Here is a 57,671-nt window from a genome sequence, read left to right as displayed (position 1 = left end):
TGACACATCGTCTGCGAATAGTAATAAAATTTGGCTTAATGCCAATGAAGCATCAGGTCCAGGGATATATGCTATAGATAGCAATTGCATTAACCGCTACCCTGATTTTCAACCTGACAACTTAATCAATGCTTATAGTGAATATGCCGGATTGTCCCCTGCTAATATTCTTGCTACACGCGGTGCTGATGAAGGTATTGAACTTATCATACGTACCTTTTGTAAAGCCTATCAAGACAGTATTTTAATTTGTCCACCAACATATGGTATGTATGCGATTAGCGCAGAGAATCACGGCGCAAATATAATTCGCGTACCGCTAGTTGATAACCAACTTAATATTGAGGCTATAAAAGCTCAAGTGGGTAAAGTTAAAGTTGTTTTTTTATGCTCACCAGGTAACCCAACGGGTAATGTATTAACCACAGATTCAATTCGAACCGTACTTGAGATGTTTGGTGATAGCGCAATTGTTGTTGTTGATGAAGCTTATATTGAATTTAGTCCTGAAAATAGTACCGCAAGCTGGTTAAAAGATTACCCGCAATTAGTGATTCTTAGAACGTTATCAAAAGCATTTGCCTTAGCGGGTTTACGCTGTGGCTTTACTTTAGCTAATGCTGATATTATTACTATGCTGAGTAAGGTTATCGCCCCTTACCCTATCTCTGCACCAGTAGCAGACATTGCCAGTAAAGCATTAGCAAAATTAGCGCTTGAACAAGTAAGTATCCGTGTTCAAGAAACGGTGATTTTACGTCGCCAATTATTTGATTGGCTGAAAGACCAAGACTGGTGTGCTAAAGTTTTTAACAGTGATGCAAACTTTATTTTATTTCGCGCCGTAGATACTGACACTAAAAACTTTATTTTCGATTGCCTAAAACAACAAGGTATTTTAATTCGCGACCAATCTGCGCAACAACAATTAGCCGATTGTTTACGTATTAGCATAGGTAGCGAACGTGAATTATCGCTCCTAAAACAAACGATTATTAATGCAGTAAAAGAGATATAAAATGCTCAATACAAAAAAACAAAACATACTATTTATCGACAGAGATGGCACTTTAATTGAAGAACCTGTTTCTGATAAGCAAGTAGATACACTTGAAAAATTGGTTTTTGAGCCTGACGTTATTCCAGTGTTATTAGCACTACAAAAAAAGGGTTTCCGCTTAGTTATGGTGTCAAACCAAGATGGCTTAGGAACGACTAGTTATCCACAAGCCGACTTTGATTTACCTCATAACAAGATGATGGATATTTTTTCCTCACAAGGCGTTATATTTGACGATGTATTACTTTGTCCGCATTTTGACAATGAAAATTGCAGTTGTCGTAAGCCTAAACTTGGCTTAGTAAGTGATTACTTACAGCAAGGAAAAGTAAACTTCGAAAACTCTTTTGTGATTGGCGATCGTGATACCGATATACAACTTGCTGCTAACATGGGTATTCGCGGTATAAAATATAACAAAGAAAGCTTAAATTGGTTGGCAATTTCAGCACAATTATTGAACCAACAAGAACGTGAAGCTAAAGTTGTTCGTACCACTAAAGAAACCAATATTAACGTTGCGGTTAATTTAGATAAAGTCGGTACGGTAAAAATTAACACCGGATTAGGCTTCTTCGATCACATGCTTGAGCAAATTGCTGCCCATGGTGGTTTTTCATTGGAGGTCAGTGTCGATGGTGATTACCACATTGATGAGCACCACAGCGTTGAAGATACCGCTCTGGCACTTGGTCAAGCACTAAGGAAAGCATTGGGCGACAAACGTGGTATCGGTCGTTTTGGCTTTGTTCTGCCGATGGATGAATGTCGGGCTGAATGTTCTATCGATTTATCGGGTCGTCCGTGGCTTGAATTTGATGCTGATTTTACTGATAACCGAGTAGGCAATATGTCGACGCAAATGGTTTCACACTTTTTCCGTTCACTTGCTGACTCTATGGCTATTACCCTGCACCTTTCAACAACCGAAGGTAATTGCCATCACCAAGTAGAGAGTTTATTTAAAGTGTTTGGTCGAGCATTACGTCAAGCCATTACGGTAAGTGGTGATGTGCTACCTAGCACGAAAGGTACCCTGTGATGTCTGTTGAAAAAACAATGATGAACGTTATTGTTGATACTGGTTGTGCCAATCTTTCTTCGGTTAAGTTTGCTGTAGAACGTTTAGGCTTTCAAGTGACCATCACTGACGATATTGCTCTTATTAAAAATGCCGACAAAGTGATACTGCCAGGTGTTGGCACAGCGAAACATGCTATGGCAAACATTCGCGCTAAAGGACTGGTTGAAACCTTGCAAAACTTAACTCAACCCGTGTTGGGCTTTTGTTTAGGTATGCAGTTAATGTGTGACTCGTCAGTAGAAAGTAGCGATGGCAAAAAAGTTGACTGTTTAGGTATTATTCATACCGATATTATACCGCTCAATGCTGAAAATAATAGATTACCGCATATGGGCTGGAACACATTAACATCTGTTGGCGATCACCCGGTATTTAAAGGCATAAATATAGGTGACTACTTTTACTTTGTTCATAGCTTTGCCGCGCCAATAAGTGAATACACCTTAGCAACTTGTCAATATGGCTCTAGCTTCTCCGCGGTGATTGCCAAAGATAATTTCATTGGCTGCCAGTTCCATCCCGAGCGTTCAAGTAAATTAGGTAGTAAAATTATTAAGAATTTTTTGGAGTTAGCCCTATGATGATCCCAGCAATTGATTTAATCGATGGCCAAGTCGTACGATTATTTCAAGGTGATTACAGCCAAAAAACTAATTACCAATACACAGTGCAAGAGCGCCAACAAGCCTATGCTAAGTCAGGGGCAACCGTAATGCACTTCGTTGATTTAGACGGCGCTAAAGACTCAACAAAGCGTCAACTTGAAACCTTAAAGACCGTAGTCAAACATCCAACGATGACGATTCAAGTCGGTGGTGGAATTCGTTGTGAAGACGATGTTAAACAGCTATTGGCATTAGGTGCAGACCGTGTAGTCATTGGGAGTTTAGCGATTAAACAACCTGAACTTGTGACTCAGTGGTTAAAAACCTATGGATGTGAAAAAATTGTCTTAGCACTAGATATTAAAATTGATGCTGCTGGCAATAAAACACTCCCTACACACGGTTGGATTGAGGACAGTGGCGTTAATTTAGAAGACCTACTTGCTCAATACCAAAACGCTGGCATCAAACACGTACTATGTACTGATATCAGTAAAGACGGTACGTTAACAGGCACCAATGTAGACTTGTATCGCGAGGTTTGTGCAAAATATCCTGACATCCAATGGCAAGCTTCAGGGGGGATTGGCAGCCTTGACGATATTAAGGCTTTAATTCCAACTGGTGTCAGCGGTGTTATTTTAGGTCGTTCGTTACTTGAAGGTAAATTCACACTTGAGGAGGCGATTGCATGCTGGCCAAACGCTTAAGTTATGGGCTTGAAACCGTGAGTTTTTTATTGTCTAAGCAAAGTACAAAGGTTGAAGTTTTATGTTAGCAAAAAGAATAATACCTTGTCTCGATGTACGTGATGGCAAAGTTGTTAAAGGTGTCCAATTTAGAAACCATGAAATTATTGGTGATATTGTACCACTCGCCCAAAAATACGCAGCCGCAGGTGCTGATGAATTAGTTTTTTATGATATTACCGCCAGCTCAGATAATAGAGTGGTTGATAAAAGCTGGGTTAGCCGTATTGCTGAAGTCATCGATATTCCTTTTTGTGTTGCTGGTGGTATAAAAACAGAGCAAGACGCAAAAGAAATCTTAATGATGGGCGCGGATAAAATATCAGTTAACTCCCCTGCTTTGCGTGACCCTAATTTGATTTCTCGTTTGGCTGACGTTTTTGGTCAGCAATGTATTGTTGTCGGCATTGACAGTTTTTATGATAAAGAAACGGGGTTGTATCAAGTTTATCAATTTACTGGAGATGAAAGTCGTACCCAACAAACCAAGTGGACAACCTTTGATTGGATCAAAGAAGTTCAGCAACGTGGTGCAGGTGAAATCGTTTTAAATTGTATGAATCAAGATGGTGTTCGCCAAGGATATGATATTGCGCAATTACAAAAAGCACGTGCGGTGTGTAATGTTCCTTTAATAGCATCAGGCGGTGCGGGTGAAATATCGCATTTCGCTGACGTTTTCAAACAAGCCGATGTAGATGGCGCACTTGCTGCAAGTGTTTTCCATAAAGGTATCATTGAAATAAACCAATTAAAACAAACATTGAAGAATCAAAATATAGAGATAAGATTATGCTAGTTACCCTAGAGAACATTAATGAATTAGCTTGGGCTAAAATGGAAAGCTTAATACCTGCAATTATTCAGCATCAAGATACGGGTGCCGTTTTAATGCAAGGTTATATGAATGAAGCATCCCTCAAAGCAACATTAACAACGGGTAAAGCGACTTTTTTTAGTCGTTCAAAACAAGCACTTTGGGTGAAAGGTGAGACATCAGGAAACTTTCTCAATGTTAGCCAGGTTCTAACCGATTGTGATAACGATAGTTTGTTAATTGCTTGTCGACCTATTGGACCAAGCTGTCATTTAGGAACTGAGTCATGCTTTCCAGAACAAAAATTAACTCAGCAAAACTTCCTTAGCGAATTAGAGCAAGTGATTGCTAGTCGAAAAGGTTGCGATCCTGAAAGCAGTTATACTGCGCACTTATTTTCGCGAGGCACCACTAAAATAGCACAGAAAGTTGGCGAAGAAGGCGTTGAGGTTGCACTTGCTGCGGTTGCTGAAACCAAAGAAGACTTACTCGGTGAATGTGCTGATTTGTTTTACCACACACTCGTCTTACTTCAAGATAAAAACATTGAAGTATCTGAGGTGATGGCGGTACTACAAAAACGACATAACAAGTAAGCTGAGTTAACTTTAAGATAGTTGTTTATAAGGCACTTTATCAACAGCTATCTTTCTTTAATTAAGCGGCTATACTCAATTTTACGTCTAAGGATAAATAATTTAGAAAAAGATTTTTATACGCCCCGACATAGAGTTATTTAACACTCATGATATTAAAAATATTTACAAAATTAATCACTGTTCTTATACCCTTGCTCTTTATACTCTAGCTAACATTATTTAGTCCCCTTACAAAAGCAGAAGATATCTTAATCTTCATTCGTGATGATGTTTACCAAGATTATATGACCTTCTTAAATGGTCAGGATGTGCATACAATTAAAAATTTTTCAGGAAAAAATATCCGCCGCGATGTTGTCGATATGATTATCGCCCAGCAAGCTTTAAAAATAGGTGGTTTTGAACACAGCTTCAAATATGCAACAGGTAAAATTAACTTTAGAAATACTAAGATGTTGGCATCAGGACGCTTACTCATTAGTTTTGACTCTTATTGGCTTGCTGATGCCAAAGCACTTAATGACAGTGTTTATACTTCTGATGCAGTTATCCGACAAGGCGAATACATTGCCGGTATATACACCAGCCCAAGTAATAATGCTGTTTTAGCTATAACAGAACTCGATGACCTGCAAAAATTTACTGCCGTTTCTACGCCAAAATGGCGTACTGACTGGCAAACGTTAAAGTTATTGTATTTAAAAGAGCTGATCCACGAAGATGAGTGGCTAAGCCAAGCTCGCATGGTAAACCTAGGTTGGATAGACTTCTTATTAATGCCTTTTAATTCGACACCCGATCAATCCTTTACAATGGATAAAATTCATTTAGTGCCGGTAAAAGGTGTTGCTATAGAGCTCAAAGACAGTCGCCACTTTGTTATTAGTACAAAACACCCTCACGGAAAAACCGCATTTAAAGCCATTAATATCGGGTTAAAGAAATTACGAAGTCAGCATAGAATTGTACAAGCTTTTACACAAGCCGGTTTTTTTGTAAGCCCTGACAAAGTCAAAATATTAAACCTAAACTAATGTTTGTACTATCTGCATATTATGTCCTACAGCCCTTATTAAACATCATAAAAAATTCAGTAATTCATTATTTTAATTGACATTTACAGAGAAAAGCGTATATTTTTCCAGCAGAAAATGGATGTTAAAAACAGCTAAGGAATAGCAATGTTTAAATACTGGTCAATAAAAAGTTATGGCACAAAATTATTGCCAACACTAGAACGTGATTTTGGGTGCAAAGAATACTATACTGCTGCTGAAATTCGCATAACAATTTTTAAAAATAACTTCTCCCCCACCTACTTACCTTTAGGTTACATACTCTTTCTTGATGAGATTTCTTTAAAAGAAACGATGTATATCGAGTTCCCTCACATAGATGTTAATCAATATCGACAAGAAATTTCAAATTATTTAATCAGTAAAAGTTATCATGGCTACTTACAGGTACTTCACCACTAAATCTAGGTATTATGCCAATATGACTCATTATTTGAGGACGTCTACCGATGAAACTAGCTATTAATCAGTTAGATATTTAATATTTATAATACCTCACTATTAAAGTCAGTAAGCTTATCTTGAGCATTGGCTTTGCTAATAAAGTAAACCTGCTAATTAATAAAATGGGTGTTATTAACTTTACCTAGTAGATAAATCATGAAAAAATAAACTGTTTCCTGATAATCAAAATAGGTAAGGTTTAATGAAAGTAGCTTGGCAAGTGAAGCATTTTAAAGCGCTCAATATCGATGAACTGTATGAAATATTAAAGCTTCGTATTGATGTTTTTGTGGTTGAGCAAACTTGTTTTTATGCTGATATTGATGATGTTGACCGGCACGAGGATACGGTTCACCTCTTTTGTTACCTAGAGGGTAAGATTGCTGGTTACTTGCGTATTTTAGCAAAAGGCCAAAGTTACCGCGACTATATTGCTATTGGCAGAGTTATTGTTGCCAGTCATGCGAGAGGGACAGGTTTAGGTCACCAGTTAATGGCTGAGGCGTTAACCGTTTGTCAGCAATATTTTCCAGATCAACAAATTAAAATATCAGCCCAAGAGCACCTTGAAAGCTTTTATGGCAATCACGGTTTTGAACGTGTTTCTGCTATGTATCTTGAAGATGATATTCCGCACATCGCCATGTTAAAAGTTGATCAATAAATAAGCAGATATTTTAAACCGTTATTACAAGCGTAGCGCTCAAATAAGCATTGCAGTATTCATGCTTATTTGAGTTATATATAACCTCAAAAGAGGGTAGTACTCGCTAAACTGCAGTAATAAATAAGCGGATATTTTCAACGGCTAGAATAAGCATAACAAGGAATAATGATAACATGCCTATTTGACGCTGCTTAGAAACCCCAGTAGTTTTTGAAAGTCCTACGGCGTGCAGAATACGGCCAATAAATAATATCGCACCTAAAGCGTGCAGTACTATCGGGCTTGCCCCGTTAACCTCATAAATACCCAACATTATCAACGCCATAGGAATATACTCAGCAAAGTTACCATGTACACGAATTGCTTTGGCAAGGGGTTGATGACCACCGTCACCAATACCGGCTTTAAACTGTAAACGTAGGCGAATAATATTGATGGCTAAACCAACAAATAAAAGCGCCAACAAACTCGTGTAGAGGCCTGTTATCGATAAACTTACTACCATGAAATTTCTTCTTATATTTATAGATGAGGGAATATAGTTTACGTTTTAAAATTAATTTTGATAGCCTAAAAGGCCATTTTTTTAAGAAAAATTACCCTGTCTATTTTTCACAGCCAATAAAAACAAAAAAATTCGCCGAAGCGAACTTTTTGTTAGGTATTTATAAGCTCGTTATTAGTTACTTGTTAATAAAGGGCTTATAAAATCAACCGAATTAATTTAATTCGTTAGCAAGTAAAGCACTGACTTCTTCTACAGGCTTAGTGCCGTCAATCGTTAAATACGAACATGCACCCGCTTTTGCTTCATCTTGATAGTAAGCCACTAATGGTTTAGTTTGCTCATGGTAAATGCCCAGGCGTTTGCGGACTGTGGCTTCTTCATCATCAGGACGAATAGACAAGTCTTCACCGGTATTGTCATCTTTACCTTCAACTTTAGGCGGATTATAAACTAAATGATAAACACGACCAGAACCGGCATGAACACGACGACCACTCATGCGATCAACAATGACTTCATCAGGAACATCAAATTCAACGACACTGTCAACTGAAACGCCGTTATCTTTCATCGCATCTGCTTGTGGAATTGTACGAGGAAAACCATCAAGCAAAAAACCTGCTTTACAATCATCTTGTGCAATACGTTCTTTGACTAAACCAATAATCAGATCATCAGAAACTAATTGCCCAGCATCCATCACTGCTTTAGCTTTATTACCCAGGTCAGTACCTGCTTTAATAGCAGCACGTAACATGTCACCCGTAGAAATTTGTGGAATACCAAATTTAGCCATTAGGAATTGTGCTTGAGTGCCTTTGCCAGCGCCCGGAGCACCTAATAAAATAATGCGCATAAAATATTGCCTTATATGTTTAATATACTAATTAGGCTGTTGTACTGGTGTCAAAACGTCTCGAATATAACAGCCAAATGAGTATTTTTTCGATTGTGCAACACTATACAAGTTCAATTGTAGTCAGACAAGTAGCATTACCGCTCTATCATCAAAAAAGGCACTAAAAAGCTATTTTTTATACTAAAGTCTATGGAGTTATCGAGGTGATATAAGGCATTTAAAGATAATACCCCAAATTATAATCAACAAAGAGACAAGCAAATAAGGACTAATGAGTCTTACTTACTATAAAGAAAAAACTTGCGATAAAAATATAATCTCCTAGCACTTGGGTAATAAGTAAATTTAAATGACCCTTTTCTACTGTGAGATTTCCATAGATACGCAATACGTTAACCATGTAGCTTAGAGCAGCCAAAAAAATGATTAAACACTCAGTGCCTTACCTTTATTAGGATCAGTAAAGGTAAAGCTTGCGTTGTAACCTACTGATGAGTCATTGTGGTTGAGTGTAAAAAATTAATTTATTCACACTCAATATATTTTATATATAAAATAAAGCGTTAAGCATACTTTTAATAACCGCTTCTAGGTGGTTACCCCTATTGCTTGTTGACAGTATTAACTATATAAATTTATGTGGTAATAATAAGTAGTTCCGCGATCAGCCTTATGGAAAGCAGCAATGAATCAGATACATAGATGTTGTAGAAACTCTTTTTTTATTATTATATTTTACCTTGTCGCGAATTTATTAACGATAACTTCTGTTGTAGCACAAGACATAGTGGGTGAAGATGTTGATGAAATAATAAGTTTGTTAAACCAACAACAATATTCAACAGACTATTTTCAAGAAAAATTATTGCCTCGCCTGGCCAGTATTGATAACGATAACCAAAAAATAAACTTATTGATTCAATCTTGTGTTTATAGCATGTTTGCCGATCAATACAGTGAGGTAAAAATTTGTAGTCAACGTCTCAGTATTTTAGCCGTGCAGATTAAAAATAAAAGTGCGAAAAATATTGCCGCTATTTATTTAATCGTTGGAGAAGTAAACTTACAAGACTCATCCGACGTCGCACATAAAAAATTAAGTACACTTTAGCCAACATTAATAAGCAAGCGCGCAAAAATTCATTATGATATAGCCTTAGCCATGACAGCTATTAGAGAAGATTTTCCTATTTTAGAAAATCAGATACTGCGTAATAGCCTGCAAAAAATAATCGGACAATCAAATTATTCTTTCGAAGAATTTGCCATGCTTTGGGCACTCTCTGCTATTTCTAAAGATGCAAATGAATATGTTAATTTAACTCTGCGGTTATTACGCTCATCAAACAAACATAATTACGTTATTAATAAAGCGTCTTTTCTATATAATTTACAATGGCATTTAACCGGTGTTAACGAAATTATTATTGCCAATCGTGTGGCTAATGAGTTACTAAAACTCGCCAAAGAAGAAACAGATGAAAACAGTAAAGTGTTACTTTTATTAGCCTACTTAGATAATAAAGCACGGCTTAAAGAAAATGTTCCTACTGAAACAATAAGCTATATAAAATCAGTTACCACTGATGATGTATTTTGGCAGGCTTGGTTAAATACTGTCTTGTCATTTTATTATGCAACTGAACAAAACGAGCAAATGTCACGGTATTATTTCGATGTAGCAAAGCACTACTTTGATGCTCAACCCGACTTAGCTACCCCTGATGAATTTATAGAAATTGAATCAATACTCGCCTTTAACAGTAAGGACTATAGCAAGGCAAAAGCTTTGCAAGATAAATTTTGGTGGAAAAAATACTTAACAATAAAAACCAACCAGCAAAATAATATTATTGATGTTAGAAATACCCTCAAGAAAGTCATTGATGAAGAACAAAAAAGCAGAATAGTTGTCGAACAACTGTTATTGAAGTCTGAACAAGCCAGTATCACATTGGCGACGGTATTATTTATTATTTTTATCTTAGTTATCTTTCAATACAAAATGTATTTAAAACTAAAACATGAAGTAGAAACAAGAGTTAAAGCTGAGGTCGGTTTGCGTGAGGCAAAATCATTGGCAATAGAAGCTAAGATAGATGCGGAAAAAGCAACGATGAAAGCTGAAAAGGCGAATCAAGCTAAAAGCGAGTTTTTATCAAACATGAGTCATGAGATCCGCACACCAATGAATGGTGTTTTAGGCTCACTACAAGTATTAAAACAAGAAAATTTATCTGACTCATCAAAAGAATTAGTTGATATCGGCATTATTTCCTCTAAAAATCTCATTACAATTATTAATGATATTTTAGATTTATCTAAAATCCAATCAAACAATATTAGCTTAGAATCGCTGCCAACCAACATTGGTGAACTGTTCAAATCTATTATTTTAGAACTGTCTTTTTTAGCAGAGCAACAAGGTATTACCTTAATTTTTACTATAGAAGAAGATCTTTGTACTTACTGGTTAACGGACCCGATAAGGTTAAGACAAATTATTGTAAATTTAATTTCTAATGCGCTTAAATTTCCCCCTAAAGGTGAAGTTAGCATAACGCTTATGGAGAAAGATGAGAAAGTGGTTTTCGAAGTCAAAGACACGGGAATTGGATTATCACCCGCTCAAATTAAAAAACTTTTTATCCGTTATGAACAAGCAGATACTTCCACAACAAGAAATTATGGTGGTACGGGTCTAGGTCTGTCTATTGCCAAGCAATTAACAAACTTGATGGGGGGTGACATTAACGTCATTAGTGAAGAAAATGTTGGCTCTATTTTTAGTGTGGTATTGCCATTAAAGAAAACTACGTTGAAAAGTCATAGCAAGTTAGCATTGAAAAAAACGCAAGCCCCACAGGCACAGGGATTCGATATTCTATTGGCAGAAGACAACAAAATAAATCAAAAAGTATTTAATGCTGTTATACGCCCGACTAAAGCAAACATTCGTATTGCAAATGATGGCATAGAGGCAATAGCAGAAATCGGCAAACTAATACCTGATTTAATTTTTATGGATATTCAAATGCCAAATATGGATGGCGTTGAAGCGTGTAAGGCGATTAAAAAAAGCAATCCAAATATCCCAATTATTGCCTTAACGGCGAATGTTATGGCCCACGATATTAAAAAGTACCGACAAGCAGGATTTGATGATTGTTTAGGCAAGCCCATTGACGTTCAGGAAATTTATACACTATTGCAAAAATTTTTAACAAGTGCCCAGACCAATAAAGCCAGTGATATTGATAACGGTTCTTTAAAAATTAACGCCATTACCTATAGAGAGAAGTAACTTATGGTTACTACATGCTTAGTTAACTTTTAATGCCTTTAGGCTGCAAATAACCGATACGATAATGCCAATTTTATGGTGAGATAAGATAATTGTTATAGGTCAAAATAACAGGCTCTGCTAGCGTTCATCTTGATATTGCGTTGAGTATTAACGTTCAGCTTTAAATTAATGAACTCAAATGAAAGCATATACTTAGATAGTGGGTCTAGTGGGTACTTGTTCAATTATATTATCGAAAAGCCCATGAATAAATTTTTTATAGCAATAATTGCCGCCATTATTTTAATACCTAGCCTCTATGCGGGTATTTCATCAACTTTATATACCACTCAAGTTGAATGGCATAATTATCAAGACGCGCGTGCAATGGACTCAACAAAACCAATTTTTGTCTTTGCTAAAATGCGCTTTTGTACAACCTGTGCAGCAATGGAAAAAGATGTTTTTACAGATCCCGCTCTAGCTAAAATATTGAATGAGCAGTTTATTCCTGTTAGAGAAACTATCAACTTTATGCTTTCAAGTTTTGTTTTTGACGATCTTAAAGATAACAAAGGTGAGCAGCTTACTTTTAGAGGATTTCCAGCGGTGATGATCGTTCGCGGTGACCAATATTCCTTGAGTCATGGTTATAAAAGTGTTGAGCAACTACAAACACTGTTAAATAAAGCCACAAATAAAGTAGACTGAATTAGATATAAAAAAGGAGCCGAAGCTCCTTTTTTTTTAATCTGTACACTAAGAAATATTAAAAGCTTACTTAGTAAGGCTCAACATTAATTTGTTTAAACGTGCAACAAAACTTGCTGGGTCTTTTAAGCTACCACGCTCAGCTAACATCGCCTGTTCAAACAATACTTGCGTCCACTGATTGAATTTTTCATCATCAGTTTCATTAGCAACATGTTTTACTAACTCATGCTCTGCATTGATTTCGAAGATAGGTAATGCGTCAGGTACTTCTTGTCCAACTGATTGCATAAGCTTCATCATTTGGCTGCTCATGTCGTGCTCATCGGCAACGATACAAGCTGGAGAATCAGTTAAACGTTGCGACAATTTAACATCTTTCACTTTACCAGCTAATGATGTTTTAATACGGGTAACAACAGAATCGAACTCTTGCTCAAGTTTTTCTTGTGCTTGTTTTGATTCTTCATCTTCCATATCACCTAGGTCTAAACCACCACGCGTGACCGATTGTAATTGCTTGCCATCAACTTCTGTTAAGTGGCTCACTAACCATTCATCGATACGGTCAGACATTAATAATACTTCAATGCCCTTTTTACGGAAAACTTCTAAATGTGGGCTGTTTTTAGCCGCTTCAAAGCTGTCTGCAACAACATAGTAAATCTTTTCTTGTCCTTCTTTCATACGTTCTACGTATTCAGGAATTGAAACACTTTGAACCGCAGTATCATGCTCTGTTGAGGCAAAGCGTAATAAGTTTGCAACTTGCTCTTTATTACCTTGATCTTCTGCTGGGCCTTCTTTCAATACTTGACCAAACTCGTTCCAAAATGACTGGTATTGCTCTTTGTCTTTTTTACCTAGTTTTTCAAGCATTTTAAGTACGCGTTTAGTACAGCCTTTACGGATCGCTTGGGTAATTTTGTTATCTTGTAAAATTTCACGAGAAACGTTTAATGGTAAATCATTTGAATCTAATAAACCTTTTACAAAACGTAAATATGTAGGCATAAACTGTTCAGCGTCGTCCATTATAAATACGCGTTGAACAAATAGCTTTAAACCATGTTGTTTTTCACGGTTATGCATGTCAAATGGCGCTTTGCTTGGAATATAAAGTAATGATGTATATTCAGTTTTACCTTCTACTTTATTGTGCTCCCAGACAAGTGGGTCGCCAAAGTCATGTGATACATGCTTGTAGAATTCTTTATATTCGTCATCAGAAACTTCTGATTTTTCACGAGTCCACAATGCAGTGGCTTTATTGACAGGTTCCCATTTGGCAGGTACTTCAGCAACGGCTTCAGCAGCTGGAACAGTAACATTGTCTTCGTCATCTTTAACTTCAGCAACGGCTTCAACACCAGGAACTGCTGGTGTTAGCATTTCAACAGAAACAGAAATATGATCTGAGTACTTAGTGACTATTGATTTTAAACGCCAATCGTCAGCGTATTCTTGCTCTTCTTCTTTTAAGTGAAGAATAATATCGGTACCACGATTAGTCTTTGAAATTTTAGCGGTGGTGAATTCACCTTCGCCAGCACTTGTCCATTCAACACCTTCGGATGCATCAACACCAGCAGCGCGAGAACGCACAGTTACTGAGTCTGCAACGATAAATGCTGAATAAAAACCAACACCAAATTGACCAATAAGTTGTGAGTCTGAAGCTTGATCGCCAGAAAGTTGCGAGAAAAACTCAGCCGTACCTGATTTAGCGATAGTACCTAAATGATCAATAATTTGATCATGCGTCATACCAATACCATTATCAGAAATGGTAAGCGTATTATTTTCTTTATCGCAACTAACACGTACGCGTAAATCACCATCACCTTCGTATAGATCAGCATTTGATAGTGCGTTAAAGCGAAGTTTGTCAGCAGCATCGGCCGCATTTGACACTAACTCACGTAAGAAGATTTCTTTGTTTGAGTAAAGTGAATGGATCATTAATTTAAGTAATTTAGCGTTATCAGTTGCAAACTGATGATTTTCTTTTTGGCCTGTTTCTGACATTTGAAATATATCCTACATTTATCGGTGTTTAAAAGAGAACATGCAAATATGATGCTCACGTTGATAGATAACATGTGGGGCTAAGAGAAATTATTTCAAGGGAATGTGATGTTTCTTAGGTAAAATAAATTTAAAAATATGCTTTGAATATGTGTTCAAAGCATAAATTTACTCAAGATTAGAATGAATAGCTCTTACGTCCTGATAAAGCATGAGATAAGGTGTTACCGTCAACATATTCAAGTTCACCACCAACAGGCACACCATGGGCAATTCGAGAAATAACCACTTGATATTTTTTAGCCAGTTCGGCAATAAAATGTGCGGTAGCTTCTCCTTCAACCGTTGGATTGGTTGCTAAAATAATTTCCTTAAACTGATCTGTCGCCAGCTGTTTCTCTAATATATCTAAGCCAAGATCATCCGGTCCAATACCATCTAGCGGCGATAAGTGCCCCATTAAAATAAAATAACGTCCTTGAAACTCCCCGGTTTGTTCTATAGCAATAACATCACCTGGACTTTCAACAATACAGAGCTGCTGGTTTATAAGCCGCTTAGCACTTTGGCAAATTTCACAGGTATCATCTTCAGTAAAATTTCGGCATTGTGAACAATGACCAATATTTTCCATCGCCACTTTTAATGTACCCGCAAGCTTAGCGCCGCCAATACGATTACGTTCAAGTAAATGAAACGCCATACGCTGCGCCGATTTAGCGCCAACACCCGGTAAACATTTAAGTGAATTGATTAATTCTTGAACCAGTGGACTAAATTTCATAACAACCTTAAAACAATGTTTAGCTAATTTTCAACGCAGGCAGTTTATCAGTTGAAGCATAAAAACCAAGATAAATTATTCTCTCGTCACTAAAAATAATACGCTATGATAGTCCAAGAATAATTATCAAAACGAATCGCTATGTTATCCAATATTTTTATTACCTTAGCCTTACTCATTGTCAGCGCTTTTTTCTTATCACGATATTTCACTTTACCTAAAAACATTTGGCTGCTTTTTATTGCCCAACCCCTTGTTATGGCGGCATCACCGGTGATTGTTTTTATTGGCGGTATATTGTCGACCCGTATGGCAAGTGATCCTTCTTTAGCGACCCTCCCCGTTACCGTGATGATTTTAGGGGTAGCCTGTGGTGCTATTCCTGCGGCTATGTTGGCAAAAAATAAAGGTCGCCGCTTTGCGATTTTTACCGGTTATAGTGTTGGTTTAGTTGCGACCTTAACGGCAATGGTCTCTGCACTTATTGCTAACTTTGAACTCTTTGTCTTTGCTGGTTTACTCTTTGGTATTAGTACCTCATTTATCCAGCAATTACGTTTTGCAGCAATTGAGAGTATTAAGGACGATAAAGATATTCCAACCGTGTTGTCGATTTTAATGCTAAGTGGCATTTTTTCCGCTTTTCTAGGCCCTGAAATAGCCGTAGTCGCGAAAGATTGGTTAGCATCTCCCTATGGATATGCTGGCTCATTTTTAGTGTTAGCCGGATTAATCGTTTGTGCGATGATTATTATGCTGAATTTTAAAAACACCCAGATTGAATCTCATCAACAAGTGGGCGACACTCGCCCATTGAGTGAAATTATCAAACAACCTATTTTTATTATTGCAATATTATCAGCGGCCATTGGTTTTGCCTTAATGAGTTACTTAATGACAGCAACCCCCTTGAGCATGCACCAGATGAGCGGTCATAGCTTACACGAGACAAAATGGGTAATTCAAAGCCATATTGCCGCGATGTTTATCCCTTCACTTTTTACCGCTTGGTTAGTAAAAAGAATCGGCTTGAAAAGCTTAATGTTAATTGGCACAGTGATTTATGCGTTAGTCGCTGTTGTGGCACTTTCTGGCGAGCAGGTTATGCACTATTGGTGGGCACTGATTTTATTAGGCATAGGTTGGAATTTTTTGTTTTTGACCGGAACAACCTTACTGCCGCAAAGTTATAAGCCGAGTGAACGACACAAAGTACAAGCAATTAATGACTTTATTATTTTTGGTTTACAAGCAACTGCATCGTTACTCGCTGGTTGGGTTTTATTTAAAGCGGGTTGGCATACAGTAGTTCTTACGAGTATGCCCTTTATTGCCATACTCTTTGCAGTAACTTGGTTTTACTATATTAAAGACAGAAAAAAAGCCACCAACAAGGCAGCTAAATCTTAGCAATAATAGCATCGACTTATTTACAGGTGGTCATCGTTGTCTGAAAGACCAACGCCAATAGAAAAAGTCATTTTGTCAGCTACCTCAAACTCTAGACCAGCGATTGCTTTATAAGCAATCTGCTGATTTTTTTCTTCACCAAAAAGTGCACTCTGGTTCGTTTGCACCGCGCCAAGGGCTAGTTCAATAAATGGTGAGACATTATCACTTAAGCTAACATAGTTAAAACGAGAAGTTGCCCATAATCCCAGTGATTGATAATTACCCGAAGAAACTTGCCGTTCTTTAGATAAATGATTGGCGTCAACATTTTCAGCTAAGCCACTAAAATGTGCTTTGGCATAATGAATTGAAACCTCTGTCGCTAGCTGCCAGTCGTCATTCAATTGATAACGCTTACCTACACCAAGATAAACTTCAGGAACAAGATCAATTTGAGTCTCACTTAAGGCTAAGTTAGCTAAATTATCATAATGGCTTAGACCAAAACCAACAAAAGCATACGATTCCTCATCAGTTGCTATTGCCGAAAAGCTTACTAGGTGACCCACTAAGGCTCCACAGGTAATCATTATCGCTATAGATTTGTTCATCTTCATTCCTTGTTTATTGATCTTTTTCATAAAGTAAAATATCGCCTGGCTGACAATCTAGTGTTTGGCAAATGGCTTCAAGCGTTGAAAACCGTATCGCTTTTGCTCGACCACTTTTAAGTACAGATAAGTTTTGTGGCGTTATGCCTACTGACAAAGCAAGATCGTTTAATTTCATTTTACGTTTTGCTAGCATAACGTCCAGTTCTATAATCATAGCCACTAGATAACTAACTCCTGCTCTTGATGCAAGCTAGTCGCTTCGCTCATTATCCAAGCTATCACGTATATCACTAAACCAATTAATAAAAATCTTAACTCATCAGAGCCTAAGCTTATGTATAACGATAACGTATCAGAAGCTCCTGAAAATCGTAATACTAAGGTCACCACTATCGGATAAAGAAGCTTTAAGGCAATCCAAGCTAATAGCACAGTACCAATATTTTTAATGCATTGAATATTGGCGACAGTGAATACTAAACCCTGCTGATATAAACCAAATAACTTAAACAAAGACCAATAAATTAAAAGGCTTGGCAACAAATCTGCACTGCCTAGTATAAGCAAAGCGTTAAAACCTTCATCGGTTAAGGCTAACGCTAAATTTTCCCAACTACCTGAAAAGTCGATATTGGCCGCTGAAGAAATAAATGAAAAATTGTCAGTTAGCTCAAAGGTGCCTTCATTATTAACCCCAAATAGTAATAAAAACGTAAAGCTGAAAACTTGCATAACAACAAATAGCGCAACGAGTGCCCTAACTATTTTACTTACTTTGCTGATCCTATGATGCGCTAACATAAAACTTATAACCTAAATTTATTCAATAAGCCTAATGTAGCAGAAAAAACATGCTTATCAATCTATTTTTATCGATAAACGATAAATAAATACTGTTGTATAATTACCCGCTGACTTTAGTTAGCGAGAAAAACGATTCAATATCGATTCACCTTCCTCGCTAGGGAACAGCTTGACCATTTCTCGCTTCAAATAATCGATACCAATCTTCACGGCTATAATTGAGTTCTAGTGCTACTTTTGCAGCAATAATTCGTTCTGGTGTGGTCGAACCAATAATAGGAAATATCTTCGCGGGGTGTTTTAGTAACCAAGCAAGAATAATTTGCCAAGGTTGACAGTTATACACTTGTGCTTGCGAAGTTAACTCCTCGGCGATACGTTGTTCATCTTCAACTGAAAAGGTATTCCCCCATGCAGAGTAGGCAACACCACCTAACGGGCACCAGGCAATTGGCGATAGTTTATCTTGTTGACATTGATCCAAAGTTCCGTCATTTAACGCATCAACATTATGAATATTAATTTCTATCTGATTCACCAATAACGGTAAATCTAATGCACTTTGTAACATCGCTACTTGTGAGGGTTTAAAGTTACTTACGCCAAAATGCGCAACTTTACCGCTGTCTTTGAGTTGTTTAAAGGTTTCGGCGACTTCATTAATATCAAATAAATAATCAGGGCGATGTAATAAGAAAAGATCGAGTTGCTCAGTATGCAAACGCTTTAAAGAACCTTCTACACTCGATAAAATATATGCTTTGCTAAAATCATAGCGTGTTGGCGCATAAGTATTTTCATTGTTTTTTGGACGAATACTTGCTTTGGAGGTAAGGATCATCTTTTCTCGCAAGTGCGGTAATTGCTTTAACAATTCACCAAATAATTGTTCACTTGCCCCTCCACCATAAATGTCAGCATGATCAAAATGATTGTAGCCTGCATCAATCGCGCTCTGCACCGCACGTTTGCCTTTATCGATATCATTAACTGATTGATCACCTGCAATTCGCATACAACCATAGATTAATCGTGATGACTGGAGTTCGCTCTTACCTAAACTATAATTTTTCATTACAACTTTGCTCTCGTTTTATCGCTAATTGACTGACATAATAGCGACTTTATGGTTGTTGTTCATCAACAACTCAATCACTGCATACGTATAAATAAGGTTTTTTCATTGCAACATTTTATTTGGGATATTGATCCAGTTTTACTTTCTATAGGTCCTTTAAGCGTTCATTGGTATGGCGCGCTATTTGCTGCCGCTATCATATCGGGTTTACAGGTGATGAAATGGGTGTATCAAACAGAGCACAAAAACCTAGAGGCTCTGGACAACTTACTGATGTATTCTGTATTTGGTATAATTATTGGTGCTCGCTTAGGCCATTGTTTTTTTTACGATCCTCAATATTACTTTGCTAATCCTTTAAAGATACTGGCCATTTGGGAAGGTGGTCTTGCTAGCCATGGCGGCGGTTTAGGACTTATTATTGCATTAGGTATATACGCAAGAAAGTATCAAGAAAACTATTTATGGCTGCTCGACCGATTAGCTATTTGTACCGCACTCTTTGGTGTATTTGTTCGTTCAGCTAACTTTGTTAACTCTGAAATATTAGGCGTTGCCAGTGATGCGCCTTGGGCTATTATTTTCGCGCGTATTGATAATATACCTCGCCACCCTGCGCAACTTTATGAAGCGATTGCGTATTTACTGATTTTTATTATTCTCTTCTTTATCTATAAAAAATCAAAAGATAAAACGCCTAAGGGTTCATTATTAGGCTTATTTTTAATATTAACCTTCACCGCTCGATTTTTAATTGAGTCAGTAAAAGTTAAACAAGCTGCTTATGAGTCGATTTGGGCGTTAAATACCGGGCAAATGCTGAGTATTCCATTTTTTATCGCTGGTATCGTTTTATTAATATGGTCGTTATCTGCCAAGAACAAACTAAAATAAACTGAGTAGCATAATGAGTAAAAAATATTACGTGGTTTGGAAAGGATCAAAAACAGGTGTCTTTGACAACTGGACAACGGTTCAATCCGTAACATCAGGGCGTGCTGATGCTCAATTTATGGGGTTTCCTTCACAAGTTGAAGCAGAAGCCGCTTTTAAGTCAACTTACACCAAAGCATTAACCCAGCGATCCTTAAAAACACCACCACGCAACGGAGCTGAATACCCCGCTGCGGCTAAAACCGCAAGTTCATCATTGAGTCGAGCAACAGCTTCAGCAAAACCTGCTGGCAGCACAGTACGCAGCGATCGTGAAGTCACTAAAGCTAATATCGATATTTATTGTGATGGTGCGTGTTCGCCCAACCCTGGAAAATCAGGGACTGGTGTCGCTGTTTATCATCAAGGTGAAATTCATAGCCTTTGGTATGGTGCCTATAACGCCAATGGTACTAATAACACCGCTGAGTTAATTGGAATGTTACAAGCCTTTAAATTGGCGAAAGCTTATATTGAAGCTAATCCTGGTAGAACCATTCAAGTACTGTCTGATTCAAAATACTCCATCGACAGCATCACGAAATGGGCAACAGGATGGAAAAATAAAGGTTGGAAAAAAGCAAATGGCGAAGCGATTAAAAATCCAGAGTTAGTCAAGGTTTGCTATACACTCTATCAAGAAATTAAAAAACATATTGCTATTACTCATGTTAAAGGTCACGCGAATATTGAAGGTAATGAGCTCGCCGATCGCATGGCTGTACTTGCCAGAACGTCACAAGAAATGAATTTTGTACAATATCAGCAAACAATAAATATTCGCGAAATATTAGCAACCGAAGCGGGATAATAGATCAATATATAATGCGGCCATATAGTCAACGTTCTCATTGGTTAAATGCCGCATAACCTCAAAATAAATAGGAAAAATGCAACGATATTCAATTGTTTCTTTTTTCCTACTTTACTTAAATTTTTCGGTGCTTTGCTCAATCTAAGCTATACTCAACATTCTATTTCTTATCAGAAACGTAGCCATTATCAATCTCTCAAATCATACAATATCTTGTATATTCTCCCAATTAGGTATGAATAACGTCCAAGCAGATATAACAAGTTTTGCAGAGACTCATAAAGCTATTCCAGTAAGATTACCCTTGTATTAAGCAAAAATATAGAGCCGATCACAAGTCATTATTTTAAAAGAAGCCGTGCAGGAGGATGCTAACTGGTCTGAAATGACTTACAGCTTGGTTTGTTCATTAGGTTAATGCGAGAGCAATACATAGAAAATTAAACCTAGGCATAAACTTTTCAAATAGAATCGAGATAAAAGAATCATAAATAAAATAATCTACACATAAAGCACTTTATTTAACCTTAAAGTTGATTCCGCGCATTAATCTACTTTAATTATGCTTATATAAACAATATAGTGTTAAATAACAGAGTGTAAAAATCTATATAATGGAGATAATAAATGTCGGATAATAAAAAATACCGTTTAGTAACACGTAGTGATTTTGATGGTTTAGTTTGTGCTATTTTACTCAAACATATTAATTTAGTTGACGGTATTCTCTTTGTTCACCCCAAAGATATGCAAGACGGAAAGATAGCGGTTGGGCCAGATGATATTTCCACCAACTTACCTTATGTTGACGGTGTTCATATCGCTTTTGATCACCATCATAGTGAAACACTTCGTAATAAAAAACGAGATAACCATGTTATCGACCCTGATGCGCCTTCAGCTGCTCGCGTTGTTTATGACTACTACGGTGGCCTAGAAACTTTCCCCGCAAGTTGGACAAGCATGATGGAAGCGGTAGATAAAGGTGATTCAGCACAATTTAATAAAGAAGAAGTTTTGCATGCCAAGCGATGGGAATTACTTAATTTCATTATGGACTCACGCACAGGTTTAGGCCGCTTCAGAGAGTTTCGGATTTCGAACTATGAACTGATGATGGACTTAATTGATTTTGGTAAAGATCACAACATTGACCAATTACTCGCACTCCCTGATGTTAAGGAACGCACCGATCTTTATTTTGAGCATGAAGAAAAATTTAAAGAGCAAATTAAGCGCTGTGCAACCGTACACAATAACTTAGTTGTGCTGGACTTAAGAGAAGAAGAAATTATTTACTCGGGTAATCGTTTTGTTATTTATGCCTTATTTCCACAATGTAATATTTCAATTCATGTTATGTGGGGGCTTAAAAAACAAAATACTGTTTTTGCTACCGGTAAATCTATTTTTGATCGCAGTGCAAAAACAAATGTCGGTGAACTTATGTTGAAATACAATGGTGGTGGGCATAATGCGGCGGGAACCTGTCAAGTTCCACATGATCAAAATGAAGCTTGCCTTGCCGAACTTATTGCGACGATTAATGCCGATGGCTAAGTCGCATTAGTCAGACTCACGGCTCAATAATAGCTTACTATTGCCGTCAAAAATGATGGTAATAGTAAATCGCTAATCAAAAATATTAATAGCCTTTATTCCAGTCAATATAAAAAGGTATCTGGTCGTTACTTCGATATTGTTTAATGTTCTTGGTCACTATTTCACCTGCACTTTCAAAATGTGTCGGCGCAGAAATATGGGGAAGAACCGTTATTTTTTCATTCGACCATAAATCATCACTTTTATCTAAAGGCTCTTGTTCAAAAACATCTAGAATTGCATGTTCAAGATTGCCATTGGCTAAGTGATTAATAAGGTCGTGATTAGCGACGATACCCCCTCGAGCAAAGTTAATAATACTGGCGCCTTGCGGTAGGTTTGTCAGCAGATCATCGTTGATGAGTTGGTAGGTCGCTGAAGTAAGTGGTAGTAAACAAATTAAGATATCTGTTTGCCTAACCATAGTCACTAATCCCTCGTCTCCTGAATAGCATGTAATGCCATTAATTAACTTATCACTTTGACTCCAACCAAGCACATTAAAGCCATTTTCATGCAAACGTAACGCGCTCAACTTACCTAATTGACCTAAACCTAAAATACCTAAGGTGCGCTCTTGTGGCAGTAAATAGCGATGTTGTAGCCACTGCGCTGATTTTTGTTGTTGTAAGTATTTTGGCATATCACGATGTAAATAAAGCACCCAAGTTAAGACCGCCTCACTCATGGTTTGCGCTAATATTGGATCAATTAAACGCACAAGTTTAAAACTTGGCGTTGGTTTATTATCACTTAATTGCGAAACTAGCGCATCGACCCCTGCCCATAGGCTCTGTACCCATATGAGTTTGGGGTATTGAGACAAGATATTAGCATCTGGATTAGCAACAATAGCGATTTCGCATTGAAGCTTTTGCTCAACAGACAAGTCTTTATCAAGCTTAATTGCTTCATTTGGCAGCTTAGTTGATAATAGCGCTAACCAAGCATCCTGCTCTTGCTGGGCAAGTTGACTAACAAAAGTAATAACAGCCATTGTTAAATGTTTCCTCTTAGCATTATTCTTTTAAAACCATATCAATACACATTACGGCAGCAAGGATCAACTTTCTAATCGGGTGATCTTCAGGAACATCAGCAGAAATTTCTAATGCGTAATTGTCTGCACTGGTAAATAACTCTTTACCTATGCCACCCCATTCTTTCGATATATGAGCAAGTTCATCATTGCCATCCATAAAGCGAAAATTCCAACCAACCCAGTTGCCCTTTAACTGACAGACAAGTTGGTCTTGGTTATCAAAGATATCGAATTTTCCACCGATTGAAAATAATTTTTGTTTAAAGTAACCAACCGCATTACCGTCACAATCAAAAACAGTTACTTTTGAAATAAATAAAGAGATACCACGCTGAATTCGGATGATACGCTGATCGTCAGGCGTACGTATTTGAACATCAAAAGGTGTCATGGTTTTGTAGTCAGTGAAACGCAGCATTTTAGTAAAAAAGCCTAAATTAGGCTCTCGACATTCCATGATGATATCCCCTGTTTCAGGATCATAAATGTCGTAATTATTTGCCGCTTTAAATAGGCCAACATGCTCTTTGATTATATAAGTATTCTTATTAATTCTAGTATTCATTAAACGCTCACTCCGTGAGTTTAGCTATTGTTGTTATTACGAAAATCATTGATGATAATAGTTGTCTTTGCTTTTATATTGATTGAAATTACCATTAAACCATACAAATTGACGTTATTTAGTCGCTTTAATCACTTGCTCTAAATAGGTAGACATTTCAGTTAATACTTTATTCTTACTGGGTTTTATTGTGGCATATAACGCGTATAAAAAACTCTGTGTGTTATGTAATTTAATTAACCCTTGTTCACTTTGATAAACATCTTGCCATTGATTGAAAGGAGCAGGAACAACCACTTTAATAAGCCAAAGGTTAAAATCATCAGCAGAGTATTGTTCTCGTAAAAAAACATATATAACAGCCATAGCGATACGTTTTGACTCTCCTTGAATATATGAATGTTGATCATTAGCAGTAAGTTGGCTAGCTAAAGCGACCAGTATCTTATCGAGTTGCGCTTTGTTAACTTTAGGGTTTAACGCCAATTGCAGCATAAGGTCTGCAGCGTGAGCGATACTATGTTGCCAGCCAGTTTTAGTTGAAAAACCGCGATAATCTTTTACATTAGTTAAAAAACTCGTACCGACATTGACTAAATAGTCTCTTTGGTCAGCGGTTAAAAAAGGTGAGTGCCTATCGACACGAACCACTTCAGCTAATACCAAGATTGAGAATGACTGATAGACACCAAAGGTGTCAGTTACTTTCGATTCTAAAACACGAGTTAAGTAGTTAAAAATTTTAATATGTATTGCTTGGCTAAGGTGTTCGTTTCGCAACCAATAACTTAATGCTTCAAAAGCGACACCATCTCTTATTTCAGCATCTGGGCTTGCTAAACAAGCCAGTAATTGTAGTGCTAAAGCTTCTTTATCTGCTTTGTTTTCAAGGGTAAATTTATCTTCTTTGAGTTGTAGTAGATTTTTTTTATGCCATTGCTTCGATAAACACTGTTTATTGACTTGCTGCGCATTGATCAATACTTCATTAGCAGAGAAGGCAGAGCTACTGATAAAAAGCATTAATATTATTGGTATTTTTAATGAAAATTTCATTTTACATCCTTTTAAAGTTATTTAATTATCTTAAAAATAAGCACATCAGGATACCACCACATCGGCAAAATAAACATAAAATGAAGACGTTAGTGGGTTGTATTGAGAAAGGATTTAAGAACGATAGTAATTAACAGAGTTTGCATATAGCAATCATTGGTGGTTTAAACTGATGACTTGCTTTTCAGCTAAGGCAATTAACGTTTCTAATTCACCACTTTGTTGCAGACGCATTATTTCTTGGTTAATAAGAGCAACCAAATTTTTATTTTTCTGATGTATATAATGATAAAGAGGAAAAAAAGCTAATGGCTTTTTTGCAGGAATTATGTTTTGGTAACCCAACCTTTTCAAGATTAGCTGACCGTCTATAGTATTGGTCAAGACAACATCAACTAGACCACTTTGTAATATTTTAAACATATTTTCAGTGCTATTCATTTCGACAACATTACTTAAGCCATTCGTTATATTATCGGTGTGTTTTACACCTCTAATTTTGGCCAATTTATATTTTTTTAAATCATCTTTACTGACAATATTGAGCTGCTTACTTGCTAGGCTAAATGGCATAGTTTGCAAAGAATAATAAGGAGTAGGAACTCTGATCATTTCTTTGTTTTCATCTGCGTAGGACCAAATTCTCATTATTTCGCCATCACTTTGGCCTATACTCGCTAACAATTCCGCTCTTTTAGCGGGTAAAGGCGTAATAGTAATATCTATTCCAATATTTTTATAAATTAGAGGTAAAACAATCCGACCGACTTCTTGTTCAATCAGTAATTCAATAGAAGCAAAATTGTAGTGGAGAGCTTTAGGCAGTAATAGATAACTATGCTTTGGATTAATGGCTGAATTATCATATGAAATATTAGTAGGGGTAACTATTGAGTGAGCAAGTACATTTGGAGATACCATCAAAATGAAGCATATACCAATAAGTAAAAAATAAAGACTGGATATTACTTTCACTTGGACCACCACCTTCAAATTAATGCTTATAAAGTATAATCCTTTTGGTAACGACCTCCTTGTTTTTCTTGAAAACTTTACTTATGCAGAGCCTATTCGATAAGACCATAATATAAATTGGCGGGTAAAATGACAAGTAAAACCTTAAAATGTGGCCCGGCATGCTTTGCTCAGTCAGATATAATAGCTATCTAGTGGCACATAACAATATCGCAAAAGGTTAACAATCGGGGCAAAATTTAAACATAAAAGCCTGCTGTTCGATTAACTAGACCGGTCACGTGATACTCGTTTTAGCTTAGGCATGACTTCACGTCATGCGAGTCGTGGTTTAGTCATAGGCCTACCTTTTCATTCTCTAGGTTGCATATTAGAGACTTACGCAATGAACAACACGTAATATTTTTCACTCTGACCTAGTGTTTTATTCACAAGACTAAAGCGGCGACAAGACAAGCTAGCTTTAAAATAAAAAACCCGCTAGTTAGCGGGTTTTAAAGGTGAATTAATCAGACTAAACTTACTGATATAAAATAATCATCACTGATATTTATTGTACCGGGATACTAATAGTACCCGTAACAATGTCACCCGCTTTTGTTTGATAAGCATATTCAAACGTTAGACTATTTTCCGAGCTATCTAAATCATCAGAAGCGTATATAGACGTTGAGGCGCGGTAAACTTTCTGATTGTCTGATTGAGCGGTTCCTGTTTCAATCGACGTTTGAAGACTTTCGGTAATTAATGTTTCATTTTCAGCAAGTTTGACTAGTCCCAATCGTGAAACATTATAAGTATTACTATCTCTAACAAGAGTAAAATTTCTTACTGAATTATAACTGACGCCGTCTTCTGTTACCGAGTAAAGACGCATTGAAAAGCTTTGTAACGTTTCAATTGATGATGGTAGATATAAATAAACACTGCGATCATAATTTGAAGGTGAAGAACTATCACCCGCTGAATTGGAGAGAGTAATCGCATTTCCGTTGCTGGTAAAATTATTGTTATCTAAATGTACGTCATTAATATCAAAGTCATCATTATTTTCGATATAAAACGAAAGTGAATCATTATTAACATCGACAGATTTTTCTGTAGACTTCACAACTAAGTTACCGACATTGTATTGGTAATTTTGACCTTTAGGCAAAGAGTTAACCGGCGTAATCGTAAGTTTGGTGTCATTTAAACTCATCTCAAATGAAACAGGAATATCTACCATGCCACTAACAACTGTAGTACCGGGTAAAATAACATCAGTCGATGAATCATTACCTTTAACAACGGTAAAACCAGAAGTATTAGTAAGTGATAGGCTACTTGCTGATGCGGTAATAGCTTGAGAGTAGAATACACTGAAACTTTTATCGATATAATTTACTTCATTTGCCGCAATAACGACCTCTAAAGAAGAGCTATCATTAGTAACAACTCTTGGCATAACCGCTAACTCAACAACGTCAGTATTAGCGATATTATAACAACAGTTTTCTAAAGCACCTGAAATGTTGACTCTTAAGCTGTCATCATCGTTCTTATTCAGTGATATTGAAGCACTTTGATAAGAGATATCGTTTGCCATAAATGAAGGGATTTCTACTCGTGAGTAATCGCCAAACATTGCTGAAATCACATACTGTTCTGTTGCTGCATCAAAAGTAGAAGTCGTCTGTGTACCCGCAGAATCTGTTGAGAATAACTCAGCACCTAAAATAACATTCGCACTTGCATCAATCATTGTAATGCGAAATTCGATCTCTTTTAGCGGCATTTTTTCTTCAACATAAAGCGTTAATGATTCATCAGTATTCGATGATAAAAAATATAAATCATTGCTATTAATGTTGTTATTTAACTCAGAGTTATAATCTATTTCACCATCTTGATTGAGATCTAAGTTGGCTCTAACCATAATATTGAGAAACTTTGGTATGGTGATATGGTAAACGCCATTGGCTTCATTATAAGTCGAGTGGTGTTGATACTTATTTGACCTTGAACTAGTCCCATAATGAGATGAAGCTTTAAACGCTAATCCAGTAAGAGGCAATCCTGATGTTTTATTAATAACAGTTATTTGCATATCTTTAGCTGTAGAAACTTCAAATTGACCAAAATCATTGGCCGTATTGACTGCATTTGAATGACCCGTATTAATGAAATATGCACGTGATAAAAATTCATTATTGCTACTTTCAATAATCATTTCAATATCAGAATTAGCAGGAAGGTTTTCTAGTTTAAACTCGCCACCGTTGAAGCTAACGCTATCGACGAGGACAACATCAGCGGCAATAATTGTAATGTTCGTGGCTGATACGGCTTGATTATCTAATGCATTAACAACGATACCCGTTAATGCAACAGAAGCGGCAGGAGTACCAGGATTGATAGAGTTGTTAGTGCCACTAAGAATTTCATTTTGTGCTTGGATTGCTTGCACTACATCTTCGTTATTATTGTCGTTTTCTACTTCTAAACATGCTGTTAATAAACATAAAGAAACGCTTATCATCACTAGATTTACATACTTCAATTTTACTTTCCTTTTAAAATTTAGAAGGGAAATAGAATTAAACAATCTTTGTCGTATCGAATTCCCTTCAATAGAGCGAAAATGTTAACACATAATTAAATAACAGTTAACAACCTTAGTGTAATTATTGATGTTAATAATAAATAAAAATAGGATATAACATTGGACGACTTAATTAACATACCAGTTATCTGACAAGCCTCGTATAAAAAAATTATGGAATAACGGCTTGGGGGTTACGATATGGTTTAATGCTCATTTATGCAAAAGCGCTCTTTAAGCTCAAAGAGGCTTCGTCGTTCACCCTCTTTGGGAGTAGTCAGCCTCCTGAAAATCAAACCCTTTAACAAAACCAAAGCGGATAAATTAAAGTGAGTGTCCTTCTAATATGACGAGAATCGATATTGAAATAAATTCAGCATGAACTCAAGCTTCTTCATCATGACCCCAAATTCCATCATCCTGAACCCAACCTCCGTTATCCTGAACCCTTACTTAGTCATCCTGAATCCATACACCGTCATCCTGAACTTGTTTCAGGATCTCGACATTAACAATTCAAAGCCCAGATACTGAAATAAATTCAGCATGACGATAGTGGATACTGAAATAAATTCAGCATGACGTGAGTAGATACTGAAATAAATTCAGCATGACGAGAGTGGATACTGGAATAAATTCAGCATGACGAGAGTGGATACTGAAATAAATTCAGTATCCACTCAAACGCCATCATTCTGAACCCAACCTCCGTCATCCTGAACTTGTTTCAGGATCTCGTCCTTAACAACTCAAAGTCCAGATACTGAAATAAATTCAGCATGACGATAATGGATACTGAAGTAAGTTCAGCATGACGTGAGTGGATACTGGAATAAATTCAGTATGAAGGCAAACTCCATCATCCTGAACCCAAGCGCCGTCATCCTGAATTTATTTCAGGATCTCGACATTAACAACTCAAAGACCAGACACCAACAATAGACAATCTTCAAACCAGAAATTTAGAGTGAGTGTCTGTTTAATATTGTATGTTTAATAATCGAGTAATTTTCGGTTATTGCCAAAACGCTGAGACACCCAGTTTTGCAATAAGCTATTGCAAAACTGAATAAAGGGTAAGTTTGAGCGAGAAGCGGATCTTTGAATCGATAGCTGTAAAGGTCATAACAAAGCTTAGATAGACAAATCAATTCATAGTGCAATCGACCTAAAGATACAATCGATTGAGATATGTGTTAGCGTTAAACGGTTGACGCTTCGTTTAGCAAATGCTTTAAGTCATTTATGAAAGTAATTGGCTTTAGCCTAATTAAATCAAAGTCACTTTTTCAAGAGTGAAGCAACGAGTAATACTTATTTTAGCTCTACTGTGATTTGTAGATGGCCTGAGGAAATCAAAAAATGTCCGAGTATGCTGATATAGTCATCAATGCGATGCGTCCCTCCATAATTACACTAGATAAAAATTTAAGGATAGTTACTGCAAACGATTCTTTTTATACGTTTTTTCATGTCAAGTCTGAAAATGCCATCGGATACCTCATATACGAGTTAGACAATAAACAATGGGATATTCCTGCACTGCGAGAACTATTAGAAACAATTTTAACTCAGACAACCAGTTTTAATGACTACCTAGTTGAGCACGATTTTGCCAATATAGGTCGGCGAATCATGCTGATGAATGCCCGACAGATTGAAGAAGATGAAGATAGAGAACTGATTATTTTATTGTCCATGGAGGACGTCACCGAGCGGGTAGATGAATTAGTCATTGCCAACGAAGAGAAAGACAAGCGAGCAGATGAATTAGTCATTGCTAACGAAGAAAAAGACAAGCGAGCAGATGAATTAGTCATTGCTAACGAAGAGAAAGAGCATCTGCTACAAAAGATAAAACGTGCAGCCAGTGTTTTTACCCATACCCAAGAGAGCATCATGATAACCGATGCAACTGCGACTATTACTGAAGTTAACGATACATTCAGCCGCATCACTGGTTACGATTCTAAAGATGTACTGGGAGAAAATTCAAGGATCCTCCAATCTGGTCGCGAATCGCCAGAATTTTTTAGTGAAATGTGGGATACGCTGCAAACACAGGGGCATTGGCGTGGCGAGATATCGAACCGTCGTAAAAATGGTCAAATATTTCCCGCAATGCTATCCATTAGTGCTGTAAAAAATGCTGATGGTCTTACACAACACTACGTTTCATTATCCACTGACATTTCATCTATAAAGGCTTACCAAGGGCAATTGGAACGCATTACTCATTACGATCTACTAACCAATCTGCCTAATCGCGTATTAGTGGCAGACCGCATTACACAAGCTATGGTGCAATGCCAACGTGGTAGTCAATCATTAGCCGTTGCCTTTATGGACTTAGATGGCTTCAAAGACGTCAATGACAAGTATGGCCATAATATGGGGGACGAGTTGCTCATTGCTGTATCACAACAGATGCAAGCAGCTTTACGTCAAGATGACACGCTCGCACGTATTGGCGGTGATGAATTTATCGCAGTAATGATTAATTTAGAAAAGCCCGAAGATAGTGTACCGATATTAGAATGTCTACTAAAGGCCGCGGCTAATCCTGTAACCGTGGGCGATGTCATCATGCAAGTTTCAGTGAGTATTGGTGTCGCCTTTTATCCACAAGACGGTGTGGAAGCAGACCCACTCATACGTCGTGCCGACCAAGCCATGTATGTTGCCAAGCAAGAAGGTAAAAACCGTTATCACCTGTTTGATACTGCAAAAGATAATTTAATTAATACGCAACGAAAAAGTATCAACGATGTTCGTACAGCTATGGCTAGTGACGAGTTTGTGCTGCACTATCAACCCAAGGTGAATATGCAGACTGGCGAAGTGATAGGGGTAGAAGCGTTAATCCGCTGGCAGCATTCAGTACGTGGCTTAGTTCCGCCTTTAGATTTTTTACCTGTGATAGAAGGTCATGCCGTAAGTTTAGAACTGGGTGAATGGGTCATAGATAGGGCATTAAGCCAAATAATCCAATGGCGAAACATGGGAATAAATCTCCCAGTCAGTGTCAACATCAGTGCCTATCAAGTACAACAAAGTAACTTCACAACTCGCTTAGCTACATTGCTAGCGATCCATCCTGAAGTGGCCCCCAACTGTTTAGAATTAGAAATACTCGAAACTAGTGCCTTACATGATATCAGCCAAGTGTCTGCGACTATGAATGCATGCTGTGAACTTGGCGTACGCTTTGCTTTAGATGACTTCGGCACGGGCTATTCGTCACTTACCTATCTTAGACGCCTGCCAGCGCACTTAATTAAAATCGACCAAACCTTTGTACGGGAGATGTTAGAAAATGCTGATGATTCCGCTATTGTTGAAGCTGTAATAGGATTAGCTAAAGCATTCCGGCGTGACGTGATTGCTGAGGGCGTAGAAACTATTCCTCATGGATTAGCATTATTAAAACTTGGTTGTCAGTTGGCGCAGGGTTATGGTATTGCTCGACCCATGCCTGCCATTGATATTCCCAAATGGGTATCTAACTGGAAAGCCGATGATTCTTGGCAGATATGATACTTAAAGTCTGATATTTGACTTAATTTCATGCTAACGGGGTGTTTAAAACTTACTTGCTATTTAAAATACAAAATTTCGTTTCACCTCAAGAGTGAAGTTGCTCTTGAAGACAACACATCGTTCGAACACGGCAGAATAAAAATCATAGACTTCTCATTCACTCACTAAAAAGCGCTTAATGTCGGAGAACACTAAAGTTGAAAACTTTCTATAACTGAAATAAGCGACTCGTTGACAATCGAAAGCTATTTACCTGCGGGGTCGATGGAGTTTCATTTTTGGATCTGAAACAGTCGATTGCACTAGGACCAGTGAACGGCGGCAATGGTGACAAATAAGATCGTTAAAACCAGTTTTTTTTCGAGCTACCGCTACGACCGCTATTGGCACTTTTAAGTAGGTCATATTCAGTGATTACTATTCCAGTTTAGTAGCCATATTTTGGGTTATTAAACAGAAATAAAGATAATAATTCTACCTTAACAACTAAAGGCCCAGATACTGAAATAAATTCAGTATGACGAGAATGGATACTGAAATAAATTCAGCATGACGAGAATGGAGACTGAAATAAACTACTAGATATTTTTGGAGAAAAAATTGATTTACACTTAGTGATGGATGAGTGCATTTACGCTATATCTCAAATGCATATTCAAGCACGAAAGTTTATTAAGCCTACAATGAACAATGCATTAAGTATTTTCAAAAAGAGAAAAATAAGTATAGAAAAATAATATGGTAAGGTTTAACTGATATCTGTTTATATGAAAGTAATATTAGATTACTGTCGTTTGATGTTGAATGGTTTAATGCTGTTCCCTACGTTCAGGAAAAATATTCAGTTGCATTGAATTATCTGAATATTAAGCACAACACGTATTAATAAAAAACCCGCACTCTCTTTGCGAGAATGCGGGTTTTTATTAAGAATTACAAATTAGCAGCGCTAGCTTACCAACCTGTTTTTTCTTTAAGTGCTACGCCGATATCAGCTAAAGAACGAACAGTTTTAACACCAGCAGCTTCTAATGCTGCAAATTTCTCATCAGCAGTACCTTTACCACCGGCGATAATCGCGCCAGCGTGACCCATACGCTTACCTTCTGGTGCAGTAACACCAGCAATGTAAGATACAACAGGTTTAGTAACGTGTGCTTTGATATATTCAGCAGCTTCTTCTTCAGCAGTTCCGCCAATTTCACCAATCATTACAATTGCTTCAGTTTGTGGATCATTTTGGAACATTTCCAATACGTCGATGAAGTTAGTTCCTGGGATCGGGTCACCACCAATACCTACACAAGTAGATTGGCCAAAACCTGCATCAGTTGTTTGCTTAACGGCTTCGTACGTTAACGTACCAGAACGTGAAACAATACCTACTTTACCAGGCTTGTGGATGTGACCAGGCATGATACCAATCTTAGTTTCGCCAGGAGTAATAACACCTGGGCAGTTAGGACCGATCATACGAACGCCAGATTGATCAAGCTTAGCTTTAACGTCAACCATATCTAAAGTAGGAATACCTTCAGTGATAGTAACGATAAGCTCGATGCCTGCATCAATTGCTTCTAAAATTGCATCTTTACAGAAAGGAGCTGGAACGTAAATAACTGTTGCTGTTGCGCCAGTTGCTTCTACAGCTTCACGTACTGTGTTAAATACTGGTAGACCTAAATGCGTTTGACCGCCTTTACCTGGGCTTACGCCACCGACCATTTGTGTACCGTATTCAAGTGCTTGTTCTGAATGGAATGTACCTTGACCACCGGTAAAACCTTGACAGATTACTTTAGTATCTTTATTAATTAAGATAGACATTATTTGCCCTCCGCAGCTGCTACAACTTTAGTCGCTGCATCAGTTAATGACTCAGCAGCAATGATATCTAAGCCAGATTTTTTAAGAACTTCACGACCTTCTTCAGCATTTGTACCTTCTAAACGTACAACTACAGGTACTTTAACGCCTACATCTTTAACTGCAGCGATAATACCTTCAGCAATCATGTCACAACGTACGATGCCACCAAAGATATTAACTAAAACAGCTTTAACGTTGTCGTCAGAAAGAATGATTTTGAATGCTTCAGAAACACGTTCTTTCGTTGCTCCGCCGCCAACATCTAGGAAGTTAGCTGGCTTGCCGCCGTGTAAATTAACGATATCCATAGTACCCATTGCTAGGCCTGCACCGTTAACCATACAACCAACGTTACCGTCTAGGGCTACGTAGTTTAATTCAAAACGTGCAGCATGAGCTTCACGTTCATCTTCTTGAGATGGATCATGGAACGCGCGCATTTTAGGTTGACGGTATAAAGCATTACCATCGATACCAATTTTGCCGTCTAAACAGTGAAGATTACCTTCGTCAGTAATAACTAACGGGTTGATTTCTAATAAAGCGAAATCGAAATCTTCAAACATTTTTGCAAGACCTAAAAAGATCTTAACAAATTGCTTCATTTGCGTCGGGTTTAAACCTAACTTAAAACCTAATTCACGAGCTTGGTACGGTTGAGCACCAACAAGTGGATCGATTTCAGCTTGGTGAATTAACTCAGGCGTTTCTTCAGCAATCTTCTCAATATCAACACCGCCTTCAGTAGAGGCCATGAATACTACTCTACGACTAGCGCGGTCAACAACAGCACCAAGGTATAATTCGTTAGCAATATCTGTACAGCTTTCTACTAAAATTTTAGCAACTGGCTGACCGTTAGCGTCAGTTTGGTAAGTAACTAAGTTCTTACCTAACCAGTTTTGAGCAAAATCTTTGATTTCTTGCTTAGATTTAACTAGCTTAACGCCGCCAGCTTTACCGCGACCGCCCGCGTGAACTTGAGTTTTAACAACCCACATAGTGCCGCCGATTTTATCAGCCGCTTCTGCCGCTTCCTGAGGTGTATCGCAAGCGAAACCTTCAGAAACTGGTAAACCATATTCAGCGAATAATTGTTTCGCTTGATACTCATGCAAATTCATGGTGTATTTCCATTTATCTGTGAATGATAATGACAGCTGTTCTTAGTTATAAATATGAGTAAAATCTTAATTTTAATCATAAATATAAATAAAATTCGCTATCATCGAAAAAAGTTGATCGATTATAGTATAAAAGCTCTAAGGAACAAAGTCCCCAGAGCTAATACTATAGTCTAAATCAAAAGATTTAAACTTCTCGATTATATATCAAGAAGTAGACGTGTTGGATCTTCTAACAAGTCTTTAATTGCCACTAAAAAGCCAACAGATTCTTTACCATCAATTAAACGATGATCATAAGAAAGTGCTAAGTACATCATAGGAAGTATTTCAACTTTTCCATCAACAGCCATAGGTCTGTCTTGGATCTTATGCATACCTAAAATAGCCGCTTGCGGTAAGTTTAAAATAGGTGTTGAAAGTAGTGAACCAAAAACACCACCGTTAGTAATCGTGAAATTACCGCCGGTCATATCTTCAATTGAAAGCTTTCCGTCGCGACCTTTTATTGCTAAGTCACGAATACCATTTTCAATCGCTGCCATACCTAATTGATCTGCATCACGTAATACTGGTGTTACTAAGCCACGCGGCGTAGAAACAGCAATTGAGATGTCAAAAAAGTTATGATAAACAATATCGTCACCATCGATTGATGCATTAACCGCTGGAAAGCGTTTCAATGCTTCAGTAACCGCTTTAACATAAAATGACATAAAGCCTAAACGCGTATCATGCGTCTTCTCAAAAAGATCTTTATATTGCTTACGAAGATCCATAATTGGCTTCATGTTAACTTCGTTAAACGTTGTTAGCATTGCCGTTGAGTTTTTAGCTTCTAATAAACGTTTGGCAATTGTCTTGCGTAAACGTGTCATAGGTACACGTTTTTGTGTACGTTCGCCTAAATCTTGTGCAACAGGCGTCGCAGCAGCAGTTTTTGCCGCTGGAGCTGGAGCTGCAGGTTTATTAGCCGCTGCTTCAACATCTTCTTTAGAAATACGTCCACCTTTACCTGTACCTCTAACATTAGCAGCTGTTAAGCCTTTTTCTGTCATTAAACGACGAACAGAAGGGCTAGCTAATTCATCAGAGCTAATCGCATCTTCTGAAGTAGCTGCAGGAGCACTTGCTGTTGCGCCCGCATTAAGTTGGCCAATAACTTGTGAACCTAATACCGTGTCACCTTCGACGTGGATTATCTTACCAATCACACCATTGTCTTGAGCAACAACTTCTAGAACAACTTTATCCGTTTCGATATCAACCAAGTTTTGGTCAACAGAAACTGTATCACCCTCAGCAACATGCCAAGTAGCAACTGTTGCATCAGCAACAGACTCAGGTAAAACCGGTACGATGATGTCGATAACTTTCACTGCTGTTGCCGCCGCAGGAGCTGATTTTGCCGCTGCTGCAGGTTTTGCCGCTGCAGGAGCTGAAACATCAGCTGATGCATCGCCTTCAGTGAGGATTGCAATTACTTGCTCGCCTAATACTGTTGCGCCTTCGGCTTGAGAAATCTCAGTGATCACTCCATCAACGACAGCTTGTACTTCAAGTACAACTTTGTCAGTTTCAATATCTACTAATACTTGGTCACGTGAAACTTTATCACCTACTTGAACATGCCAAGTAGCTACGGTTGCATCAGCAACAGATTCAGGTAAAACGGGAACCTTAATTTCGGTTGTCATTTATTTTATTCCTTACTCACTAGTCTTCAACAGATAGCGCGTCATTGACTAGCGCTTGTTGTTCTTTTACATGGACAGACATATAACCTACAGCTGGTGCTGCAGAGGCCTTACGACCAGCATATGTCAAATAAGTACCTTCAGGTATTGCCGCTCTAAAGTGATGCTGTGAACAATACCATGCACCTTGGTTTTGCGGTTCTTCCTGACACCAAACGAATTGCTTAACATGCTGGTATTTGGCCAACTCTGCTTGAAGCTCTTCTTCTGGAAATGGATATAGCTGCTCGATTCGAATGATAACAACATTTTCTTGCTCACTCTTGCGACGCTGATCAAGTAATTCATAGTAAACTTTACCACTACAAAAAACGACACGTGTCACTTTTTTCCGATCGATATCGTCAACTTCACCAATGACATTATGGAACACACCCGTCGATAGCTCTTCTAATGAAGAGACCGCTAAAGGATGTCTTAATAATGACTTAGGCGACATAACAACCAATGGACGACGCATAGGACGAACAACTTGTCGACGCAGCATATTAAATACTTGCGCAGGTGTTGATGGCACACAAACTTGCATATTATGATCGGCACAAAGTTGTAAGAAGCGCTCTAATCGTGCAGATGAATGCTCAGGACCTTGACCTTCATAGCCATGAGGTAACAACATAGTTAAACCACATAAACGGCCCCACTTTTGCTCACCTGAACTAATAAATTGGTCAAAGACTACTTGTGCACAGTTAGCAAAATCACCAAATTGCGCTTCCCAAATAGTAAGCCCTGCAGGCTCTGCTGTGGTATAGCCATATTCAAAGGCAACCACTGATACTTCTGACAACACTGAGTCATGAATATCGAATGGACCTTGTCCTTCGCGAATATTTTGCAAAGGTAAGTATTTGCTAGCATCATCTTGGTTATGTAAAACAGCATGACGATGGAAAAAAGTACCGCGACCAGAGTCTTGCCCAGTAATACGAACACGTTTACCTAAATCAACAACCGAGGCATAAGCTAAATTTTCTGCCATACCCCAATCAAGTAATTTTTCACCCGATGCCATTTTAACGCGATCATCGTATATCTTCTTAACACGACCTTGTACAGGATGAGACTCAGGATATGTTGACAATTTACCGGCAAGTTCTTTCAGCTTTTCAACAGAAATTTCTTTATCGTAATCATCGTCCCACTCATGGCCAAGGTATGGAGTCCAATCGACAGAATGTTCTGTCATAGGTCGCCATTGTTCAACCGTACACTGACCTTCGTCTAGCAATTTACGATAATAAGAGGTTAATTCATTCGACTTATCTAAATTGATTGAACCCTCAGTATCAAGTTGCTGTGCATAGAGTTGACGAGGTGTTGGGTGTTTCTTAATTTTTTTGTACATCAATGGCTGCGTTGCACTAGGCTCATCAGCTTCATTGTGACCATGACGACGATAGCAAACAAGGTCGATAACGACATCGCGCTTAAATTCGTTGCGATAATCAAGGGCAATTTGTGTTGCCAAGATAACAGCTTCTGGGTCATCGCCATTAACATGAAGAATCGGTGCTGAAACCATTTTTGCTATTTCAGTACAATATTCACCACTGCGCGTATCTGCAGGATTAGACGTTGTAAAACCAACCTGATTATTGACAACGATACGTATCGTTCCGCCAACTTTAAATGCACGAGCTTGTGACATATTAAAAGTTTCTTGAACCACACCCTGACCGGCAATAGCAGCGTCACCATGAATCGTAACCGGAAGAACTGTATCACCGACTTTATCACCACGTCTGTCTTGACGCGCACGGACTGAGCCAATAACAACAGGGTTAACAATTTCTAGATGCGATGGATTAAAGGCCAAAGCTAAATGAACATTGCCACCAGGCGTTACAAAATCTGATGAATAACCTTGGTGATATTTAACATCACCTGAAGATAAAATTTCATCGTGCTTACCGCCAAACTCGTCAAATAACTTTGACGGATTTTTACCCATCACGTTAACTAAGACATTTAAGCGGCCACGGTGAGCCATACCAATAACAACTTCTTTAGTGCCTTGCGTACCAGCACGAGTAATAAGCTCTTTTAGCATAGGTATTAACGCATCACCACCTTCAAGGGAGAAACGTTTAGCGCCTGGAAACTTAGCTCCAAGGTATTTACAAATACCATCGGCAGCGATAAGACCTTTAAGAATTTCTTCTTTTTGGTCGACAGAAAATTTTGCTTGCGACTGAACAGACTCTAAACGTTGTTGGATCCAACGTTTTTCATCGGTGTCAGTAATGTGCATATATTCAGCACCGATAGAACCACAGTAAGTAGTTTTAAGGGCATTGTATAAGTCACCTAACTTCATCGCATCTTGAGAAGTAGCAAATGAGCCGACGTTGAACTCTGTATCAAAGTCGTTTTCTGAAAGTTCATGATGCGACAGTTGTAAATCGCGTACCTTATCTCGCTTCCACAAACCTAATGGGTCAAGGTTGGCATTTTGATGTCCACGAAAACGAAAAGCATTAATTAGCTGTAAAACTTTAACTTGTTTGGCATCACTACTACCAGAAACAACAACAGTTTTATGGGATTGCTTAGCTAATTCTTTAAATTCATTGCGGATTTCAGAGTGCCTGAATTCTAAGTCAGCACCTTCAATTTTTGGAAGTTGTTGGAATAACGTTCGCCATTCTGCAGAAACAGATTGGGAGTTATCCAAATAAGATTCGTATAATTCTTCAATGTAAGTAGCGTTAGCGCCACTTAAATGAGAAGACTCTAACCAAGCCTTCATTGTACCTTCGGGCATTGCCTGTTCCTTTATGGGATAAAAGCAATAAAAAAATAAACAATTATCGTTAGCAAGTCAACTAGACTAATGGCTAATTGTCATCTGCTAATGATGACTATTCCTGTTTTAAAACACCAAAGTGCTAGATAACTTCATCTAACACTCTGCTATTTAATTTTATACTGCGCGTGAAATCAACATCGACTTAATATGGCCGATAGCTTTCGTTGGGTTTAATCCTTTTGGACAAACATCAACACAGTTCATAATACCATGACAACGGAATACGCTGTAGGCATCTTGCAAACCATCTAAACGTTCTTCGGTTGCAGTATCACGGCTATCAATTAAGAAGCGATAAGCATGCAACAAACCTGCTGGTCCAATAAACTTATCTGGGTTCCACCAGAAAGACGGACAAGAAGTTGAACAACAAGCACATAAAATACACTCATATAAACCATCAAGCTTTTCGCGCTCTTCAATCGATTGAAGATGCTCACGTGCAGGAGGGTTTTTACCATCATTAATTAAGAACGGCTTGATTTTTTCATATTGATTATAGAACTGTGTCATATCAATAACTAAATCACGTACTACCGGTAAACCAGGTAAAGGGCGTAACACTATTTTCTTTGCTGGAACAGCCGATAATGGTGTAATACAAGCTAAACCATTTTTACCGTTAATATTCATACCGTCAGAGCCACATACTCCCTCACGACATGAACGACGGAAAGAGATAGTCGTATCTTGCTCTTTTAATAAAATAAGTGCATCAAGTACCATCATATCTGAGCCTTCTGGAATATCCAGCTCATAATCTTTCATGTAAGGTGCATTATCAACATCAGGGTTGTAACGATAAATCGAAAAAATTTGTTTCATTGCAATGCTCCTTAATATACACGAGCTTTCGGTGGGAAAGCTTCACGATGAATAGGTTTCATATTTACAGAACGTTTTGTCATCTCTTCTGTTTCTGGCGTGTAGATAGAGTGGCATAACCAGTTCTCATCATCACGTTCAGTGAAATCTTGACGGGCATGTGCACCACGAGATTCAGTACGGAAGTTAGCTGCTTTAGCTGTACAAAAAGCCGTTTCCATCAAGTTGTCTAATTCTAAACACTCAATACGTTGCGTGTTAAATTCTGTAGACTTATCATCGAGGCTTGCATGTTGAAGACGTTCACGGATTTCAGTCAACTCTTGCATGCCTTCGGCCATAGCCTCACCTTCACGGAATACCGAGAAGTTAAATTGCATACATTTTTGCAAGTCTTTACGTATTTTAGTTGGACTTTCTCCACCTTTTACAGATGACTCCCAACGATTAGTACGTGCTAATGAAGCTTCTAAGTCAGACTCAGAGGCATCTTTTCCGCTTTGCGTATCATTTAGGTAAGTGCCTAAGAAATTACCTGCTGCACGACCAAAGACCACTAAATCAAGAAGAGAATTACCACCTAAACGGTTTGCACCATGAACAGATACACAAGCAATTTCACCAACGGCAAATAACCCTTCAACGATAGTTTCTTTACCCGTTTCTGGGTTAAAGTTAATCGCTTGGCCATTCACGTTACAAGGAACACCACCCATCTGATAATGACAAGTTGGTATAACTGGAATAGGTTCTACTGCTGGATCTACGTGAGCAAATGTTTTCGATAAATCACAAACACCTGGTAAACGTTTTTCAAGCGTTTCACGGCCTAAATGATCAAGTTTAAGTTTAAGATGCGGACCCATAGGACCGTCAAAACCACGACCTTCACGGATCTCTGTCATCATAGAACGAGCAACTACGTCACGACCTGCTAAATCTTTAGCATTTGGTGCATAACGTTCCATGAAACGCTCGCCATCTTTGTTAAGCAGGTAACCACCTTCTCCACGACAACCTTCAGTAACAAGCGTACCTGCACCGGCGATTCCTGTTGGATGAAACTGCCACATTTCCATGTCTTGCATCTGTATGCCAGCACGAACTGCCATACCAACGCCGTCACCAGTATTGATGTGAGCATTAGTTGTTGATGCATAGATACGACCAGCACCACCGGTAGCTAATACCGTAGCACGGGCTTTGAAGTAAACAATCTCGCCTGTTTCGATACAAATAGCGGTTGTGCCAACAATAGCACCGTCACTATTTTTAACTAAATCTAGTGCATACCATTCAGAGTAGACATTAGTTTTATTTTTAACGTTTTGTTGGTACAAGCAATGTAATAAAGCATGGCCAGTACGATCGGCTGCGGCTGCTGTACGTGCAGCTTGTTCGCCACCAAAGTTTTTAGATTGGCCACCGAAAGGACGTTGATAAATCTTACCTTCTTCAGTACGAGAAAAGGGTAGACCCATTTTCTCTAACTCAATAATAGATTCAGGACCTGTTTTACACATGTATTCGATTGCGTCTTGATCTCCGATATAATCAGAACCCTTAACGGTATCGTACATATGTTGTTCCCAATGATCTTCATGCGCATTACCTAGCGCAACAGTGATACCACCTTGAGCAGATACTGTATGAGAACGAGTAGGAAAAACTTTAGAAATCAAGGCACAAGATTTACCTGATTCAGAAATAGCTAATGCAGCGCGCATACCTGCACCACCGGCGCCAATAACTATAGCGTCAAATTCACGAATTGGAACGCCCACTTATACACCCCACACAATTAAAAAGCCTGCCGCAAGGTAAGCTAATAAAGTAACAGAAAAGAAAAATTGTAATGACCCACGCAAAAAAGCTGGTTTAATATAATCAGACAATACTTGCCAAATACCAATCCACGCATGAATAACAACTGACAAAACAGCAAGTAATGTTGCTATTTTTACTGACATCAAGCCAAAAAAGCTATGCCAATCGTCATAAGTTACATCTGGAGTAACTACAAAAAAGCCAGCGATCAATAACGTATATAACGTTAAAATAATAGCGCTTGCTCTTATAAGAATAAAATCATGTACGCCATTTCGGCCTACAGTAGCAATGTTGTTTACCATAACCAAACTCCTACTACGACGGTAAGTATAAACCAAAGTGCCATAGCAAATTTAGCACTGGTGTTACCTGAAGCTAATTCTTCAAAATGGCCTAAGTCCATAAATAAGTGACGAACACCCATTAATATATGGAACGTTAGAGCAGAGATTATGCCAAACATAATGAATTTAAATATGAAACCATCCAGACATGCTTGAACTTGAGCAAATCCTTCAGCGGAAGATAGAGATAACGAAAGTGCCCACAATAATATACCAATAGCAAATACCATAATGACACCAGAAACACGGTGCAATATCGAGGCGTTTGCCGAAGGGTGCATTTTAATTGTAGTCAGATCTAGGTTTACAGGACGTTGTTTTTTCACAATTTCGCCTAAAGAGTTCTTTGAGCCTTCAACTTGTTTTTTTATTGCTCAATGAAATAAGTAAACAAGTTTACAATCAATTGAGCAATCCCCTAGCGATCTTAGTTAATATTTGTCTATTAATGAAATAATCTACAAATACAAAAATTAGATCAGCTTGATTATATAGCTGAACATTTTTAATTACAATTTTCTTACGCGAGAATTTCACCTTTATTTCAAAGGTATCAGACTATTATTTAACCTATTTTAGCAATTCTTTAACTTTAGTCTAAGGTAGAAACAATTGGTTTGACTTTAAGGGGGTATAATGAAGTAGAATACGGTCAGTTTTATATTCATAAAAACTGACTAACTTTTCAAAAGTAAGTTCAGCAAGCGAATTAAATAATTTATAGGGGATTAAACATATGGCTGAATCTAAAGCCACTCTCAGTATTGATGGTAACGTAGTTGCAGATTTACCAATACTTTCAGGTAGCGCCGGTAACGACGTAATAGACATCAGAACTTTGGGTAATTATGGTTATTTCACTTATGACCCGGGTTTCTTAGCAACCGCTTCATGTGAATCAGCTATTACTTATATCGATGGTGGTAAGGGTATTTTACAACATCGTGGTTATCCAATTGACAGTTTAGCTAAACAAGCTAACTATCTAGAAGTTTGTTATATTTTGTTAAATGGTGATGCACCAACATCAACTCAATATGATGAATTTGTTGATATTATTACCAACCATACTATGGTTCACGAGAAACTGGCTCATTTTTTCCAAGGTTTCTTGCCTGACGCACACCCAATGGCAATGCTTTGTGGTGTTGTTGGTGCTATGTCTTCATTTTATCATAGTGATTTAGACATTGAAGATCCTGTGCAACGTATGCGCAGTGCGCATCGCTTAATTGCTAAAATGCCAACTATTTCAGCAATGGCTTACAAATACAGTATTGGCCAACCATTCGTTTATCCACGTAATGAATTAAGCTATGCAGAAAACTTCTTACATATGATGTTCTCTGTACCAGCAGAAGAGTATGTTGTTAGCCCTACTGTTGCCCGTGCCATGGATAGAATATTTACATTGCATGCAGATCACGAGCAAAACGCTTCAACTTCAACAGTTCGTTTAGCTGGATCTTCTGGTGCTAACCCTTATGCATGTATCGCTGCAGGCGTAGCATCTTTGTGGGGCCCTGCACATGGCGGCGCTAACGAAGCCTGCTTAAAAATGCTTGAGCAAATTGGTACATTAGAGCGTGTTGACGAATTTGTTGCTCGTGCTAAAGATAAGAGTGATTCATTTCGCTTAATGGGTTTCGGACATCGTGTTTACAAAAACTTTGATCCACGCGCAACAGTAATGCGTGAAACATGTCATGAAGTATTGAAAGAGTTAGGCATAAAAGATCCTCTTTTAGACGTGGCAATGGCTCTTGAAAAAGTGGCCCTTGAAGACCCATACTTTATTGAGAAAAAACTTTACCCGAATGTAGATTTTTATTCAGGTATCATCTTGAAAGCTATCGGTATTCCTACCAACATGTTCACAGTAGTATTTGCTATGTCTCGTACCGTGGGTTGGATTTCTCACTGGGATGAAATGTTAGGTCAAGCGGGTCAAAAAATTGGTCGTCCTCGTCAAAACTATATTGGTGAAATTGACCGTGAATTTATCCCATTAAATAAAAGATAATTATTTATTTTATAAATCACTCTTTGAAAGGTAGCTCACGCTACCTTTTTTATTCCTTCAATTTTAGTCGCATCATAAAAACAATTAATAACCCTTTTTTCTTTGATTATCAGGAAATTTCTTTTGCCTCGCCTTAGTAATAATTTTCTCTTTACTGCAATAAAAACAGCTTTATCTTGATAAAAACATAAAACAGCCCAATAAATAATCATTATAACAATAAAGAATACTAGCTATACACATAAAAAATAGTATTAATAAACAGTAAATTAAAAAAACACAGACCGATAGTTCAGCTTAATTCCGGGCCAAATCTATACCGATAATAGCTAAAAATTACTACAATAATTGTTTAAAATACTGATGATTTATTAATTATAAGTAAAATAATTAATACCTTGCCACTGCATATTTATTTTTCCAACACTATACCCAGCTAAATCGACTGTAATTGTCACCTTACACTCTCACAATCATTGATTGATTTATTAATAAATCAACCAAACCATTACAATTCTGCTGCCTCAACACTTTAAATTAAGGTGCAGCCAGCGGATAAAGTCGTCATTGTTAAGGGTAAAAATAGCGAGATAAAGAAAAAAGTTAATTGCTTACGGGATTTGCTGTATTCAGTGTTAATTCACCCTTATAATGTTAAAAATTTTATGAGTTAATGATTACGGTATGTCTGAATATCAAATGAGATTTGGTGGAATTGCGCGTCTTTACGGCGCTGCAGGTGCTGCTTTATTAGAAAAAGCGCACTTCTGTGTGATAGGCATCGGTGGTGTTGGTTCTTGGGCTGCTGAATCTTTAGCAAGAACAGGGATTGGTTCGATAACATTAATTGATTTAGATGATATCTGCACAACCAATATCAATAGACAAATTCACGCACTTACTGAAACGATTGGAGAAAGTAAGGTCGATGTGATGGCTGAACGTATTAAGCAAATTAATCCAAGCTGTCAGGTGAATGTCATTGAAGATTTTGTCACTTTTGATAATTTGCGTGAACTATTAAGTAACGATTTTGATTATGTCATCGATGCTATTGACTCAGTGAAAATAAAAACGGCTATTATTGCTCATTGTAAACGTAATAAAATACCGGTAATTACTATTGGTGGCGCAGGAGGGCAAACAGATCCAAGTAAGATTCAACTTTGTGACTTGAGCCAAACTTATCAAGATCCATTGCTTGCTAAGGTAAAAAATCAACTGCGCCGTGAATTTAACTTCCCGAAAGCCGATGCAAAAACAAGCAATAAGCGAAAGTTTTCAATTGATGCCGTTTTTTCTACTGAACAACTGGTTTATCCTGATGAAAATGGCAATGTTTGTCACGCAAAGCAAACTCAAAATGGTACGGTACGGTTAGATTGCAGCTCAGGTTTTGGCGCGGTTACTCACGTTACAGCCACATTTGCTTTCTTTGCTACCAGCCGTGCAATTAAGAAATATTTAGCTAAGCATCAGCTTTGATGTTGCCTTGCCATCATTTTAATTTTTTCAACGATGGCTTTAACACCATTACTACGTGATGGGCTCAAGTGCTGTAACAAACCCAACTTTGAAAAATAAGATTGGTCGTCAAACGCTAATATCTGTGCCGATGAAAGCTGCTGAAAAGCAGCTAATATAATCACCATTAAACCTCGAATAACTTTAGCGTCACTGTCGCAACTAAAAATAAACTCATCTTGAGTATTTTTAGTTGCCATTAACCAGGCATGACTTTCGCATCCTACAATCAAGTTAGTGTTGTTACGGAAGCTTTTATCCATTCTGACTAATGACTTACCCAACATCATTATTTCTCGATGACGAGAATCCCAACCTTTTAATAAACTAAATCTTACTATCATAGCTGAGTGATTAGTTGAATTGACCGGCTGTGCTAAGTGATATGGTTCAATAATAATTTTATCAACATTGTCATCCGTGCCTTGGATCAGTAAATTTAGTTTCTCAATAAAAAAATCAATTTCTGCATAAGTATTATAAGCCGCTAATGAAACTCTAATACAGCCACTTAATTTTAAATAGTCCATTAAAGGCATCGCACAATGATGTCCACTTCTGATGGCAATACCATATGCATCTAGGCCGCTAGCAATATCGTAATTATGTGCACCAAAGACGGTGAATGAAACTACGCTAATATCAGGTTTGTCCTCAACAACAAATTTAACCGCTTTAATTTGTGATAATTTTTCATAACAGTAGGATGTCAGTAAGCTTTCATATTTTGCTAACTGAGCTACTCCAAATGAATTAATGAATTCAATACTGGCAGAGAAAGCAATAACACCAGCATAGTTCGGTGTCCCAGCTTCAAATTTAAAGGGGAGTTGATTAAATGATGTTCCTTGAAAACTAACTTTTTTTATCATTTCCCCACCCCCCTGATAAGGAGGCATAGCCGTTAATAAGTCACGTCGACCGTATAAAACACCAACGCCCGTGGGTCCAAACATTTTGTGTGCTGAAAAAACGTAGAAGTCACAGTCTAGAGTTTGCATATTTAGTGCTAAGTGGGCACAAGCTTGAGCACCGTCAATAACCGTTATGGCTTTAAATTTTTTAGCTAAAGTGATTATTTTTTTAACGGGATTAACTTTACCAATCACGTTAGAAATATGCGTAAAACTAACCACCTTAGTTTTTTCATTAAAATAATCTACTAAGCTATTTTCATCGATACGACCGCTCGCATCTAAAGGTAAAACTTTAATAATAGCGCCAGTTTTTTCGGCAATCATTTGCCAAGGCACGATGTTAGCGTGGTGTTCAGCATGGCTTAATAATATTTCATCGCCCGCTTGTAAGTTTTTCTGCCCCCAACTCTGAGCAATTAAATTAATTCCTCCCGTTGTACCTGGAGTCCAAATGATTTCTTCTAAGTATTTGGCTTGAATAAAGTGTTGCACCTTAGCTCTAGCTTGCTCAAAAGCCAAAGTAGCTTTAGCACTCAGAGCATGTGAGGCGCGATGAACATTAGCATTATATTGCTGATACACCTCAGCTTCGGTATCGATAACCACATTAGGCTTTTGAGTGGTAGCGCCATTATCAAAATAAACTAAGGGCAAGTCGTTGACGGTATTACTGAGCAAAGGAAAATGCTGGCGAAATGTGCTGACATCGAATTTATTCATAAGAGATTGCATGCAAAGATAATATTACTGACATAATTATACCTGATAATACTATAAAAATTGATCATTTAAACAATCAAGAGTCTCACTAGTTTATTTAGACAATAGTCCAAAATAATAGGTTAATTTATCTGTTTTAAACTAGAGTTAAACAGTAAAGAAAATAAAGGGTGAAAAGTATGAAGTTATTTTCATGGTTCATTAAAGCAAATAAGCATCCAAAGCCTGCACAAGAAGGTTTACCAACAGCTGTATCAAATGACATCGCAGATGAAGGAATAAATGCACTTAATCGCAATACTATGTGGCCGATAGCAAAAGTTAAAAACGCGACTGTGATTATTAAGAAGGCAAATAAGAAAATGAATACGTCTCAAAGTACCCATAAATACGAGACGACTAAAGCGAGTAAGCCAATTATTGGCCCTATTCCTTTAGGTTAGGCAGAGCTCTTCTCAACTAATCTGGCTGATAGAAATAGCGCGAAAGCGTTATTTTTTTGCTTCTATTGCTAAACTAACATTATGTAAATAGTGTGGCATTAAGAACTTTTCGGGGTTGTCGGCTAGCAATTGTAAGTATAAAGCTGGAAAGCCTGTTTGATAATAACGCATCCTAGTTCTTTGCTTTAAAGGTTTTATTGCAACAAAGTCTTTTTCATTACAGCTTTCAGCAATAAAAGCACCCACGCTATCACCTTCTTTAGAAACAGTCCCTAATTTCCAACCTTGCGCAGTATGAGTCACTAACGATGTTTTCCTTGAAATATATTTAGCCCAAGGTAATTCACTGAGAATTATCGCACGGACTTTCTCACGAGAGCCTTGATAAAAACGGGGCAAAATTGCAACATTATGGGAGAACATCGCATTTTGCACAGCCAAGCAACGAGAATGATTTTTAGGTAGCGCGTACTCATCAATAAAGCCAAGTAGATGAGCCAGCTCATGGTAAAAGACTTCTGCATTATCATGACGATCAATATATAAAATACCCGCGTTTACGTTAGCACCGCCTTTTTCAACAAGCACCGCAATGAACCTGTCTACTGACACTCGCTTATTATTTGGCCAGATAGATTCGTCACATCGAATCGCTTCATTAGTACTTTGGTGACAAGCGAGTGTTATTTTACTGATGTATTGTACCGGTGAAAAACAAAGGTAAGGTTGTAATGTTGCTAACGTCGAGGATGATATCAGTTCTTCAAAATATGCTAAGTCGCGTAGATTCGTTGCATAGGGCGCAATGCTCGCTAGACAATTTGCTTGTGACGGTATATTTGGAGTATTTAAGACATTGTAATGCAATAGCTTTTTCGAAAAAGACTCAAGTTCTTCAGATGGTTTGTCTGCGTTTATCGTCTCAAGTTGCTTAATATATCGGTCTATTTCTGGTTTCTGTCCTATTGAAATTGAAATCTCAAGTAAAAGCGTTAGGGCAGATCCATTAGATGATATTGGTAATAATAATTTTTTAGCCACAAGTAGTTTGTTATGGGAAAAATAAATTTTCGCTAAGTCTATTCTTGCTTGCTGATGACCTAATCGAATGGCTTGTGCAAGCCATAGCTCGATATTTTTATTATTGTCGCCTTGCTTATTTTTATAATATTGGGCTAATTTAAATGCCACCTCTCCATCACTTTTAGCCAGTGATTTAGCAATATTTTGCCATCTTGGGTCGTTATCAACATAAGTATTTAAATGCTTATACAAAAGAGTGTTTAAGCCAAGCTTTTCTATAACGGTTAATTGTGAGTGGTTAGCGTAACCATTTTCTACGGCTTTAATTAATGAGTTTACCGATACAAAAGAGCTTATTGATATAACAGTCAATAAGCTGATGATGGTTAAGCTGACTTTATATTTCATTTGCAGGTATAAATAACATCCATCAACACATTAAGACGACTTAGCGGCTTTAACAATTTCTTGTCGCATTAAGTCTAACTCAAGTTTGGCGTATCTGTGTTCAACAAACTCATAGACGTTAGTACTTAAGGCTAATTTAAAAAAGTTTGCTGCAAGTTCATTATTGTCTTTGAGTTGATAGTATTTACCTAAGTAGAAATATGCCTCGCACAGACGTTCACTTAAAGCCTTATTAGAATTTACGCCTATTGATAATTGACTGATAAATTCTTGCTCGGTTATCTCACCTAGATAAAGTTGAATAATATTTTTAGCCCAAACACTCTCTTCAACTTGCTCTGCCGCGACCTTTAATGATGTTTTCGCATTAAGGTTATTTGCCGCTGACTCGGCTAAATACATCCATAAAATACGGTAAGGGTCATTACTTTTTCGTTGCTGAAAAGTACTAAAATCATCAATAGATAGTTCAGCACGACCCCCATAATATAAAGCAATCCCTCTATTTAAATAGGCATATTCATGTTCAGGCGCTAAATCTATTGCCGAATCAAAAGCCTCGTAAGCTTGGTTGAACTCTTGCAATTGGGTGAAATGGATCCCTAAAAAATTATAGGCATCAACAAAGTCTGGCTTTAAACGCAAAGCTCGATTGAAATCAAGACGGGCTAATGAACGTAAACCAACACTGTCGTAAACAACACCGCGGTCATAATAAAGTTCAGCTCGTTGGGCATCGGTTATTTCAGCTCTTTGAATAACATCAGTTAGACGCGCTATCGCTATTTCACTTTTATAATTTATGGCTAATGGTTCGACAATGATAAGTTGATTCATGGCGAGCGAATCGTCATTTTCTGGGCTGCTTGCACAACCTTGTAAAGATGAGATGACGATGACAAGCGCTACTTTAAAGAATTTATTCACAGAAATAATGTACCTAATGAAATTTTGTATTGACTCATTTTAGTATATAAAAAAGGGAGCCATCAGGCTCCCTTTTTATCTAACTTTTTAAGTAAGCTATTCAGCAGCGTCAGCTACTGGTGCTTCCTTTTTCTCATTAGCTTCTTTAATACTTAAACGTACACGGCCTTGACGGTCGACTTCAAGTACTTTAACCGTAACTTCCTGGCCTTCAGTTAATACGTCACTTACAGCATTAACACGTTCGTCAGAGATTTGAGAGATGTGAACTAAACCATCTTTACCCGGAAGTACGTTAACAAAAGCACCAAAATCAACGATACGTACTACTTTACCTTGGTAAATTGTACCTACTTCAATTTCAGCCGTTAATGCTTTAATACGATTAATCGCATCTTCAGCTTGCTCACCATTAGTTGCAGCAATTTTAACAGTACCATCGTCATCAATCTCGATAGTTGTACCTGTTTCTTCTGTAAGCATGCGGATAGTAGCACCACCTTTACCAATGATGTCACGAATTTTATCTTGGCTAACTTTGATGGTATGAATGCGTGGTGCAAACTGTGAAATATCATCACGGTGACCAGAGATAGCTTCATCCATTACAGATAGGATATGAGTACGTGCAGCTTTTGCTTGGTTTAAAGCAAGTTGCATGATTTCTTTAGTGATGCCTTCAATTTTAATGTCCATTTGAAGTGCAGTAATACCACCAGTAGTACCCGCTACTTTAAAGTCCATGTCACCTAAGTGATCTTCATCACCTAAAATGTCTGAAAGAACAACAAAGTCGTCGCCTTCTTTAACTAAGCCCATTGCAATACCAGCAACAGAAGCTTTAATTGGTACACCAGCATCCATTAATGCTAATGAAGCACCACAAACAGAAGCCATTGAAGATGAACCATTTGATTCTGTAATTTCAGAAACAATACGCACAGCATATGGGAATTCTTCAAGTGAAGGCATAACCGCTAACATACCGCGTTTTGCTAAACGGCCATGGCCGATTTCACGACGCTTTGGAGAACCAACAAAACCTGTTTCACCAACACAGTATGGAGGAAAGTTATAATGAAGCATAAATGCGTCAGTCTTCTCACCCATAATAGTATCAAGACGCTGTGCATCACGTTGTGTACCTAAAGTAGCCGTAACTAACGCTTGTGTTTCACCACGAGTAAATACCGCAGAACCATGAGTTCTCGGTAATACGCCTGTCATAACGTCTAGGGCACGGATCATTTCAGGATCACGACCATCGATGCGAGGCATGCCTTTAGTGATGCGACCACGAACAACGGTTTTTTCTAAGTCATGGAATAAATCTTTCGCTTCTTGAACGTTAAGATCTGCATCGCTTGCTAATAATGTTTCAACAACACCATCGCGGATTTCTTTGATTTTTTCGTAACGAACAGCTTTTTCAGTGATTTGGTAAGCTTCGTTAACTTGTGCTTCACTCAATTCTGCAATTTTAGCAATAAGGTCAGCATTCTTAACTGGTGCAACCCAATCCCACTTAGGATTGTTAACTTCAGCAGCCATTTCTTTAATTGCTGTGATAGCCGTTTGCATTTGCTCATGGCCATACATAACAGCGCCAAGCATAACTTCTTCAGATAAAATATCAGCTTCAGACTCAACCATTAGTACTGCAGAATCAGTACCTGAAACAACTAAGTTTAACTTAGACGTTTCTAATTCAGATTGTAATGGGTTAAGAATGTATTTGCCGTCAGTATAACCAACACGTGCTGCGCCAACAGGACCACTAAATGGCATACCTGAAATAGCTAAAGCTGCAGACGTACCTAATAAAGAAATGATGTCAGGGGCAATTTCTGGGTTAGCAGAAACAACCGTAATAACAACTTGAACTTCGTTAGTAAAGCCATCTGGGAAAAGTGGACGAATTGGACGGTCAATTAAACGACAGATTAATGTTTCTTCTTCAGAAGGACGGCCTTCACGTTTAAAGAAACCACCTGGGATTTTACCCGCTGCGTATGTACGCTCTTGGTAGTTAACTGTTAATGGAAAAAAATCTTGTCCTGGTTTTGCTTCTTTCTTACCAACAACAGACACTAATACACACGTATCGTCCATGCTTGCCATAACAGCACAAGTTGCTTGACGTGCGATAGCACCAGTTTCTAAAGTAACGGTATGTTGACCGAATTCAAATGTTTTTGTCACTGTATTGAACATAAATGTTCCTTTTTAGCTAAATATAAATTTTCTTGATTAACCAATCTGTACAATTATTTATTCACTTAGAGCAAAATTTTAACCGCTTAAGTTGAACAAAAAATTATACAGTTTGGATTGATTAGTTTTGCAAAAGCTTAAATTTTCTAAAAATTTGCAGGCACATTATACTATCAAACGCGCTATTTACTAGCCAGAAAGGGGAATTGTTATTAAGAAAAGACAAAAAAGCGTACTTTGACTAAGTTTGGGCAAGTTACCCGGTAAATTAGCAATAAAAAAAGGAGCTATAAAGCTCCTTTTTTTGATATTACCTTTAAGAAAAAAGGTAACAAATAAGTCACATCTTAACGACGTAGACCTAATTTAGCGATTACCGTTGTGTAACGCTCAACGTTTTTGCCTTTTAAGTAATCAAGTAACTTACGACGTTGTGCAACCATGCGCAATAAACCACGACGTGAGTGATGATCATGGATGTGCTCTTTGAAGTGACCTTGTAGGTGGTTGATTTGTGTAGTTAACAAAGCAACTTGTACTTCAGGTGAACCAGTATCACCTTCTTTTTGAGCATATTCTGCAACGATTGCAGCTTTTTCTGTAGCATTTAAAGACATAATAAATCCTTAGTGTGATGTACTCGAAAGTACTTAAAATTCGCACCTCGCCAAACACTAATTCAGCTAAGGTGACAAAAGAGCGCGCATTGTATCAGCGACAGACGAAATTGCAACTGATATTTGTGTCACACCATTAATAACTTGTCGTTAGACTATATAACATTTAACCATGAGTAAACGCTGTTTTATTTTACTGATATAGGCGATAACCAGCCAAGATCCTAAAATGTTAAATAATTTATTACAGCGTTTTCAAAAATTCGTCTAAAACAACAATGCGTTTTGGTGCAATTAAACCGTTGTCGTCTATGTGACCAACACCAATGAACTCTCCATCATTGATATTGTCTCCAACAAAAACCTGCACTAAACCTTCAGCTGGAACATTAGCTGCTTGTACTGGATTACCGTGGCGTAAAAAGTTAGCAGACATATCATCTATAAAAACCTCAGGGATACCATCACAGGCCGTCGTCATCGGTAACAATAAAGGGTCAAGTAAAGTAGAAGGCGCTAACTCTTGCTCTTCTGCTTGTGCCACTAATGCTTGTAATTGTTCCAGTGTTACCATTTTATCTGTAGGATAATTTCCCACGGCACTTCTGCGTAAATTAGCAACATGTGCGCCACAACCAAGCAGTTCGCCTAAATCGTCGATGATAGTACGAATATAGGTGCCTTTAGATACATGAATATGTAAATCTACTTCATCACCTTCAAAGCGTAATAAGTCTAAACGAAAAACCGTAATATCTCGTGACTCACGAGGGACCTCAACACCTTCTCGCGCATATTTATATAAAGGCTGGCCTTTATATTTTAACGCTGAGTACATGGAAGGAATTTGTTGTGTGGTACCGCGAAAAGACTCAAGTGCTATTGCTAATTGCTCACTTGATACATCAACCAGCTTTTCCGCAACAACTTCGCCGTCAGCGTCACTGGTTGTAGTGCGCACACCCAATTTTGCTGTTACTTGATAGGTTTTATCAGTATCAAGTAAAAATTGAGAAAACTTAGTTGCTTCACCTAAACAAATCGGCAACATACCGGTAGCAAGTGGATCTAATGCCCCAGTATGCCCGGCTTTCTGTGCAAAGAAGATACGCTTAACTTTTTGTAAAGCACTGTTCGATGACATGTCATAGGGTTTATCAAGTAGGATCACCCCATTAATTGGGCGACCTTTTCTGCGTTTAGCCATCTAGCTGTACCCTATGAATTTTCTTCGTTGTTGAGATCAGTTGCTTCTTTAGAGGCGGTAGCATCTCGCTCTGAGCTTTCAGCAATATGCTTATCGCTAGCCACAGCTTCATCAACCAATGAACTCATTCGAACACCTTCAGCCATAGAGCTGTCATAAACAAAACGTAAATGCGGCATAATACGAGCACGTAATTTCTTCGCTAATAACGAACGAATAAAACCAGCAGCTTCATTTAACACTTCAATGGAGCTTTTTATTTCTGAGGCTTCATTGGTAAAAAAAGTCACGAATATTTTTGCGTAAGCTAAATCACGTGTCAACTCGACAGCAGAAACTGTTGTCATGACTAAGCGTGGATCTTTAACTTCGCGCATCAAAATAGTCGCGATTTCTTTTTGTATTTCTTGTCCGACACGGTCGGTACGGGCAAATTCTCTTGCCATAGGAAATTCTCCTAATAAAATTATCGAGGACTTTTACCTGATAACTTTTAATATATAAACAAAAATGGAGGCAAAGCCCCCATTTAGTATTTGTACAACAGTAAGTGAGCTATCTCATTACATTGAAGCCGATTAACCAACAAAAGCAGTCAATCAATCAGCAATAATCTAAAGTTATAGCGTACGCTTAATTTCTATTGTTTCGAATACTTCAATTTGGTCACCAACGCGAACATCATTGTAGTTCTTAACACCGATACCACATTCAGTACCGTTACGAACTTCTGCAACATCGTCTTTGAAACGACGAAGTGATTCAAGTTCACCTTCGTATATAACAACCAAGTCACGTAATACGCGAATTGGAGCACTACGTTTAATGATACCTTCAGTAACCATACAACCAGCGATTGCGCCGATTTTAGGCGACTTAAACACGTCACGAACTTGTGCAAGACCAATAATTTCTTGCTTGAACTCTGGCGCTAACATGCCGCTCATGGCTTGTTTAACTTCATCAATTAATGCGTAAATAACACTATAGTAGCGTAAATCAATGTTTTCAGATTCAATCACTTTACGCGCAGATGCATCAGCACGAACATTAAAACCAACCACGATGGCATTTGAAGCCGCCGCTAATGTCGCATCAGTTTCAGTAATAGCACCAACACCTGAACCTATGATTCTAACTTTAACTTCATCAGTAGATAACTTAAGTAATGAGTCACTAATAGCTTCAAGTGAACCTTGAACATCCGACTTAATTACAACGTTTACTTCAGAAATTTCGCCTTCAGCCATACTTGCAAACATATTTTCAAGTTTAGCTTTTTGTTGACGAGCAAGTTTCACATCACGGAATTTACCTTGACGGAATAAAGCAACTTCACGTGCTTTTTTCTCATCTTTAACAACAGTCGCTTCATCACCAGATTGTGGAACACCACTTAAACCAATAATTTCAACTGGGATAGATGGACCTGCTGATTGAATATCTTTACCATTTTCATCGCGCATTGCACGAACACGGCCATATTCTAAACCACAAAGAACAATATCACCTTGCTTTAAAGTACCTTCTTGAACCAGGATAGTTGCTACTGGGCCGCGGCCTTTATCTAATTTAGATTCAATAACTACACCACTTGCCATTTTATCGACAACAGCAGTTAGCTCTAAAACTTCAGACTGTAGCAATATTGAATCAAGTAAGTCATCAATACCTAAACCTGTTTTAGCTGAGACATGACAAAATTGAACTTCACCGCCCCACTCTTCAGATAAAACACCGTGTTGAGATAATTCACTCTTAACACGTTCGATATCAACACCTTCTTTATCCATCTTGTTTACAGCGATGATAATAGGTGCATCAGATGCTTTAGCATGTTGAATTGCTTCAACAGTCTGTGGCATAACACCATCATCTGCAGCAACAACAATGATAACGATATCGGTTGCTTTAGCACCACGAGAACGCATAGAAGTAAAGGCAGCATGACCTGGAGTATCTAAGAAAGTGATCATACCATGACCAGTTTCTACGTGATAAGCACCAATATGCTGAGTAATACCACCGGCTTCACCGTCTGCTACTTTCGCTTTACGAATGTAATCAAGTAATGATGTTTTACCGTGATCAACGTGACCCATAATAGTAACAACAGGTGCACGAGTAATCTCGATACCCGTATGATGACGGTCAGCAAGTACAGCTTCTTCCAAGGCATTTTCTTTAACAAGTACAACTTCAAAACCCATATCTTCAGCAACAAGTGCGGCTGTTTCTTGGTCAATAACTTGGTTAATGGTTGCCATTGCGCCTAGTTTGAACATAGCTTTAACAACTTCTGCGCCTTTCTTAGCCATTTTATTGGCAAGTTCAGCAACCGAAATAGTTTCGCCAATGCGAATATCTTGTACTTTTGTTTCTACTGGTTTAGTAAAACCATGTTTTAAGCTGTCAGGTGAAGATAAAGTTTTACCTTTACCGCGACCATTGTTGCGGCCACGAGCATTACGGTCTGCAGGTGCTTTTTTCTTCTTACGACGACGGCCACTTTCATCAGCAGAGTCACTTTTATCTTCAGCTTCTTGAGCATATTTAGAAGAAGTTAAATGAACAACCTCTTTCTCTTTAGCTTTACGCTCAGCTTCTTGTTCTTTCCAGCGCGCTTCATTTTCTTCTGCTAATTTTTTAGCGGCGGCTGTTGCTTCTTTAGCTTCTTCTTCAAGCTTAGCTTTTGTTTCAGCTTCTAGAGCAAGACGAACTTTTTTAGCTTCTTCAGTTTCTGCAATTTTTACTGGTACTTCTTCAGCATTTTTTGCTTTCGCTGCGGCTGCTTGCTTAGCTTTAGCTTCG

General features: G+C 37.9%; 49 protein-coding genes (1 of these 49 running past the window's edge). 20 read left to right on the top strand and 29 right to left on the bottom strand.

The features are described 5' to 3' along the window. The 9 genes from hisC to H4J62_RS07840 all read left to right on the top strand — a co-directional run. Nucleotides 1-1,018 carry the 3' portion of a histidinol-phosphate transaminase gene (hisC, locus tag H4J62_RS07880; protein ID WP_182217519.1) on the top strand. Its footprint begins 89 nt before the window's first position, so only the last 1,018 of its 1,107 coding nucleotides appear in the window; the start codon falls outside the window, past its left edge; the stop codon is at nt 1,016-1,018. A 1-nt stretch (nt 1,019) separates the two neighbouring features. Continuing rightward, on the top strand, nt 1,020-2,102 hold the full coding sequence (gene hisB, locus H4J62_RS07875; RefSeq protein ID WP_182217517.1) for a bifunctional histidinol-phosphatase/imidazoleglycerol-phosphate dehydratase HisB: 1,083 nt from the start codon (nt 1,020-1,022) through the stop codon (nt 2,100-2,102). Further along, a complete protein-coding gene (gene hisH, locus H4J62_RS07870; protein ID WP_259364612.1) occupies nt 2,102-2,725 on the top strand; it encodes an imidazole glycerol phosphate synthase subunit HisH in 624 nt (207 codons plus the stop codon). Before hisB ends, hisH begins: the two co-directional genes overlap by 1 nt. Continuing rightward, complete coding sequence (gene hisA, locus H4J62_RS07865; protein ID WP_182204062.1) at nt 2,722-3,459, top strand: 1-(5-phosphoribosyl)-5-[(5-phosphoribosylamino)methylideneamino]imidazole-4-carboxamide isomerase; 738 nt, start codon at nt 2,722-2,724, stop codon at nt 3,457-3,459. The genes hisH and hisA overlap by 4 nt, the downstream gene beginning before the upstream one ends. Nucleotides 3,460-3,520: 61 nt before the next feature. Beyond that, complete coding sequence (hisF, locus tag H4J62_RS07860; protein ID WP_182217515.1) at nt 3,521-4,297, top strand: imidazole glycerol phosphate synthase subunit HisF; 777 nt, start codon at nt 3,521-3,523, stop codon at nt 4,295-4,297. Further along, entirely contained in the window at nt 4,291-4,911 is a 621-nt protein-coding gene (gene hisIE, locus H4J62_RS07855) for a bifunctional phosphoribosyl-AMP cyclohydrolase/phosphoribosyl-ATP diphosphatase HisIE (RefSeq protein ID WP_182217514.1), read from the top strand. The genes hisF and hisIE overlap by 7 nt, the downstream gene beginning before the upstream one ends. A gap of 311 nt (nt 4,912-5,222) precedes the next feature. Continuing rightward, entirely contained in the window at nt 5,223-5,948 is a 726-nt protein-coding gene (locus H4J62_RS07850) for a hypothetical protein (protein ID WP_220465919.1), read from the top strand. A gap of 147 nt (nt 5,949-6,095) precedes the next feature. Beyond that, on the top strand, nt 6,096-6,392 hold the full coding sequence (locus H4J62_RS07845) for a DUF6559 family protein (protein ID WP_182217512.1): 297 nt from the start codon (nt 6,096-6,098) through the stop codon (nt 6,390-6,392). A 244-nt stretch (nt 6,393-6,636) separates the two neighbouring features. Continuing rightward, entirely contained in the window at nt 6,637-7,098 is a 462-nt protein-coding gene (locus H4J62_RS07840) for a GNAT family N-acetyltransferase (RefSeq protein WP_182217510.1), read from the top strand. A gap of 106 nt (nt 7,099-7,204) precedes the next feature. Here H4J62_RS07840 and H4J62_RS07835 read toward each other — a convergent pair whose 3' ends face one another. Together H4J62_RS07835 and adk are read right to left on the bottom strand one after the other, a co-directional pair. Then, nucleotides 7,205-7,606 (bottom strand): MAPEG family protein, encoded by a 402-nt coding sequence (locus H4J62_RS07835; RefSeq protein WP_182217508.1) that lies wholly within the window; start codon nt 7,604-7,606, stop codon nt 7,205-7,207. A 214-nt stretch (nt 7,607-7,820) separates the two neighbouring features. Continuing rightward, nucleotides 7,821-8,465, bottom strand: coding sequence for an adenylate kinase (adk, locus tag H4J62_RS07830; RefSeq protein ID WP_182217507.1), 645 nt, complete (start codon nt 8,463-8,465; stop codon nt 7,821-7,823). A 688-nt stretch (nt 8,466-9,153) separates the two neighbouring features. On the opposite strand from adk, the gene H4J62_RS07825 reads away from it, so the two are divergent. The 3 genes from H4J62_RS07825 to H4J62_RS07815 all read left to right on the top strand — a co-directional run bounded on the left by H4J62_RS07825 (nt 9,154) and on the right by H4J62_RS07815 (nt 12,465). Next, nucleotides 9,154-9,579, top strand: a complete 426-nt coding sequence (locus H4J62_RS07825) for a hypothetical protein (RefSeq protein WP_182230853.1) — start codon at nt 9,154-9,156, stop codon at nt 9,577-9,579. A 51-nt stretch (nt 9,580-9,630) separates the two neighbouring features. After that, a complete protein-coding gene (locus H4J62_RS07820) occupies nt 9,631-11,772 on the top strand; it encodes an ATP-binding protein (protein ID WP_182215402.1) in 2,142 nt (713 codons plus the stop codon). 246 nt (nt 11,773-12,018) lie between these two features. Then, a complete protein-coding gene (locus H4J62_RS07815) occupies nt 12,019-12,465 on the top strand; it encodes a DUF255 domain-containing protein (protein WP_182215404.1) in 447 nt (148 codons plus the stop codon). A gap of 66 nt (nt 12,466-12,531) precedes the next feature. Here H4J62_RS07815 and htpG read toward each other — a convergent pair whose 3' ends face one another. Both htpG and recR read right to left on the bottom strand, forming a co-directional pair. Then, nucleotides 12,532-14,493 carry a molecular chaperone HtpG gene (gene htpG, locus H4J62_RS07810; RefSeq protein ID WP_070376215.1) on the bottom strand — a complete coding sequence of 654 codons (1,962 nt, stop codon included), beginning with the start codon at nt 14,491-14,493 and terminating at the stop codon, nt 12,532-12,534. Between the two features lie 178 nt (nt 14,494-14,671). Further along, nucleotides 14,672-15,277, bottom strand: coding sequence for a recombination mediator RecR (recR, locus tag H4J62_RS07805; protein WP_070376214.1), 606 nt, complete (start codon nt 15,275-15,277; stop codon nt 14,672-14,674). Between the two features lie 141 nt (nt 15,278-15,418). On the opposite strand from recR, the gene H4J62_RS07800 reads away from it, so the two are divergent. Beyond that, nucleotides 15,419-16,687: an MFS transporter gene (locus tag H4J62_RS07800; RefSeq protein ID WP_182215405.1), complete on the top strand. Its 1,269-nt coding sequence runs from the start codon at nt 15,419-15,421 to the stop codon at nt 16,685-16,687. Between the two features lie 20 nt (nt 16,688-16,707). Here the strand turns inward: H4J62_RS07800 and H4J62_RS07795 are convergent, their stop codons facing one another. The 4 genes from H4J62_RS07795 to H4J62_RS07780 form a co-directional block, all read right to left on the bottom strand. Beyond that, entirely contained in the window at nt 16,708-17,280 is a 573-nt protein-coding gene (locus H4J62_RS07795; protein ID WP_182215407.1) for an outer membrane beta-barrel protein, read from the bottom strand. A 13-nt stretch (nt 17,281-17,293) separates the two neighbouring features. Beyond that, on the bottom strand, nt 17,294-17,503 hold the full coding sequence (locus tag H4J62_RS07790) for a helix-turn-helix transcriptional regulator (protein ID WP_070376211.1): 210 nt from the start codon (nt 17,501-17,503) through the stop codon (nt 17,294-17,296). Then, complete coding sequence (locus tag H4J62_RS07785) at nt 17,503-18,084, bottom strand: DUF2975 domain-containing protein (protein ID WP_070376210.1); 582 nt, start codon at nt 18,082-18,084, stop codon at nt 17,503-17,505. The genes H4J62_RS07790 and H4J62_RS07785 overlap by 1 nt, the downstream gene beginning before the upstream one ends. A gap of 160 nt (nt 18,085-18,244) precedes the next feature. Continuing rightward, on the bottom strand, nt 18,245-19,162 hold the full coding sequence (locus tag H4J62_RS07780) for an aldo/keto reductase family oxidoreductase (protein WP_182215408.1): 918 nt from the start codon (nt 19,160-19,162) through the stop codon (nt 18,245-18,247). 108 nt (nt 19,163-19,270) lie between these two features. Here H4J62_RS07780 and lgt point away from each other — a divergent pair, with 108 nt between their 5' ends. The 3 genes from lgt (at nt 19,271) to H4J62_RS07760 (ending at nt 22,472) form a co-directional block, all read left to right on the top strand. Further along, on the top strand, nt 19,271-20,059 hold the full coding sequence (lgt, locus tag H4J62_RS07775) for a prolipoprotein diacylglyceryl transferase (RefSeq protein ID WP_070376208.1): 789 nt from the start codon (nt 19,271-19,273) through the stop codon (nt 20,057-20,059). A 13-nt stretch (nt 20,060-20,072) separates the two neighbouring features. After that, entirely contained in the window at nt 20,073-20,909 is an 837-nt protein-coding gene (locus H4J62_RS07770) for a ribonuclease H family protein (protein ID WP_182215410.1), read from the top strand. 630 nt (nt 20,910-21,539) lie between these two features. Continuing rightward, entirely contained in the window at nt 21,540-22,472 is a 933-nt protein-coding gene (locus tag H4J62_RS07760) for an exopolyphosphatase (RefSeq protein ID WP_182215412.1), read from the top strand. An 85-nt stretch (nt 22,473-22,557) separates the two neighbouring features. Here H4J62_RS07760 and H4J62_RS07755 read toward each other — a convergent pair whose 3' ends face one another. The 5 genes from H4J62_RS07755 to H4J62_RS07735 form a co-directional block, all read right to left on the bottom strand. Further along, nucleotides 22,558-23,511 carry a glyoxylate/hydroxypyruvate reductase A gene (locus tag H4J62_RS07755; RefSeq protein WP_182215414.1) on the bottom strand — a complete coding sequence of 318 codons (954 nt, stop codon included), beginning with the start codon at nt 23,509-23,511 and terminating at the stop codon, nt 22,558-22,560. A gap of 22 nt (nt 23,512-23,533) precedes the next feature. Then, nucleotides 23,534-24,121, bottom strand: a complete 588-nt coding sequence (locus tag H4J62_RS07750; protein WP_182215416.1) for an LURP-one-related/scramblase family protein — start codon at nt 24,119-24,121, stop codon at nt 23,534-23,536. 114 nt (nt 24,122-24,235) lie between these two features. Next, on the bottom strand, nt 24,236-25,177 hold the full coding sequence (locus tag H4J62_RS07745) for a DUF2785 domain-containing protein (protein WP_182215418.1): 942 nt from the start codon (nt 25,175-25,177) through the stop codon (nt 24,236-24,238). A gap of 153 nt (nt 25,178-25,330) precedes the next feature. After that, on the bottom strand, nt 25,331-26,152 hold the full coding sequence (locus H4J62_RS07740) for a transporter substrate-binding domain-containing protein (protein WP_310733525.1): 822 nt from the start codon (nt 26,150-26,152) through the stop codon (nt 25,331-25,333). A 550-nt stretch (nt 26,153-26,702) separates the two neighbouring features. Further along, on the bottom strand, nt 26,703-28,694 hold the full coding sequence (locus H4J62_RS07735) for a hypothetical protein (RefSeq protein WP_182215420.1): 1,992 nt from the start codon (nt 28,692-28,694) through the stop codon (nt 26,703-26,705). 1,404 nt (nt 28,695-30,098) lie between these two features. On the opposite strand from H4J62_RS07735, the gene H4J62_RS07730 reads away from it, so the two are divergent. Then, complete coding sequence (locus tag H4J62_RS07730; RefSeq protein ID WP_182215422.1) at nt 30,099-32,273, top strand: bifunctional diguanylate cyclase/phosphodiesterase; 2,175 nt, start codon at nt 30,099-30,101, stop codon at nt 32,271-32,273. Between the two features lie 957 nt (nt 32,274-33,230). Here H4J62_RS07730 and sucD read toward each other — a convergent pair. From sucD to sdhC, 8 genes are all read right to left on the bottom strand, one after another. Next, entirely contained in the window at nt 33,231-34,103 is an 873-nt protein-coding gene (sucD, locus tag H4J62_RS07725) for a succinate--CoA ligase subunit alpha (protein ID WP_070376201.1), read from the bottom strand. Continuing rightward, the gene (gene sucC / locus H4J62_RS07720) at nt 34,103-35,269 is read right to left on the bottom strand and encodes an ADP-forming succinate--CoA ligase subunit beta (protein WP_070376200.1); all 1,167 of its coding nucleotides are present in this window, start codon (nt 35,267-35,269) and stop codon (nt 34,103-34,105) included. Before sucC ends, sucD begins: the two co-directional genes overlap by 1 nt. 200 nt (nt 35,270-35,469) lie before the next feature. Continuing rightward, nucleotides 35,470-36,966 carry a 2-oxoglutarate dehydrogenase complex dihydrolipoyllysine-residue succinyltransferase gene (gene odhB / locus H4J62_RS07715; RefSeq protein ID WP_182215423.1) on the bottom strand — a complete coding sequence of 499 codons (1,497 nt, stop codon included), beginning with the start codon at nt 36,964-36,966 and terminating at the stop codon, nt 35,470-35,472. 19 nt (nt 36,967-36,985) lie between these two features. Further along, nucleotides 36,986-39,793 carry a 2-oxoglutarate dehydrogenase E1 component gene (locus tag H4J62_RS07710; protein WP_182215425.1) on the bottom strand — a complete coding sequence of 936 codons (2,808 nt, stop codon included), beginning with the start codon at nt 39,791-39,793 and terminating at the stop codon, nt 36,986-36,988. Between the two features lie 159 nt (nt 39,794-39,952). Beyond that, the gene (locus H4J62_RS07705; RefSeq protein WP_070376197.1) at nt 39,953-40,663 is read right to left on the bottom strand and encodes a succinate dehydrogenase iron-sulfur subunit; all 711 of its coding nucleotides are present in this window, start codon (nt 40,661-40,663) and stop codon (nt 39,953-39,955) included. Nucleotides 40,664-40,674: 11 nt separating this feature from the next. Then, nucleotides 40,675-42,447, bottom strand: coding sequence for a succinate dehydrogenase flavoprotein subunit (gene sdhA / locus H4J62_RS07700; protein ID WP_070376196.1), 1,773 nt, complete (start codon nt 42,445-42,447; stop codon nt 40,675-40,677). Then, a complete protein-coding gene (gene sdhD / locus H4J62_RS07695) occupies nt 42,448-42,795 on the bottom strand; it encodes a succinate dehydrogenase, hydrophobic membrane anchor protein (RefSeq protein WP_182215427.1) in 348 nt (115 codons plus the stop codon). Further along, nucleotides 42,789-43,163, bottom strand: coding sequence for a succinate dehydrogenase, cytochrome b556 subunit (gene sdhC, locus H4J62_RS07690; protein WP_070376194.1), 375 nt, complete (start codon nt 43,161-43,163; stop codon nt 42,789-42,791). Before sdhC ends, sdhD begins: the two co-directional genes overlap by 7 nt. Before the next feature lie 410 nt (nt 43,164-43,573). Between sdhC and H4J62_RS07685 the strand changes: the two genes are divergently transcribed. Both H4J62_RS07685 and tcdA read left to right on the top strand, forming a co-directional pair. Then, nucleotides 43,574-44,860 carry a citrate synthase gene (locus H4J62_RS07685; RefSeq protein WP_182215429.1) on the top strand — a complete coding sequence of 429 codons (1,287 nt, stop codon included), beginning with the start codon at nt 43,574-43,576 and terminating at the stop codon, nt 44,858-44,860. Between the two features lie 684 nt (nt 44,861-45,544). After that, on the top strand, nt 45,545-46,345 hold the full coding sequence (gene tcdA, locus H4J62_RS07680; protein WP_182215431.1) for a tRNA cyclic N6-threonylcarbamoyladenosine(37) synthase TcdA: 801 nt from the start codon (nt 45,545-45,547) through the stop codon (nt 46,343-46,345). Here tcdA and H4J62_RS07675 read toward each other — a convergent pair. Further along, a complete protein-coding gene (locus tag H4J62_RS07675) occupies nt 46,336-48,021 on the bottom strand; it encodes a SufS family cysteine desulfurase (protein ID WP_182215432.1) in 1,686 nt (561 codons plus the stop codon). The two genes, tcdA and H4J62_RS07675, sit on opposite strands and share 10 nt — an antisense overlap. 179 nt (nt 48,022-48,200) lie before the next feature. Between H4J62_RS07675 and H4J62_RS07670 the strand changes: the two genes are divergently transcribed. Next, on the top strand, nt 48,201-48,464 hold the full coding sequence (locus H4J62_RS07670) for a hypothetical protein (RefSeq protein WP_182215434.1): 264 nt from the start codon (nt 48,201-48,203) through the stop codon (nt 48,462-48,464). 48 nt (nt 48,465-48,512) lie between these two features. Here the strand turns inward: H4J62_RS07670 and H4J62_RS07665 are convergent, their stop codons facing one another. From H4J62_RS07665 to infB, 7 genes are all read right to left on the bottom strand, one after another. Next, nucleotides 48,513-49,895 (bottom strand): hypothetical protein, encoded by a 1,383-nt coding sequence (locus tag H4J62_RS07665; protein WP_182215436.1) that lies wholly within the window; start codon nt 49,893-49,895, stop codon nt 48,513-48,515. 30 nt (nt 49,896-49,925) lie between these two features. Beyond that, nucleotides 49,926-50,822 (bottom strand): lipoprotein NlpI, encoded by an 897-nt coding sequence (gene nlpI, locus H4J62_RS07660; RefSeq protein WP_182215438.1) that lies wholly within the window; start codon nt 50,820-50,822, stop codon nt 49,926-49,928. 96 nt (nt 50,823-50,918) lie between these two features. Further along, nucleotides 50,919-53,036, bottom strand: coding sequence for a polyribonucleotide nucleotidyltransferase (gene pnp / locus H4J62_RS07655; RefSeq protein WP_182215440.1), 2,118 nt, complete (start codon nt 53,034-53,036; stop codon nt 50,919-50,921). Between the two features lie 347 nt (nt 53,037-53,383). Next, on the bottom strand, nt 53,384-53,653 hold the full coding sequence (gene rpsO, locus H4J62_RS07650; RefSeq protein WP_070376186.1) for a 30S ribosomal protein S15: 270 nt from the start codon (nt 53,651-53,653) through the stop codon (nt 53,384-53,386). Nucleotides 53,654-53,897: 244 nt separating this feature from the next. Continuing rightward, entirely contained in the window at nt 53,898-54,860 is a 963-nt protein-coding gene (truB, locus tag H4J62_RS07645) for a tRNA pseudouridine(55) synthase TruB (RefSeq protein WP_182215442.1), read from the bottom strand. 11 nt (nt 54,861-54,871) lie between these two features. Beyond that, the gene (gene rbfA, locus H4J62_RS07640; RefSeq protein WP_182215444.1) at nt 54,872-55,306 is read right to left on the bottom strand and encodes a 30S ribosome-binding factor RbfA; all 435 of its coding nucleotides are present in this window, start codon (nt 55,304-55,306) and stop codon (nt 54,872-54,874) included. Nucleotides 55,307-55,480: 174 nt separating this feature from the next. Further along, on the bottom strand, nt 55,481-57,671 hold a 2,191-nt coding region (gene infB / locus H4J62_RS07635; protein WP_182231320.1), incomplete at its 5' end, for a translation initiation factor IF-2.

It is taken from the genome of Colwellia sp. BRX8-5 (assembly GCF_014077325.1).
GTDB lineage: Bacteria > Pseudomonadota > Gammaproteobacteria > Enterobacterales > Alteromonadaceae > Colwellia_A.
The sequence above is the reverse complement of the archived record's forward strand: the minus strand, read 5'-3'. Positions and strand labels throughout refer to the sequence as shown.

Excerpts from the sequence above, each read along its gene's own strand:
- hisB (WP_182217517.1), top strand. The coding sequence starts at position 1,020 with ATGCTCAATACAAAAAAACAAAACATACTATTTATCGACAGAGATGGC.
- hisH (WP_259364612.1), top strand. The coding sequence starts at position 2,102 with ATGTCTGTTGAAAAAACAATGATGAACGTTATTGTTGATACTGGTTGT.
- hisA (WP_182204062.1), top strand. The coding sequence starts at position 2,722 with ATGATGATCCCAGCAATTGATTTAATCGATGGCCAAGTCGTACGATTA.
- hisF (WP_182217515.1), top strand. The coding sequence starts at position 3,521 with ATGTTAGCAAAAAGAATAATACCTTGTCTCGATGTACGTGATGGCAAA.
- hisIE (WP_182217514.1), top strand. The coding sequence starts at position 4,291 with ATGCTAGTTACCCTAGAGAACATTAATGAATTAGCTTGGGCTAAAATG.
- H4J62_RS07845 (WP_182217512.1), top strand. The coding sequence starts at position 6,096 with ATGTTTAAATACTGGTCAATAAAAAGTTATGGCACAAAATTATTGCCA.
- H4J62_RS07840 (WP_182217510.1), top strand. The coding sequence starts at position 6,637 with ATGAAAGTAGCTTGGCAAGTGAAGCATTTTAAAGCGCTCAATATCGAT.
- H4J62_RS07835 (WP_182217508.1), bottom strand. The coding sequence starts at position 7,606 with ATGGTAGTAAGTTTATCGATAACAGGCCTCTACACGAGTTTGTTGGCG.
- adk (WP_182217507.1), bottom strand. The coding sequence starts at position 8,465 with ATGCGCATTATTTTATTAGGTGCTCCGGGCGCTGGCAAAGGCACTCAA.
- H4J62_RS07825 (WP_182230853.1), top strand. The coding sequence starts at position 9,154 with ATGAATCAGATACATAGATGTTGTAGAAACTCTTTTTTTATTATTATA.
- H4J62_RS07820 (WP_182215402.1), top strand. The coding sequence starts at position 9,631 with ATGACAGCTATTAGAGAAGATTTTCCTATTTTAGAAAATCAGATACTG.
- H4J62_RS07815 (WP_182215404.1), top strand. The coding sequence starts at position 12,019 with ATGAATAAATTTTTTATAGCAATAATTGCCGCCATTATTTTAATACCT.
- htpG (WP_070376215.1), bottom strand. The coding sequence starts at position 14,493 with ATGTCAGAAACAGGCCAAAAAGAAAATCATCAGTTTGCAACTGATAAC.
- recR (WP_070376214.1), bottom strand. The coding sequence starts at position 15,277 with ATGAAATTTAGTCCACTGGTTCAAGAATTAATCAATTCACTTAAATGT.
- H4J62_RS07800 (WP_182215405.1), top strand. The coding sequence starts at position 15,419 with ATGTTATCCAATATTTTTATTACCTTAGCCTTACTCATTGTCAGCGCT.
- H4J62_RS07795 (WP_182215407.1), bottom strand. The coding sequence starts at position 17,280 with ATGAACAAATCTATAGCGATAATGATTACCTGTGGAGCCTTAGTGGGT.
- H4J62_RS07785 (WP_070376210.1), bottom strand. The coding sequence starts at position 18,084 with ATGTTAGCGCATCATAGGATCAGCAAAGTAAGTAAAATAGTTAGGGCA.
- H4J62_RS07780 (WP_182215408.1), bottom strand. The coding sequence starts at position 19,162 with ATGAAAAATTATAGTTTAGGTAAGAGCGAACTCCAGTCATCACGATTA.
- H4J62_RS07770 (WP_182215410.1), top strand. The coding sequence starts at position 20,073 with ATGAGTAAAAAATATTACGTGGTTTGGAAAGGATCAAAAACAGGTGTC.
- H4J62_RS07760 (WP_182215412.1), top strand. The coding sequence starts at position 21,540 with ATGTCGGATAATAAAAAATACCGTTTAGTAACACGTAGTGATTTTGAT.
- H4J62_RS07755 (WP_182215414.1), bottom strand. The coding sequence starts at position 23,511 with ATGGCTGTTATTACTTTTGTTAGTCAACTTGCCCAGCAAGAGCAGGAT.
- H4J62_RS07750 (WP_182215416.1), bottom strand. The coding sequence starts at position 24,121 with ATGAATACTAGAATTAATAAGAATACTTATATAATCAAAGAGCATGTT.
- H4J62_RS07745 (WP_182215418.1), bottom strand. The coding sequence starts at position 25,177 with ATGAAATTTTCATTAAAAATACCAATAATATTAATGCTTTTTATCAGT.
- H4J62_RS07730 (WP_182215422.1), top strand. The coding sequence starts at position 30,099 with ATGTCCGAGTATGCTGATATAGTCATCAATGCGATGCGTCCCTCCATA.
- sucD (WP_070376201.1), bottom strand. The coding sequence starts at position 34,103 with ATGTCTATCTTAATTAATAAAGATACTAAAGTAATCTGTCAAGGTTTT.
- sucC (WP_070376200.1), bottom strand. The coding sequence starts at position 35,269 with ATGAATTTGCATGAGTATCAAGCGAAACAATTATTCGCTGAATATGGT.
- odhB (WP_182215423.1), bottom strand. The coding sequence starts at position 36,966 with ATGACAACCGAAATTAAGGTTCCCGTTTTACCTGAATCTGTTGCTGAT.
- H4J62_RS07710 (WP_182215425.1), bottom strand. The coding sequence starts at position 39,793 with ATGCCCGAAGGTACAATGAAGGCTTGGTTAGAGTCTTCTCATTTAAGT.
- H4J62_RS07705 (WP_070376197.1), bottom strand. The coding sequence starts at position 40,663 with ATGAAACAAATTTTTTCGATTTATCGTTACAACCCTGATGTTGATAAT.
- sdhD (WP_182215427.1), bottom strand. The coding sequence starts at position 42,795 with ATGGTAAACAACATTGCTACTGTAGGCCGAAATGGCGTACATGATTTT.
- H4J62_RS07685 (WP_182215429.1), top strand. The coding sequence starts at position 43,574 with ATGGCTGAATCTAAAGCCACTCTCAGTATTGATGGTAACGTAGTTGCA.
- tcdA (WP_182215431.1), top strand. The coding sequence starts at position 45,545 with ATGTCTGAATATCAAATGAGATTTGGTGGAATTGCGCGTCTTTACGGC.
- H4J62_RS07675 (WP_182215432.1), bottom strand. The coding sequence starts at position 48,021 with ATGAATAAATTCGATGTCAGCACATTTCGCCAGCATTTTCCTTTGCTC.
- H4J62_RS07670 (WP_182215434.1), top strand. The coding sequence starts at position 48,201 with ATGAAGTTATTTTCATGGTTCATTAAAGCAAATAAGCATCCAAAGCCT.
- H4J62_RS07665 (WP_182215436.1), bottom strand. The coding sequence starts at position 49,895 with ATGAAATATAAAGTCAGCTTAACCATCATCAGCTTATTGACTGTTATA.
- pnp (WP_182215440.1), bottom strand. The coding sequence starts at position 53,036 with ATGTTCAATACAGTGACAAAAACATTTGAATTCGGTCAACATACCGTT.
- rpsO (WP_070376186.1), bottom strand. The coding sequence starts at position 53,653 with ATGTCTTTAAATGCTACAGAAAAAGCTGCAATCGTTGCAGAATATGCT.
- truB (WP_182215442.1), bottom strand. The coding sequence starts at position 54,860 with ATGGCTAAACGCAGAAAAGGTCGCCCAATTAATGGGGTGATCCTACTT.
- rbfA (WP_182215444.1), bottom strand. The coding sequence starts at position 55,306 with ATGGCAAGAGAATTTGCCCGTACCGACCGTGTCGGACAAGAAATACAA.